At 58.8% G+C, this 55,770-nt stretch carries 55 protein-coding genes and 1 pseudogene (1 of these 56 cut by a window edge); 26 read left to right on the top strand and 30 right to left on the bottom strand.

Annotation, left to right across the window (positions count from 1 at the left end; translation table 11 throughout):
• Positions 1–1,300: pseudogene (locus LEPTO7104_RS34610) on the top strand (IS1634 family transposase); the annotation flags it as partial.
• Between the two features lie 262 nt (positions 1,301–1,562).
• A complete protein-coding gene (locus LEPTO7104_RS0119455) occupies positions 1,563–1,904 on the top strand; it encodes a hypothetical protein (RefSeq protein WP_225887016.1) in 342 nt (113 codons plus the stop codon).
• 87 nt (positions 1,905–1,991) lie between these two features.
• On the opposite strand, the gene LEPTO7104_RS0119460 is transcribed toward LEPTO7104_RS0119455, so the two are convergent.
• From LEPTO7104_RS0119460 to ebsA, 11 genes are all read right to left on the bottom strand, one after another.
• Entirely contained in the window at positions 1,992–2,399 is a 408-nt protein-coding gene (locus LEPTO7104_RS0119460) for a DUF4346 domain-containing protein (protein ID WP_017300257.1), read from the bottom strand.
• 88 nt (positions 2,400–2,487) lie between these two features.
• Positions 2,488–4,029, bottom strand: a complete 1,542-nt coding sequence (locus LEPTO7104_RS0119465; RefSeq protein WP_017300258.1) for an adenylate/guanylate cyclase domain-containing protein — start codon at positions 4,027–4,029, stop codon at positions 2,488–2,490.
• Positions 4,030–4,187: 158 nt separating this feature from the next.
• A complete protein-coding gene (locus LEPTO7104_RS0119470; RefSeq protein ID WP_017300259.1) occupies positions 4,188–5,360 on the bottom strand; it encodes a GNAT family N-acetyltransferase in 1,173 nt (390 codons plus the stop codon).
• A 6-nt stretch (positions 5,361–5,366) separates the two neighbouring features.
• Positions 5,367–6,125 (bottom strand): RibD family protein, encoded by a 759-nt coding sequence (locus tag LEPTO7104_RS34615; protein ID WP_017300260.1) that lies wholly within the window; start codon positions 6,123–6,125, stop codon positions 5,367–5,369.
• A gap of 67 nt (positions 6,126–6,192) precedes the next feature.
• Positions 6,193–6,750, bottom strand: coding sequence for a hypothetical protein (locus tag LEPTO7104_RS0119480; protein ID WP_017300261.1), 558 nt, complete (start codon positions 6,748–6,750; stop codon positions 6,193–6,195).
• Positions 6,751–6,945: 195 nt separating this feature from the next.
• Positions 6,946–7,404, bottom strand: coding sequence for a YraN family protein (locus tag LEPTO7104_RS0119485; protein WP_017300262.1), 459 nt, complete (start codon positions 7,402–7,404; stop codon positions 6,946–6,948).
• 75 nt (positions 7,405–7,479) lie between these two features.
• Positions 7,480–7,971: a YajQ family cyclic di-GMP-binding protein gene (locus LEPTO7104_RS0119490; protein ID WP_017300263.1), complete on the bottom strand. Its 492-nt coding sequence runs from the start codon at positions 7,969–7,971 to the stop codon at positions 7,480–7,482.
• 32 nt (positions 7,972–8,003) lie between these two features.
• The gene (locus tag LEPTO7104_RS0119495) at positions 8,004–8,420 is read right to left on the bottom strand and encodes an MAPEG family protein (RefSeq protein WP_155523708.1); all 417 of its coding nucleotides are present in this window, start codon (positions 8,418–8,420) and stop codon (positions 8,004–8,006) included.
• Between the two features lie 99 nt (positions 8,421–8,519).
• A complete protein-coding gene (locus LEPTO7104_RS0119500; RefSeq protein WP_026072865.1) occupies positions 8,520–9,035 on the bottom strand; it encodes a DNA-processing protein DprA in 516 nt (171 codons plus the stop codon).
• A gap of 85 nt (positions 9,036–9,120) precedes the next feature.
• Entirely contained in the window at positions 9,121–10,218 is a 1,098-nt protein-coding gene (locus LEPTO7104_RS0119505; protein ID WP_040695549.1) for a phosphotransacetylase family protein, read from the bottom strand.
• Between the two features lie 173 nt (positions 10,219–10,391).
• Positions 10,392–10,766: a type IV pilus biogenesis protein EbsA gene (gene ebsA, locus LEPTO7104_RS0119510; protein ID WP_017300267.1), complete on the bottom strand. Its 375-nt coding sequence runs from the start codon at positions 10,764–10,766 to the stop codon at positions 10,392–10,394.
• Positions 10,767–11,044: 278 nt separating this feature from the next.
• Here ebsA and LEPTO7104_RS0119515 point away from each other — a divergent pair, with 278 nt between their 5' ends.
• Genes LEPTO7104_RS0119515 through smpB form a run of 3 tightly spaced genes read left to right on the top strand, consistent with a single transcriptional unit; the run spans position 11,045 to position 13,228 of the window.
• Positions 11,045–12,442, top strand: a complete 1,398-nt coding sequence (locus LEPTO7104_RS0119515; RefSeq protein ID WP_017300268.1) for a glycosyltransferase family 2 protein — start codon at positions 11,045–11,047, stop codon at positions 12,440–12,442.
• Positions 12,443–12,479: 37 nt separating this feature from the next.
• Positions 12,480–12,746, top strand: a complete 267-nt coding sequence (locus tag LEPTO7104_RS0119520) for a YciI family protein (RefSeq protein WP_017300269.1) — start codon at positions 12,480–12,482, stop codon at positions 12,744–12,746.
• Between the two features lie 11 nt (positions 12,747–12,757).
• On the top strand, positions 12,758–13,228 hold the full coding sequence (gene smpB, locus LEPTO7104_RS0119525; protein ID WP_017300270.1) for an SsrA-binding protein SmpB: 471 nt from the start codon (positions 12,758–12,760) through the stop codon (positions 13,226–13,228).
• Here smpB and LEPTO7104_RS0119530 read toward each other — a convergent pair whose 3' ends face one another.
• A complete protein-coding gene (locus LEPTO7104_RS0119530) occupies positions 13,229–14,917 on the bottom strand; it encodes an ATP-binding protein (RefSeq protein ID WP_017300271.1) in 1,689 nt (562 codons plus the stop codon). It abuts the gene before it with no gap.
• Positions 14,918–15,354: 437 nt separating this feature from the next.
• Between LEPTO7104_RS0119530 and LEPTO7104_RS37185 the strand changes: the two genes are divergently transcribed.
• Complete coding sequence (locus LEPTO7104_RS37185) at positions 15,355–16,710, top strand: sensor histidine kinase (protein ID WP_083887097.1); 1,356 nt, start codon at positions 15,355–15,357, stop codon at positions 16,708–16,710.
• 90 nt (positions 16,711–16,800) lie between these two features.
• Complete coding sequence (locus LEPTO7104_RS0119540) at positions 16,801–17,388, top strand: SRPBCC family protein (RefSeq protein ID WP_026072866.1); 588 nt, start codon at positions 16,801–16,803, stop codon at positions 17,386–17,388.
• Between the two features lie 22 nt (positions 17,389–17,410).
• On the opposite strand, the gene LEPTO7104_RS0119545 is transcribed toward LEPTO7104_RS0119540, so the two are convergent.
• Positions 17,411–18,334: a LysR family transcriptional regulator gene (locus LEPTO7104_RS0119545; RefSeq protein WP_017300274.1), complete on the bottom strand. Its 924-nt coding sequence runs from the start codon at positions 18,332–18,334 to the stop codon at positions 17,411–17,413.
• Between the two features lie 81 nt (positions 18,335–18,415).
• Between LEPTO7104_RS0119545 and LEPTO7104_RS0119550 the strand changes: the two genes are divergently transcribed.
• Entirely contained in the window at positions 18,416–19,129 is a 714-nt protein-coding gene (locus LEPTO7104_RS0119550) for a type 1 glutamine amidotransferase domain-containing protein (RefSeq protein ID WP_017300275.1), read from the top strand.
• A 2-nt stretch (positions 19,130–19,131) separates the two neighbouring features.
• Complete coding sequence (locus tag LEPTO7104_RS0119555) at positions 19,132–19,767, top strand: NADPH-dependent F420 reductase (RefSeq protein ID WP_017300276.1); 636 nt, start codon at positions 19,132–19,134, stop codon at positions 19,765–19,767.
• A 362-nt stretch (positions 19,768–20,129) separates the two neighbouring features.
• On the opposite strand, the gene LEPTO7104_RS0119560 is transcribed toward LEPTO7104_RS0119555, so the two are convergent.
• From LEPTO7104_RS0119560 to LEPTO7104_RS0119570, 3 genes are all read right to left on the bottom strand, one after another.
• Positions 20,130–20,792, bottom strand: coding sequence for a class I SAM-dependent methyltransferase (locus tag LEPTO7104_RS0119560; protein ID WP_026072867.1), 663 nt, complete (start codon positions 20,790–20,792; stop codon positions 20,130–20,132).
• 249 nt (positions 20,793–21,041) lie between these two features.
• Complete coding sequence (locus tag LEPTO7104_RS0119565; RefSeq protein WP_017300278.1) at positions 21,042–23,567, bottom strand: HD family phosphohydrolase; 2,526 nt, start codon at positions 23,565–23,567, stop codon at positions 21,042–21,044.
• A 189-nt stretch (positions 23,568–23,756) separates the two neighbouring features.
• A complete protein-coding gene (locus tag LEPTO7104_RS0119570) occupies positions 23,757–24,557 on the bottom strand; it encodes a hypothetical protein (RefSeq protein ID WP_155523709.1) in 801 nt (266 codons plus the stop codon).
• Positions 24,558–24,698: 141 nt separating this feature from the next.
• On the opposite strand from LEPTO7104_RS0119570, the gene LEPTO7104_RS34630 reads away from it, so the two are divergent.
• Positions 24,699–25,424, top strand: coding sequence for a peptidoglycan-binding domain-containing protein (locus tag LEPTO7104_RS34630; RefSeq protein WP_083887098.1), 726 nt, complete (start codon positions 24,699–24,701; stop codon positions 25,422–25,424).
• A gap of 108 nt (positions 25,425–25,532) precedes the next feature.
• Here LEPTO7104_RS34630 and LEPTO7104_RS43270 read toward each other — a convergent pair whose 3' ends face one another.
• Together LEPTO7104_RS43270 and hisF are read right to left on the bottom strand one after the other, a co-directional pair.
• On the bottom strand, positions 25,533–25,832 hold the full coding sequence (locus LEPTO7104_RS43270) for a hypothetical protein (protein ID WP_017300282.1): 300 nt from the start codon (positions 25,830–25,832) through the stop codon (positions 25,533–25,535).
• Between the two features lie 161 nt (positions 25,833–25,993).
• A complete protein-coding gene (hisF, locus tag LEPTO7104_RS0119585; protein ID WP_017300283.1) occupies positions 25,994–26,764 on the bottom strand; it encodes an imidazole glycerol phosphate synthase subunit HisF in 771 nt (256 codons plus the stop codon).
• 225 nt (positions 26,765–26,989) lie between these two features.
• Between hisF and petP the strand changes: the two genes are divergently transcribed.
• The 7 genes from petP to LEPTO7104_RS40280 all read left to right on the top strand — a co-directional run bounded on the left by petP (position 26,990) and on the right by LEPTO7104_RS40280 (position 34,392).
• Complete coding sequence (petP, locus tag LEPTO7104_RS0119590) at positions 26,990–27,190, top strand: cytochrome b6f subunit PetP (RefSeq protein ID WP_026072868.1); 201 nt, start codon at positions 26,990–26,992, stop codon at positions 27,188–27,190.
• A gap of 394 nt (positions 27,191–27,584) precedes the next feature.
• Positions 27,585–28,685 carry a Get3/ArsA fold putative tail anchor-mediating ATPase NosAFP gene (locus LEPTO7104_RS0119595; protein WP_017300285.1) on the top strand — a complete coding sequence of 367 codons (1,101 nt, stop codon included), beginning with the start codon at positions 27,585–27,587 and terminating at the stop codon, positions 28,683–28,685.
• 179 nt (positions 28,686–28,864) lie between these two features.
• Positions 28,865–29,914, top strand: a complete 1,050-nt coding sequence (gene chlG, locus LEPTO7104_RS0119605) for a chlorophyll synthase ChlG (RefSeq protein ID WP_017300287.1) — start codon at positions 28,865–28,867, stop codon at positions 29,912–29,914.
• Positions 29,915–30,000: 86 nt separating this feature from the next.
• The gene (locus LEPTO7104_RS34635) at positions 30,001–32,442 is read left to right on the top strand and encodes a transglycosylase domain-containing protein (RefSeq protein ID WP_083887189.1); all 2,442 of its coding nucleotides are present in this window, start codon (positions 30,001–30,003) and stop codon (positions 32,440–32,442) included.
• Between the two features lie 134 nt (positions 32,443–32,576).
• Positions 32,577–32,771 (top strand): photosystem II assembly protein Psb35, encoded by a 195-nt coding sequence (gene psb35 / locus LEPTO7104_RS0119615; RefSeq protein ID WP_017300289.1) that lies wholly within the window; start codon positions 32,577–32,579, stop codon positions 32,769–32,771.
• A 419-nt stretch (positions 32,772–33,190) separates the two neighbouring features.
• Positions 33,191–33,358, top strand: a complete 168-nt coding sequence (locus LEPTO7104_RS41755; RefSeq protein ID WP_225887017.1) for a hypothetical protein — start codon at positions 33,191–33,193, stop codon at positions 33,356–33,358.
• An 863-nt stretch (positions 33,359–34,221) separates the two neighbouring features.
• Positions 34,222–34,392, top strand: coding sequence for a chlorophyll a/b-binding protein (locus tag LEPTO7104_RS40280; protein ID WP_017300292.1), 171 nt, complete (start codon positions 34,222–34,224; stop codon positions 34,390–34,392).
• A 375-nt stretch (positions 34,393–34,767) separates the two neighbouring features.
• Here the strand turns inward: LEPTO7104_RS40280 and LEPTO7104_RS0119635 are convergent, their stop codons facing one another.
• From LEPTO7104_RS0119635 to LEPTO7104_RS0119645, 3 genes are all read right to left on the bottom strand, one after another.
• Entirely contained in the window at positions 34,768–35,682 is a 915-nt protein-coding gene (locus LEPTO7104_RS0119635) for a hypothetical protein (RefSeq protein WP_017300293.1), read from the bottom strand.
• Positions 35,683–36,088: 406 nt separating this feature from the next.
• On the bottom strand, positions 36,089–36,730 hold the full coding sequence (locus LEPTO7104_RS0119640; RefSeq protein WP_017300294.1) for a hypothetical protein: 642 nt from the start codon (positions 36,728–36,730) through the stop codon (positions 36,089–36,091).
• Positions 36,731–36,847: 117 nt separating this feature from the next.
• Entirely contained in the window at positions 36,848–37,162 is a 315-nt protein-coding gene (locus LEPTO7104_RS0119645) for a YkvA family protein (protein WP_017300295.1), read from the bottom strand.
• Positions 37,163–37,350: 188 nt separating this feature from the next.
• Here LEPTO7104_RS0119645 and upp point away from each other — a divergent pair, with 188 nt between their 5' ends.
• From upp to lysS, 4 genes are all read left to right on the top strand, one after another.
• Complete coding sequence (upp, locus tag LEPTO7104_RS0119650) at positions 37,351–38,004, top strand: uracil phosphoribosyltransferase (protein ID WP_017300296.1); 654 nt, start codon at positions 37,351–37,353, stop codon at positions 38,002–38,004.
• A gap of 153 nt (positions 38,005–38,157) precedes the next feature.
• A complete protein-coding gene (locus LEPTO7104_RS0119655; protein WP_017300297.1) occupies positions 38,158–38,484 on the top strand; it encodes a ssl2009 family thylakoid membrane protein in 327 nt (108 codons plus the stop codon).
• 109 nt (positions 38,485–38,593) lie between these two features.
• Entirely contained in the window at positions 38,594–38,878 is a 285-nt protein-coding gene (locus LEPTO7104_RS0119660; protein WP_017300298.1) for a YggT family protein, read from the top strand.
• A 197-nt stretch (positions 38,879–39,075) separates the two neighbouring features.
• Positions 39,076–40,617, top strand: coding sequence for a lysine--tRNA ligase (lysS, locus tag LEPTO7104_RS0119665; RefSeq protein ID WP_017300299.1), 1,542 nt, complete (start codon positions 39,076–39,078; stop codon positions 40,615–40,617).
• Between the two features lie 434 nt (positions 40,618–41,051).
• On the opposite strand, the gene LEPTO7104_RS0119670 is transcribed toward lysS, so the two are convergent.
• Positions 41,052–41,714, bottom strand: a complete 663-nt coding sequence (locus tag LEPTO7104_RS0119670) for a helix-turn-helix domain-containing protein (RefSeq protein WP_017300300.1) — start codon at positions 41,712–41,714, stop codon at positions 41,052–41,054.
• A 26-nt stretch (positions 41,715–41,740) separates the two neighbouring features.
• Positions 41,741–43,255 carry a hypothetical protein gene (locus tag LEPTO7104_RS0119675; protein ID WP_017300301.1) on the bottom strand — a complete coding sequence of 505 codons (1,515 nt, stop codon included), beginning with the start codon at positions 43,253–43,255 and terminating at the stop codon, positions 41,741–41,743.
• 184 nt (positions 43,256–43,439) lie between these two features.
• Between LEPTO7104_RS0119675 and LEPTO7104_RS0119685 the strand changes: the two genes are divergently transcribed.
• Positions 43,440–43,757, top strand: a complete 318-nt coding sequence (locus LEPTO7104_RS0119685) for an NfeD family protein (protein WP_017300303.1) — start codon at positions 43,440–43,442, stop codon at positions 43,755–43,757.
• 191 nt (positions 43,758–43,948) lie between these two features.
• Positions 43,949–44,149: a DUF4278 domain-containing protein gene (locus tag LEPTO7104_RS0119690; RefSeq protein WP_017300304.1), complete on the top strand. Its 201-nt coding sequence runs from the start codon at positions 43,949–43,951 to the stop codon at positions 44,147–44,149.
• Between the two features lie 84 nt (positions 44,150–44,233).
• On the opposite strand, the gene LEPTO7104_RS0119695 is transcribed toward LEPTO7104_RS0119690, so the two are convergent.
• Positions 44,234–44,755, bottom strand: a complete 522-nt coding sequence (locus tag LEPTO7104_RS0119695) for a phycobiliprotein lyase (protein ID WP_017300305.1) — start codon at positions 44,753–44,755, stop codon at positions 44,234–44,236.
• 310 nt (positions 44,756–45,065) lie between these two features.
• Here LEPTO7104_RS0119695 and hemE point away from each other — a divergent pair, with 310 nt between their 5' ends.
• Both hemE and LEPTO7104_RS0119705 read left to right on the top strand, forming a co-directional pair.
• Entirely contained in the window at positions 45,066–46,127 is a 1,062-nt protein-coding gene (hemE, locus tag LEPTO7104_RS0119700) for a uroporphyrinogen decarboxylase (RefSeq protein ID WP_017300306.1), read from the top strand.
• A gap of 45 nt (positions 46,128–46,172) precedes the next feature.
• Positions 46,173–46,955 (top strand): PD-(D/E)XK nuclease family protein, encoded by a 783-nt coding sequence (locus LEPTO7104_RS0119705; RefSeq protein WP_017300307.1) that lies wholly within the window; start codon positions 46,173–46,175, stop codon positions 46,953–46,955.
• A gap of 10 nt (positions 46,956–46,965) precedes the next feature.
• On the opposite strand, the gene LEPTO7104_RS0119710 is transcribed toward LEPTO7104_RS0119705, so the two are convergent.
• The 6 genes from LEPTO7104_RS0119710 to LEPTO7104_RS0119735 form a co-directional block, all read right to left on the bottom strand.
• A complete protein-coding gene (locus tag LEPTO7104_RS0119710) occupies positions 46,966–47,745 on the bottom strand; it encodes an amino acid ABC transporter ATP-binding protein (RefSeq protein WP_017300308.1) in 780 nt (259 codons plus the stop codon).
• Between the two features lie 149 nt (positions 47,746–47,894).
• The gene (locus LEPTO7104_RS0119715) at positions 47,895–49,133 is read right to left on the bottom strand and encodes an amino acid ABC transporter permease (protein ID WP_017300309.1); all 1,239 of its coding nucleotides are present in this window, start codon (positions 49,131–49,133) and stop codon (positions 47,895–47,897) included.
• A gap of 2 nt (positions 49,134–49,135) precedes the next feature.
• Positions 49,136–50,308: an amino acid ABC transporter permease gene (locus tag LEPTO7104_RS0119720; RefSeq protein WP_017300310.1), complete on the bottom strand. Its 1,173-nt coding sequence runs from the start codon at positions 50,306–50,308 to the stop codon at positions 49,136–49,138.
• A gap of 118 nt (positions 50,309–50,426) precedes the next feature.
• Entirely contained in the window at positions 50,427–51,512 is a 1,086-nt protein-coding gene (locus LEPTO7104_RS0119725) for an amino acid ABC transporter substrate-binding protein (RefSeq protein ID WP_026072870.1), read from the bottom strand.
• 615 nt (positions 51,513–52,127) lie between these two features.
• The gene (locus tag LEPTO7104_RS0119730) at positions 52,128–52,337 is read right to left on the bottom strand and encodes a hypothetical protein (RefSeq protein WP_017300312.1); all 210 of its coding nucleotides are present in this window, start codon (positions 52,335–52,337) and stop codon (positions 52,128–52,130) included.
• Between the two features lie 154 nt (positions 52,338–52,491).
• Positions 52,492–53,205, bottom strand: a complete 714-nt coding sequence (locus LEPTO7104_RS0119735; protein ID WP_017300313.1) for a ComF family protein — start codon at positions 53,203–53,205, stop codon at positions 52,492–52,494.
• A 378-nt stretch (positions 53,206–53,583) separates the two neighbouring features.
• Here LEPTO7104_RS0119735 and LEPTO7104_RS0119740 point away from each other — a divergent pair, with 378 nt between their 5' ends.
• Positions 53,584–55,770, top strand: the 5' portion of a protein-coding gene (locus LEPTO7104_RS0119740; protein WP_017300314.1) for a putative PEP-binding protein. The gene runs 183 nt beyond the window's last position; 2,187 of the gene's 2,370 nt are visible here — the first part of the coding sequence; its start codon is at positions 53,584–53,586; its stop codon lies off the right edge, out of view.

Raw genomic sequence — 55,770 nt, forward strand, 5'->3', positions numbered from 1 at the left:
GATTGGACGGTCAATGAGTCAGGGCTGTTCCAATATGGCCATAGCAAAGACCATCCGCCCCGACCTGCCCCAACTGAAGCTGATGCTGGCGACGCTAGATCCGCTGGGGCTACCGATAGCGACCGAGATTGTCTCCGGGCAGCGCGCCGACGACCCGCTCTACATTCCGGCCATTGGGCAGGTGCGTCAGACCCTCAGCCAGTCTGGGTTGCTCTACGTGGGTGACAGCAAGATGGCCAGTCTAGCGACCCGTTGCTTTCTCCAGGCTACAGGCGATTACTATCTCTGTCCGCTCGGTGGGACTCAACTCAAGGCGGAGGCGATGCAGGCCTACCTAGACCCAGTGGAGCAAGGGGCCGTTGAGTTGCAGGAGATTCACTACGACTATGCCGACGGTCACACCGCGCTGATTGCCCGAGGCTATGAGCAGACCCAGACCCGCACAGGAGAATGGGACGGACACACCTGGACGTGGTCAGAGCGGCAATTGGTCGTGTACTCCTTGGCTTATGCTCAATCCGCCCAGCAGGCCTTCCAAGCTCGACTTGAGCACGCCCAGACGGCCCTAGCGGCGCTCAATCAATCGGGGCGCGGCCAGAAAGCCTTTCCTGATGAGGTCGCCTTAGCGCAAGCCGCTGAGACGATTCTCACCCGCTACCGGGTCAAGGCCTACGTTCAACTCACCTACTCACAACAGGTGGAGCAACACGCTGTGCGTCGCTACCGGGACCGCCCGGCTCGGATGGTGGAGCACCGTCGATTCCAGGTGAATGGCACCCTAGAAACTGAGGCCATCAACCAGCAGATGCAAACCTTGGGCTGGCGGGTCTATGTCACCAATCATCCCGCAGCGGCATTATCGCTGCCTCAAGCCGTGACGGTCTACCGCCAAGAATATCTGGTGGAGCACAGCTTTAGCCGACTCAAAGGGCATCCCCTCTCCCTCTCCCCGATGTACTTACAGCGTGAAGACCATATCAAGGGATTAATTCGCTTACTCTCGATGGGGTTGCGGCTGTTAACGCTGGTGGAGTTTCAGATGCGTCAAGCCTTAGCTGGTCACCAAGAAACCCTCTCAGGGCTATATATCGGTAATCCCAAGCGGGCGACGGCACGTCCGACAGCCGAATTACTGTTGGCCAGTTTTCGCGACATTACTCTAGTCATGGTGAATGCACGAGGGCAGACCTATGCCCATCTGACGGAGCTGACGCCTTTACAGCAGCAGATCTTAAAGGCTCTCAACTTCCCGGTAAGTATTTACACCCTGCTGGGGCCCGTATCTGACGAACCACCTTAGAAATGAGCGAACCGGGAGCTTCTGTATTTGATCATACTGGACTGCAAATTTATCCAGGCTGGATCTTCTCCACTGTCTTTCAAGGGGATGACTGGGTCCCCCAAGGGTCTAATACCCGATGGGAACCCTCGCCAATAACCCTCGCCAATAAAGGTTAAATGATTCAGGAAACCCGCAGTGATTGATAGGCTGGAGTCTAGGATGATGGGGAAATTTAAATATCAGGCGTCACATGGACTCTATCCAGACTCAAGTCATTCTTTTGACAAATAAAATTGACGCCCTGCATCAGATGATTGATCAGGTTAACGATCAGGTTTCTGCGCTAATTGCGACCCAGGCCTGTGCTATTACACCCAACGATGCTGGGTCCGGTCGCCTTGCCTACGGCAGGGCTGCTCGACAAAATCCTGGCCTGCTTGACAGCGTTTGCGAACACAAAGATGTTCTGCTGGACAGCAGCTATTTAGATCTAGATCGTCAAAATACTGAGACCACCTTTTCCCAAGACGTGCAGATCCAGCGACTGACGGCCCAGCTAACGGCGGCTTACAATCGCATCGCAGCGCTAGAAGAGCAGCTGCTAGCCTCTCGAGTTCACTAGGTGCCGGAGAAGCGTAGCTCAGGGCTGATAGAGCGCAGGACTATAGGCTGTTGTTGGCCTGAGCAGCGTTGGTTGAGGCCGCCTCCGTTAATCTTGTACGTAGGGTTCGCCTGCGGTTAAGGCTGCTTCCGCTCGACTAAACTCGCGCCCTAGGTAGGCGGCGTGGTCGAGGAAGGTAATTGGACAAGGATTGGCCGGATCTTCAAAAATAGCGATGCAGAGTTCCTTAGCGGTGCGCCCGCTGTAGATACGGGTGGGTGTGCGCTCTATGGTCCCGCGCACGGGCAGGGGCTTGCCGGTAACGGGATCGCAGGCGAGGCCTTTATCGTTGATGATGTTGGCAAAATGTTTGGCGCAAATTAGCCCCTGAGCTACATCCAAATAGATGAGAAAGTAGCCACCGGGGTCTAGCTCGATGTAGCGCTTCGAGAGTTGGTCATCAAGGGACTGGCGCTGGGCCTTATCAATGGGCTGGGTGCTGGAGGAAAGGGTCATCGCAGGTCGCGGCCTGTACTGGATCAAGCTTCTCTATGGTAGCGCGCTGGGCGATCGCCTCCACTTCTGGCCAAGGCCAAGCCTGTCCCTACCGGAGGTTCTCCAAACTGTAGATCGGCTGAAGGACGGCTTTGCCCTTCAGCGCCAGTCGGCCCAAAAATCCGCAGTCATAGTCGGCGGACAGGGCCTCGTAGGTGGCGGCATCCAGCAGAATTTGGTTTTGGGCCGCACGGCTCATCAGCCGCGCGGCGGTATTGACCGTGTCGCCCAGCACGTTAAACTCTCGTCGTCCGCGAGGTTCACCAATTTCGGCGGCAAACACCTGGCCGTAGGTCAGCCCCATGCGGCAGGTAACCGGTAGGGGCTGGCCCTGGCGAAAAGGGGGCCTCAGCTTAGCCACTAAGTCGCGAATGGTTAGCAGGGTTGCGGCTGCCTGCCGAGGCGCATCGATCTCAGGGCTGAGAACACCAAAATGAATCAATATTTCTGAGCCGACGGAGTGGTAGGTCACCTTTTGCAAAATGCCGCGCCGCCGCTCCACGGCACCGTTGATCAGGGCAAAGGCGTGGGAAAAGCAGCTGACAATGCCGTCGGTGTCCTCGGGATAATCGGCGTCCGCAGCCTCCGGGAGGCCAATTAAGTTGATAAAGGCTACCGCTGCCGTCGGAAATGCGGGGGGAATACGGCGATCGGCGGCTGTATTGACCAGCAGCTGCAGCACCGGACGCGGCAGGTAGCTGGCCAGCGGTTCAAGGGTTTGCAGGCTGGCCTCAATTTCTCGAATCAGGCCCGGCACACTGCGGTCAAATAGCACTGTACTAGCGGGGCGGCGGCGGTTCAGGGTGAGATCGTATTCGCCCAGCGCTTGGGGGCTCAGGTCGTCAACCACCAGGCCGCCCGCCGCGTTGGGCTCTAGGCGCAAAGATGATGGCGCCATCTGCAAGCACCCGGCCTTGCTCAGGCACACCCGACCCATCGCGCCAGCTCCTTCGGTTTGCTTGGCGGTCAGCACCGTTTGGCCCAGCAGCACGTGGGCGCGGCGCATGGGAGTACCAATGTCAGCGCTCACAAACGGCCCTGAGTGAATGCCCAGCCGCATTTGCAGCGATAGCGGCCCTTGGGAGGTCTCCAGGTTGGCAAAGTTGGCCATGGCCCGCTGCATGCGTAGCCCCGCATAGATAGCCTGAACCATTTCTCCGTTGTCGCCCTCAGACTGGTAGGCCTCATGGCAAAACTGCACCAGCATCGCGTCGCCCGTAAACTCCAGCAGGTTGCCACCAGCCTTGCTCACCAGGTCTACCATCTGAGCAAAGTAGTCGTTGATGATGGTGAGCAGGGTTTCGGCACCGGCTCGCCCCGCCGCTGCGTTGGCCGCAAAAAGCGGCGTGAACCCGGCTAGATCGGTAAACAGCAGGCTGCCCCGGTGCCAGCGATGGCGCACTTCAGGGCCAGTGGGGGGATGCTGAACCACATCTCGCGGCACGTAGTCAGTCAGCACATGCTGTAGGGTGCGGAGATGGTCAAATACCTTGCCTAGGGTTTTGGCGGAGGGGTCAACCCATAGGGCAGCGTATAGATCTGCCGGGGCCAGATCCCGCAGGCTGCGCTCAATGCTCTCCAGTTCTGCCACTGTCCCTATCCATAATTTGGCCGTAGTGTTGCTCTAGGGTTCCCACCGGAGGGGCGATCGCCATGGCGAGGGCAAAATAGCTGGGGGCTGTCATCAATTAGTTGCCGATGGTCCAAGAATCATAGGATTTTAGCGAGCATTGATATTGATGACGCGACCTAGGGCTGCTTCAGCGGCAGTTCGGCATTGATAGCGTCTATTTCCTGCTGCTCTAGCTCGTTGACTTCGGTGATATAGCGGGTCAGCAGGGTGCTGAGGCGGGGATTGTAAAACCGATGCAGACTGTAGTTACCCAGAGCCGGAAAGCCTCGCCGTTTTTTGTGGCGGCCCCCGGCCCCAGGGTCAAAGAGAGTGATGCCGTTGGCGATTGCCCACTCAATCGGCGCGTAGTAGCAGGCGTTAAAGTGCAGATTGTTAAAATCCACGGTAGATCCCCAGTAGCGACCGTAGAGGCGATCGCCCTTGGTCAGGCAAAACGACATGCCGACGGGATCGGTGTCATCGTCGCCATAGGCGGCAAACAATACCATCCGATGTCGGTAGTCGTGGTGCAGCAGCTGAAAGAACTGACGACTCAAGTACTTACTGCCCCACCAGCCAAACTTGTCGCAGGTGTCGGCGTAGAAGTCGTACATCTGCGTGCACAGGGTCTTGTCGATGGCATCCCCGGGGATTGCCTCTAGGCGCAGGCCCGCCGTCGCCATCGACTTGCGCTCCCGTTTGATGTTGCGGCGCTGGTTGGCATTAAACACACTGAGATAGTCGTCAAAGTCGCTAAAGCCTTGGTTCTGCCACACATAGCTGTGGTGTAGCCACGCTGAGAACCCCAGCTGAGTCATGGTTGCTCGCCACTGGGGGTCAACGTAGAGAAAATGACAGCCCGAGATGGTGTTGCGATCGCAAAAGTCATCGATTACCCCCACCATGGCCTGGGTCACGGCTGCCTCGTCGGCATCGGGGGCGATCAAAAATCGATAGCCCTCGGCTGGGGTAAACGGCGACATGCCCAGCAGCTTGGGATAGTAGTCCACTCCCAGGCGCTCCGCCAGATCGGCCCACTGGTGATCGAACACAAATTCGCCCCGGCTGTGCCCCTTCAGGTACATAGGGGCAGCGCCCACCAATGTCCCTCCCTGCCACAGGGCAAGGTGGCAGGGCAGCCAGCCCGCACTGGCCCCCACGCTGAGCGATCGCTCCATATTGTGCAGCCAGCTCCACTCTAAAAAAGGCGTGGCCAGCGGTTGGGCTAGCTCGTCCCACACCGCTTCGGGCACCTCTTCAATCGAACGTAGCCAGGTGGCAGTCAGCGACGGCACAGTGGGGTAGCCCATGGGTGGTTAACCGGTAGGGGACGGTTGGTTATTCTCCAGGGTAAAGGAATTTGCCGTCGGGTGCAGGGGCAGCACTCGGTAATGCAAAAACACCTCATCTCCCACCGTCCGGTTCGACAGCAGCCTCAGCTGGGGGGCAAACTGGGCTAAAAACCCGGCGCCTTCCACTGGGGTGGGGGCCGTCGCGCCCCCCAAAACCAGCGGGCACACTGTGATAAAAATTTCGTGAACGCAGCCGCAGCGGAGCAGTTCCGCTGACAGCCTCCCGCCGCCGAGCAGAGCCAGTTTAGCCACACCAGCCTGCCTAAACTGGGCTAAAATCCAGGGCCAGTCCCAGGGCTGAGTCTGGGCTTCAGGGATTGGCCAAATATGCTGAAATAGATCGGCGCCCCACCCAGCTGCCCCCGCTGCCGTCGTGACCAGCCCCCGGCGCACTGGCTGCCGAAAGAACCGCATCTTGGGGTTTAAATTTCCTGAGGGTGACCAGACAACATGAACTGGCTGGTCAGGCTGCCCTCGCCCTTGGCGCTGGGCGATTAGGTCAGCACTGCGCAGGCTGAGGGTGGTGCCGTAAGCCCGCAGAGTTCCTCCGCCAAACAGTACCCCATCCGCTGCCGCTACCAGGGTCTCTAGGTGGGCCAGATCAGCTGGGGATGAAAACCGGGCTGCCCCCCGCTGAACGTCGGCAATTTTGCCGTCTAGGCTCATGGCCAGCACCAGCGTGGTGTGGGGAATAGCGGGGTCAGACTGAGGAGCGATCGCCAAGGCTACGGGCTATTTAGAACCTTTTTAGTAGACTGAGGGCTGAGGGTATCGAGGGTATCCCAGGGGCCTAGCTCGCCGAGGGCTGTCCACCGCCCAAATCCCAGCTGCGGTGGCAGATCCAGTCCTGGTTGGGCGATCGCTGGTAAAACCGCATTTCCCACTGAGTCGGGGTTTGGCAGTCAATGGCGGCTTCGGCCTGGGCCACAACGGCATCTATTTGCTTTTGGTCAACGCCGCAGGCCAGGGGCATACCCAACTCATCCTGAATGCGGAGGGGCATTTTGCGGGTTGGTGACTTAACGGTACAGGCAAAATTTACCATCACCTGCTTTAGCCAGGGTGCCGTAATCGCCATGCCGCAGCCGTCGGGTTTTGCCACCAGGCCATCCATGGTGACCACCGGAGAAGGGCGCGACTTGAGTCCCCGGTTAAAGGCGCGATCGAGGCTCTGCGTATAGACCGGAGCCGCACTGCCCTGTTCTTCAAAGCCCTCAACAAGAGTAAATCCGGGCACAGAACCTCTGCCTCCCTTTGCCCCTAGAGCCTCACCACCCTGGGCCAGAAACTGCTTGATCTGCTCGGCCAGAGTTCCGGTCGGGCAGACAAAAATAGCAAACTTAGTCATGGTATTCCCAGAGAAACAACGGACTGGGAAGTACGGTATTGAGCCTGCTCTAGCTCACAAAAAAGATGCAGACGCTAGGGATAGAGGCAGGACAACGACTATACCTCTACATAGCAGCTTAGGCCATGAATGCTCGGATGCTCGGATTAGAGCGCTATTCTTAAGAATTGTTCCAGCTCAGCGGCCTGATGGTTCCTAACGACTGGGGCCATCAAAGGCATTGTCAATGTAGTCTTGCAGTACCAGGTAGCGGCGATCGTCTATGGGCAGCTGGCGGGCTGGGTCAGGGACATCAGCGGAACGCCCCCGATGCCGACAGGCCACTAGCGCCACGTCAAAGCGGCAGGTGGCCTCCGCCCACTGGGGATGCTTTAGCAAATAGAGCTGGGCGGCCTTCCCGAGTTTGGACTGCTTGCTGCGGGTAATGGCCATAAGGCCGTAGGCGTCCCAGTTGCCCTGGCTGCGCGTTTTGACTTCCACAAAAGCCAGCTGGCCGCTGCCGTTGGCGGGGCCATGGGCCATCACTAAGTCGAGTTCTCCCCAGCGGCAGTGCCACTGGCGATCGCACTGCCGCCAGCCCTGGGCTTGCAGCCAGTTGGCCACCAGGGTTTCCCCGAGGTTGCCCAGTTCAGTTTTGCTGAGTTCGGCAGGCATTGACGACTCCAGACTATCGCTGTCCCCTCAGGATGCCCAAGATCTGGCGATCGCGCTTGCCCCGGCGCACCGGGCCTATCGATAGTTGGTGAACTGCACAGCCACCGGCCATTCTTCCTGCTTCACCAGCTGCATAGCCTGCTGGAGATCATCCTTAGACTTACCCGTCACCCGCACCGCGTCACCCTGAATGGCGGCGGTCACCTTTTTAAGGTTGTCGCGAATGAGCTTGGTAATCTGCTTACCCATATCCTGCTCAATGCCCTTTTTAAGCGTTACCGTCTGACGAACGCGAGTGCCGCTGGCGGCTTCCACATCGCCGTACTCAAAAATCTTCAGAGAAAGATTGCGCTTGGCCGCCTTCTGATGCATCAGATCTTTGACCGCATCTAGGGTCATGTCGCTGGCGGTTTCAATGGTGATCGTGCTGTCCCCCAGGTCAATGGACGTTTTAGTGTCCTTGAGGTCGTAGCGGCTAGTCACGTCTCGCCGGGTTTGGTCGAGGGCGTTGACCAATTCCTGACGATCAAAATCGCTGACGATATCAAAGGAAAAGCTAGAAGCCATAGGGCAATGTTGGGTATCTGCGCACCAACAGACTACATCAATGCCGCCCGGCAGCTCAAGAAATAGAGAGCAAAGGTGCTGAGATTGGCGACGCCAAACATTAGCGATCGCCCGATCGGCACGTTCAAAATATAGGCCACCGGGTACAGAGTACGGGCGATCAGGTAGGCGATCGCCGCCCCCAGGGCCAGCGGCGACTGCTGCTGGGTCAGGTAGGCCATCAGCGCCGCCGGAGCATACAGAATCATCGATTCAAACGCATTCTCATGGGCCCAGGTGGCCCGCTGGGCGTAGGCAGGCAGCTTGTCCAGCATCGCCCGCGGGGCCGCCTGGTCGTAGCCCACCGCAAAGCGCCCGTAGCCCACCGCCAAAAAAGGCAGATACACCAGCAGCGCCGCCACCCCAATGCTAACCAGCAAAAAACCCGGCATAGACAATACAACTGCCATAGACCCTCGTCCTCAGTAACGTTATTTGCAGTGCTGAAACAGCTAAACGCCAACCTCCATTAACGGCACCCGCGCACAGGCCCAGTCTTTGAGGCCAAATTAGTCAAAGTAGAACAGGGTGACTATTTTGCGCTGATCCTCAGCGTCCTGGCAGGTTTTGAGCAGGGTATGGCTGTCGTGGAAGGCAAAGCAGACCAGCTGCTGGCAGCGAGAGATAATTTCCTGGTTGCACAGGGAGCTGGCATCGGCCAGGGACATCGCGTCGTTAGCTGGGTTTTCGACCAGGTGCATCACCTGCTCTAGCTGGTCCCGCGACTCACGGGGCTGGCGGGCCAGGCTCTGAGGCAAAATTACGGTCAGCAGGTTAGGGTCTGCCTGCATCGCGCCCTTAATGGCGGCAGAGTTAGTGCCAGTGGCCCCCGAGGTAATGATGCGATTGCCCCCCAGAGCCAAGGCGTAGGTCATCAGCTCAATTAGCTGCTGGTGGGTAATCGGCACGTGGCGCGACCCCAAAATGGCCACCCGCTTAGAACCCGACTGTTGAATGGCCGCGAGTTCCTGCAAAAACGTATCGACTTTAGCGGATTCGAGCGACGCTTCAATAGACTGACTCAAAGGCTGCACCGGATTCGAGAATAACGGGCTTAATTGTATCAGAAGGCGAGGGTAAGGCTACATGTCAACCCACTCACAACCTGTCTCAGCTGGCCGATACAGGCAGCTTTAGGTCAAGCAGTTGCAGCAGCCTTTCCATGTCGAAGTGGGTGGCAATCAGGTCTTGAATGCACCGCACCTTGATCGGTTCGTGCAGCCGTACCTGGCCAAACAGTTCGTCGATACGCTCTACGGTGGATAAGGTATCAGAGTCTACCGAGACAATGGGCACCTCTAGGTCTGAAGCCCGCTCTAAAATTTCGGGAGTCGGCGGAATTTGGCCCGTTAGCACCAGGCACTGGGTAGAGGTTTCCAGGGCGGCAAACTGAATGTCGGTGCGATCGCCCCCGGTCACCACCGCCATATTGGTTGCCTTGCGGAAGTACCGCAGCGCTGAGTTTACATTCATAGCCCCAATCGTCAGCGTTTCCACCATCAGGTCCAGCCGGTTGGGGCAGCACAGCACCTCCGCATCCAGCCGGGCCACAATTTCACGCACGGTAATGCTGCGCATGATCGGCGATCGCGGCAGCAGCGCCAGCACAGGAATTCCCTGGCTTTCCAAAAAAGGACGGGCGAGTTCAGCACAGGCCGCTGCCGCATCCGTGGGCACATCGTTGATAATCACTCCCACCAGGCGATCGCCCAGCAGAGCCTTGGCGGCCAGCAGGCGATCGACCAGCAGCAAAGAGTCGTAGCGAGTGACCAGCAGCACCGAGGCATCAACACCTGCCGCAATGTGGGCCACAGAAAGGCTTAGCAATGTTCCCTCGGTTAGGTTGCCCGGCCCTTCCAGCAACAGCAGATCTTCACCTCGGTGCTCAGTGTAGCCCTGGAGACTGTAGCGGGCCGGAGCCTGGCCATCCAGCGCCAGACGAGCAGCCACCGTAGCCTCAGTCAGCGAAATAGAGGGCGGATAAAACCGAGCCGTAGACAACCCCAGGGTGGCCACAATAAAGTCCAGGTCCGGATCTGCCTCATCACCGCCAATGGAGCTGCCCATGGGCTTGCCAAACCCAATGTCCATACCCGCTGCCTGAAGCTGGAGCCCAACGCCCAGTAACACCGCCGATTTGCCGCTATAGGACTCGGTTGAACCAATCACTAAACGTTTCGCTGAATTGGGCTTTGCTGAACTGGGCACGCTGCAACTCCTCCATGGGGGCAATGCACTGCTCTCTGACTACCTGTCGCCGTTGCTAAGCAGCCGCCAAGTTAATCGTGTCAGTAGGCACAGTACCACACTCATTCTGCCACTTTAGCGGATGTCAGCGTCAGGCATCGGCTAAACCCTTTTTCAGCGGTGTGAAGGACAGCCTACTCATCTAAGCGCAGAAGTTTCCGGTAAAACCCCTGGGCAAAATCCGCCGGACGCTTTTGCCGGAGAGCAACAATTACGTCAAACAAAAAATCGACAAATTCAAAGGTCGCCATAGTGATTTCATAGCTGAGATCGCTATCGCCCTCAAACTGCATCCGACAGCGGGTCAAGTCGGCAGGCAGTACCGACACGTTCCAGGTGGCCACAAAAGCAATGCTGTCTCCCCCCTCAATCTGGCGCTCCCCTTCCAGATTGCCCTGCTTATAGAGAGAAATGGCGTAGGGCAGAGCATTGCGCTTGTTCCCCTGGTAGTAGGGCATATAAACGCTAATATCTTGCTTGCCTGCGGGCTGAATTGCCTCAAACGTCATACTCATGGGTCTGGCCTTAGGTCAAGTTGTAATGGACGATCATTCTGGCGGTCATCGGGTTTAGCTGCTCAGGATACTAGATACCCACCCTTCTGTATGGCCAATGATGCTCTATGTACAGCTAGCATTCCCCGCGACAAGGCTGAGGGCATCACCAAAATTTTCTTACAAAATCGAGGATGATAGACCTAGGCCGGGGGCACGCTTGGGGTAAAGTATTCTCTCCAGTGTTGGTGCCCTAGCCACTGTCGTCTTTGTTGTGCTCCCCACCTGAGTTCATGGTTGATATTCCTGAACGCTTTGCCGCCGGGCGCTTTTTTACCCCCCTGGATGAGCTAGAAATCGAAGATTTTCCTGGTTTTTCCGGCCGCCGCTCCAAGGCTGCCCTGACCCTGAGCGTGTTGTGGGGCGTCACCGTTGCGCTGCATTTAATTTCTTGGGGAAGTTGGCTAGTGCTGGGTCTTACGGCCATTCTGACGACCCATGCCATGCGCATCCTGCTGGCTCGGCCAGCTCTGTCACCGCCCCCTCTGCCTTCAACCTCCCGCCCCCAGGTAGAGGCTGAGACCTGGGAGAGCTGGCCCTACGTCTCCCTGCTAGTAGCAGCCAAAAATGAAGAAACCGTGATTGAGCCTCTCGTCGCAGCCCTCTGCCAGCTCGACTACCCGGCCTGCCGCTACGAAGTGTGGATTATTGACGACAACAGCACCGATGGCACAACCCGTCGGCTACAAAGCCTGGTCAATCGCTACCCTCAGCTGCGGATATTGCGGCGCAGTGCTGGGGCCAGCGGCGGCAAATCTGGGGCGCTCAACCAGGTTTGGCCCGATACCAAAGGTGACATCATCGGCGTGTTTGATGCCGATGCTCGGGTACCCAAGGAAATGCTGCGCCATATCGTGCCCATCTTTGACCGAGCGGAGGTAGGGGCGGTACAAATGCAAAAAGCCGTCGTCAACCGAGCCAAGAACCTTTGGACTCGGGGACAGCAGGCCGAAATGGCCCTTGACAGCTACTTTCAGCAGCAGCGCATTAGTCTCGGCGGCATCGGTGAATTGCGGGGCAATGGTCAATTTGTGCGGCGGGCAGCCCTGGCCCAGTGCGGTGGCTGGAATGAAGAAACCATTACCGATGACCTCGATTTGACCTTGCGCCTGCACTTTGGCGGCTGGTACATTCAGTTTTTGCTCAATCCCGCCGTGGGTGAAGAGGGGGTCGAGCAGCCCCTGGGCCTGTGGCACCAGCGCAACCGTTGGGCAGAAGGGGGGTACCAGCGCTACCTCGACTACTGGCGGCTGATTGCTCAAAATCGCTTAAAGCCAGCCAAAACCTTTGACATGGCAGCTTTTTGGGTGATTCAGTATGGCCTGCCTACGGTTGCATTACCGGACTTTGCAATGGCGATGCTGCGACATCGGCTACCGCTATTTTTGCCGATATCGAGTTTGGCTCTGACCCTGTCTATGGTCGGCATGTTTTGCGGGCTGAGGCGCACCCGACAGCAGGCGGTGTGGGTTAGCAGCCTGCAAACTCTCTGGGGCAACCTATACATGCTGCACTGGCTGCTGGTGATAGCGACTATGACAATGCGACTGGCGGTGCGGCCCAAGCGGCTGCGCTGGGTCAAAACGACTCACCTGGGCAGCGAGGACGACATTCAGGTTGATTTGCTCTAGGCTAAAGTTTCTTGGGAATATTCTGCGATCGCGTACTATGCCCTGGTTCGTTAAAATCGAGAAAGGCATCGTCAACAAAGCCATCTTCGACCAGTTTGTGCCGGCCCACGTGGCCTATGTCAAAGACCTGATTGCCCGGGGTCACGCTGCGAGAAGCGGCTACTGGGCCGAATTTGGGGGTGGTATGCTGTTGTTTCGGGCCAGTTCAATCGAAGAAGCCCGAGCCATTGTGGCTGCTGACCCGCTGATTCAAAATCATTGCGTTGAGTATGAGCTGCATGAGTGGCGGGTGGTCGTGGAGTAGGAGGAAAAGCTGTGGCTGATTCTAGCGATGGATACAAAATAGTCAGCGACAACCGCCAGGCCCGCCACGAGTATGAAGTTTTGGAGACCTACGAAGCGGGCCTGGAGCTAATGGGTTCGGAGGTAAAATCGATTCGCCAGGGCAAGGTCAACCTGCGCGACGGCTACGCCTCGATTAGAGACGGGGAGCTATGGCTGCACAACGTGCACATTTCGCCCCATACCATGACCAACAAAGCCTACAACCACGAGGCCAAGCGTGCTCGCAAACTGCTGCTGCACCGCGACGAAATTCGCAAGCTAATCGGCAAAATCGAGCAGAAGGGCCTGACTTTGGTGCCCCTCAAGCTCTATCTCCAGCGAGGCTGGGTAAAAGCCACTATTGCCCTAGCTCGGGGTAAAAAGCTCCACGACAAGCGCGAAAGCCTCAAGCGCAAGCAGGAAGGTCGCGAGACCGCACGGGCGCTCAGCGGTCGAGATTAGTTACTCGATGCTTACCCCACCGAAGGTTTCGGCCCTTTTGCCGGAGCTGGCAGGAGCGGCTTTTTCGAGCTGACGAGCCTGCTGGCGGTGGTGTTGAAAGTGACCCATCCAGGCTTCAGGAGCGTTCATCGTTTCGCCGCCGTGCTTAGTCAGTCGCTTGCGCACCTGGCACAGCACCGGAGTGTTGACGCAGGCCCCCGATACAATCACCTGGCCCTTAGTCAGAGAGGGTAATTCTTGCAGCAGGTCGCGTCCGGCGGCCTCGACCCCGTACTTGAGGCTGTCCTGGTCGACGGGGTTGACAATACGCATAAGAAACTGACTCATACACTGGCTCAGCACATCGGAGTCGAGCTTGCCAGGGCGCTGAGTAATCAGCCCTACCCCCATGCCAAACTTTCGGCCCTCGCTGAGAATGGTGCGCAAGATCTGCTTGCAGCGGGCAGGTTCGTGGGCGGGGGCAAAGCGGTGGGCTTCTTCGATCAGAATAAACACTGGGTAGGGCAGATAATTTTCGTCCTCGGCGGTGATTTTGTCTTTGGCCGTGTTCATGCGGGCCTGGTAGCTCTGCCGCAGCACCGCCGCACAGATCACCTGCTGCTCTTCCTGGCTAATTTCGTTCATTTGCAGCACGGTAACCTGGCCTGGGGCAAAGAGATCCTTCGGCGCCAGGTGCTGAACCCGGTGGAAGTATTCGGATCGCTCCAATTTTCCCAGCTTCCACTCCAGAGCTGGAGCAGAGGAGCCGGTTTTTTCGTTACCCTCGTCGTCGGTGGTGCGGTCTGACTCGTAGCAGGCAGAGATCAAATCCTGCACATCCCAACGGTGCTCGCCAAACTTGTGCTTGCCCAACAGGCTAAAGGCTTTGTTGAGGATGGCCTGCTGGCGATCGCTCATATCCGGTAGCAGAGTCAGAATGTCGTAGTAATCGAGCGACGACATTCGAATCCGGATGTCGTCTGGGGTGAGAATTTTAACCTCGGGGCTGTAGCCATCCTCTGAGGTAAAGCTGGGATGTCCCCGCATGTCGGTCAGGGTGCCATACTCGCCGTGGGGGTCAAAGATCAGCACGGCGGCCCGGTTGTAGGGGCTGAGCAGTTCTTCAATCAGAACTCCAGCCGTATAGGATTTACCAGAGCCAGTTCCCGCCAGAATGGCCATGTGGGTGCTGACCAGCTCTTTCACATCTAGCGCCACCGGCACCCGCCCACCAGGGCGCAGCAGGAGCGAACCAATGTGGGCCGAGCCTACATCCCTAGGCTGCTTTTTGTTGATGATCTGGCGCAGGCTGTCGTCATCAGCCAGGCATACCTTAGCGCCAGGGTCGGGAGAAATGCGCGGGTTCATGAACCCCAGCGCCGGGTGGAAATGCCCCACCACATCGACAGTGACTTCGTAGATTTCGGGGTTGGGGTGGGCGAAGCCGACCAGGGCCGCGATCGCTTCAGGGTTGATATCTGGGTCGGCAAAGATGCGATCGGGCAGGTGGTCGATCAGGCGGCGATCAGAGATTTTACCTAAAATTTGGGCGTTAGGGATGTCAGCCAGATCGACGGTGTAATACACAAATTCGCCAATTTTGACCTGGCGGTTGTTGGCGGTAATGAACACGTACTGATTGCCGTTTTCGCCAGGCCCTTTGACGGTGCCAATGACTGCGGAAGCGGTAGGTTGTGCTGACCGTGCCATAGAAAACTGCCCCGCTAGAGAAACCCGTTGTCGCTAGTTTAGCCAGAGATCTATCCCCGGCACTGACTTCATTAATACTAATGTCCTGCCGTTCATTAGGGTAGGGCAAGATATACCCCTGGAAAGTCGCTTTGCCACGAATTAGCTCAAAACATTGGTCTGCAACATCCCCAATGAACCATCTCATCTCTCTGGCTCAGCCCTGCTGAGGAAGCCCTTGTGGTGGCGCAGCCCCTCTGCAAGACAGGTTACACCAACGCCCATGGCACCGGATGCTGCGGATCTTACGGAGTAAGCCCAGGGGGAATATTGGCGAATTCACGGATACTGCTTTGCGGGTGAGTAGATAGGCTAAGGACAGCCGGGGGCGAGGTCAGGCTAGCCCAGGACCATCCCCCGGCTCAGGGAGTCAGGAACACTTCGCTAAATGGTTGCCCATGGCATCTGAAACTTCGCCGCTATTGTTCCAGGCCCGCCCCCGCGAGGGTGCAGTACCCCCCACCGCCTCCAGCATTGGCGACGGTCGAGAAACATGGCCCTTAGTCCATGCCCTGGCGGCCACCTTAAACAATCCCAACCCTCTGCCGGCTCTAGCTGAGCTGCTGGGGACCCATCTAGGCTTCGGGGCCTGTCTCCTGCTCTGCCACTACCCCGGCACTGACGATTTAATGTATACCTGCTGGCATCGGGGTACGGTTCCCACTAGCCAATCGCTCAGTGCCGCCGAGTCGGGATCTTCGCTAGATTGGCCGCATCGGGTATCCCTAGAGCTCATCCAGCAGACTATTGAGCAGTCATCTGGGGGGGGTCGACTGCGCTGGCAGAAGGGTTTGGCCGCTCTGCTGGGGGAGCACGATAGCCCACCCCCCTGGCTGAGGACCATGGCGGCCTGCACTGCGATCGCCATTGATGGAGCAGGGCTGCAAGGGGCCATGCTGCTGCTGGGTCCAAGCGGGTCGACAATCGACCCAACCGCGCAGGCTAACCTGGCTAGCCTGGGGGCGATCGCCTTCCACCAGCACTATCTCCAGGGCCAGGCGGTACGCCATACCGAGCAGCTACGCTACCTCAACTACCTGAAAGAAGACTTTCTCAGCACCCTCAACCACGAGCTGCGCACCCCCCTGACCAGTATGATGTTGGCCATTCGCATGCTGCGCCGCCCCGACCTCACCCCCGAGCGAGCCGCTATGTATCTGGATATTCTGGAGCAGCAGTGCAGCCGCGAGATCAACCTGGTGAATGACCTGCTGATGCTGCAAACCCTGGAGTCTAAGGCGGCGGCCCCAGTGTGCCAGTCGGTTGACCTCGGGCAACTGCTCAGCGATTTAGCAGCGCAATCGACAGAAACATTTCAGCAGGCTCAGCTCACGCTGGATTTGCAGCTACCGTTTACCCCCGTCATGCTGTGCACAGATCCGGAACGGTTGACTAAGGTGCTGCGAGAGCTAGTCAGCAATGCCTGCAAATACTCAGCCCATCAAACCACGGTCACTCTCGCCCTGGCAGACAATCAGGCCCAGAACGGCCTGGTGACTCTGCAAATAAGCAACCTGGGGGCAGCGATCGAGGCAGACGACTTGCCCCATATTTTTGACAAGTTTCGGCGGGGGCACAGCGCTACCAAAGACGGCATTGCTGGCACCGGCACGGGGCTGGCGCTAGTGCGTGGTTTAGTCGAGCGGCTGGGGGGAACTATTAGAGTGTCAAGCCAGCCCAGCCAGGCCCAGCTCTGGCAGACATGCTTTACCCTTGAGTTCGCACATCAGACTAAACCCATCCACAATTCATAGGCTCAATACGCTTCCAGCAAATTTTGCTGGTATTCTGGGCACAGGCGTGGTTGCCTGGCCAAACTACACTGTTACCGGCTGGTTTAACCCATGACTGCAAACATCTCTGATATGACAAGCTTTGAGGCGGCCCGCTTGGACGCTGATGCTGCTGTGGGCATAGACGATGGGGCTGGACATGAGACCGGAGTTACCATCCAAACTGAAAAGCTGGAGGGCCAGCAGCGCCGCATTTTGGCGTTGACCGATATTCCCTTCACGGCCGAACAGGTTTGGCAGATCCTGACTGACTACGACAACCTCTCAAGCTTTATTCCTAACCTGTCCTGTAGCCAGCGGCTCAGCCATCCTGAAGGAGGCATTCGGCTGGAGCAAATTGGATCCCAATGTTTTCTCAACATTAAGTTTTGCGCCCGCGTCGTGCTCGATATGGTGGAAGCATTTCCCAGGGAGTTGAGCTTTTCTATGGTGGAGGGCGACTTCCGTCAGTTTGAGGGGCGCTGGACTCTGGAGTCGGTGGCGGAGGCCAAAGATAGCATGACCCGGCTGGGCTATGAACTGGTGATTCGGCCGCCCCGAGCAATGCCGGTGGCGCTGATTGAACGGCACATTCGCCACGATCTGAGCCGAAACCTGAAGGCGATTAGCGATCGCACCGCTGTGGTATTTGGCGCCTAGTTTCTCTGCGTCTGAACTGGAATTATAACGTCTGGGCAACCTCCCCAATGAGCGATCGCAGCCACTGGGCAGGAGGCGAACTCTGGCTGCTGCGGTGCCAGCGCATCGCGATGGAAAATCCTTCTAGTTCAAAGGGTAGGGGCAGCAGCTTGAGGGGCTGGGTTTGGGCAAAACCCAGGGCGACCCGTCGAGCTAGGGTGGCGATTAGATCAGTCTGGGCTAGCACAAACGGAGCCGCTAAGAAATGGGGTACTGAGAGGGCAACCTGCCGTTTGAGCCCCTGTTTTGCCAGCAGATTGTCTACTCGTCCCACCCGGTCCTCTTTGACTGAAACCAGCAGGTGGGGCAGGGCCAGGTAATTATCGAGGGACAGGGCATCCCCCAGGCTGGGATGCCCTGGGCGGGCTGCGCAGAGGTAGGTCTCTTGAAATAAGGGCTGTTCCTGATGCCAGGGTACGGCTTCGGGAAACAGGCCGCAGGCTATGTCAATGGCACCTTCGTCGAGCAGGGCGAAGAGGGCCTGCCTATCCCCTGAGCGAATTTGCAGGCTGACGCCTGGGGCTACGGACTGAAGCCGCTGCATCAGCCTGGGCAACAGGGTGAATTCGACGTAGTCGGACATACCAATGGCGAAGACGCGATCGCTGGTGGCCGGGTCAAAGGTGACATCTTCCAGCAGCGCCCCCTGGATTTGCCGCAGGACGGGGCTGAGCTGCTGGGCCAGGGCCAGGGCTCGCGGCGTAGGACGCAGCCCGGCGGCGGTGCGGACAAATAGATCATCTCCGGTGAGCCGACGCAGGCGGGCCAGGGCATTGCTGGTGGCGGGCTGGCTGAGGCCGAGGCGCTCTCCGGCTCGGGTCACGCTGCCTGCGGCGATCAGAGCGTCGAACACCACCAGCAAATTTAAGTCTAAACCAGCAAGATTGATATGGTGAATATTAGTCATACTAATTATCCATTGGACAAATCTATAGTGGAGGGCTGAGGATGGAAACGCAACGATTTTCTAGCGCAAGGACAGCGTTTCATGGCTCAGCATATTTTGATGGTGGTGGCCAATCCAGCGGTGTCAACCACGGTGGGCGGGCCAGTGGGGTTTTGGGCTGCGGAACTAATTCACCCCTACGCAGTATTTACCGAAGCGGGCTACGCCGTTACGATTGCCAGCCCCAGGGGTGGCCCCGTTGAGTTTGATCGCCTCAGCGACCCAAGGGATGAATCGGGCTATTCTAAGGACGACACCCTATCCCTGAAATACATCAACCAGCCCGATTTTATGGCGCTGCTGGAGAATACTCCGGCGATCGCCAGCCTTGATCCCGGCGAGTTTGACGCCATTGTCGTCTGCGGTGGCCAGTCGCCCATGTTCACCTTTCGCTCCGACCCGGTCCTGCGGGATCTGTTCATGACCTTTTACAATGCCGAAAAGGTCAGCGCTGCCCTTTGCCACGGCACCTGTCTGCTGCTCGAAACCCGCCTGGCCGACGGCACCCCGCTGATTCAAAACAAAGTGATGACCGGCTTTGCCAATAGCGAAGAAGACTTTGCCGATCAGGTGGTAGGGCAAACGGTGATGCCGTTTCGCATTGAAGATGAGGCCACCAAGCTGGGAGCGCGGTTTGTCACCCAGCCCGCCTTTACACCCCACGCCGTCCGCGACGGCCACCTGGTCACCGGGCAGCAGCAGAATTCGGGCGCTGAAACGGCCCGCCTGGTGCTAAGCGTCCTACAGGGGAGTTAGCCATGAAACTTGCATTTATTGGCATTGGCCAAGTGGGGGCGGCCCTGGCGGGTAACTTAGCAGCCCTAGGTCACAGCGTCACTATCGCCGCTCGCGACCCCAGTTCCAAGACGGTGACCGAGGCACTGGCTAAGTATCCCGCTTTAGCGGTTGCGGCAACCGAGGATGCGATCGCCGCCGCCGAGGTTATTTTCTTGGCTACCCCCTTTGCCGCTGTGTCAGCCGCTCTGGCTAACGGTGATGCCTTTGCGGGTAAAGTGCTGGTCGATTGCACCAACCCTGTGGGACCAGGTCTGACCCACGGATTGGACAGCAAGCGATCGGGCAGCGAAGCGGTGCAAAGCTTAGTCCCCCAAGCCAGGGTAGTCAAAGCGTTCACTATCTACGGCTTTGAGAACTTTGAGGACAGCGCCTATCCGGGTTATGGGGATCTCAAACCGGCCATGCTAATTGCCGGAGACGATGCCGAGGCTAAGCAGGTTGTTGCCACCCTTTGCCAGGATCTGGGCTGGGAGCCAGTGGATACGGGTCCCCTGTCCATGAGTCTGCATCTAGAGCACATGACCCTGCTGTGGATCAAAATGGCTAGGGTGCAGGGAGGAGGAGCAGGGTTTGTCTGGGCCAGATTGCAGCGATAGGAGAGCGAGCAAGCCAGTACCAATCGCGATGAAAAGGCTTTTACCCCCAACGGTGAAAGTGAGAATGGCTATATGTGCAGGGCAAATTCAAATAGGTATCCCTAGGGACAAACGACCGTTTGCCTCTAGGTCATCTCATCAATGCTCGCTATGATCCTTATCCCATAGGCGTCGCCACGCCCGACCCCCAAAAAACAGGCCAGGGGCTGTAATCGCCGATTCTTAAGCCATTGGCGATTAATTGATGACAGCCCCTAGCAATTGGGGTTAGACGACCAGAATGGCGCCTAGGACGGGAGCCGATCCTTCCAGGCGTGCCATTCAGCCGGTTGGGGTCCTGTCCGACCTCGGCATAGAAGACTTCATAGCTTGGCCAGCGGCTCCATGCGCTCGGCAATCACGGCATAAAATGGGTCGCCACCGGGCATGCCCAGCATTTGCAGAATGGGGGGAACGCCGGGCGTGTGGGTTACGACCTCTGGGTGGCTAAAGCCTGGCACCGCCATGAAATAGCCTTTGACTAAATTGACCCGGCGGGTTTCGCTGCCGTCGCGCCAGGCTGCGATCGCCTTCTGGTAAAACATGCGATTGGAAAAGCTGACAATGGCGAGGCCACCGGGTTTGAGAATGCGGTAGATCTCGCCAAACACAGCTTCAGGCCGCTGAAGATACTGCACCGATACAGTATTCAGTACGGCATCGAAGGATTGATCGGCCAGCGGCAGCGTGGGGTTTTCGTTGAAGTTTTGCACAAAGTAGTGGTTAAGGCGAGGATTTCTGGCCAGTTCTTCACTGTTCATGCCGTGGCCCTCGACCCACTCAAAGGGAACATCTTCAGGCAGGTGCGAGACCCAGCTGCTCATCATGTCGAAAATACGGCTGTTTGGGGCCAACCGCTCGCGGTACAGCTCCGTGAGCTGCCGAATAAAGCGATCGTCTACGTGGGTGACAAAGCGCGGCGTATCGTAGAAAAAAGTGTCGCTCGACTCGTCTAGCTTGGTGCGCTGGTCAGGCTGAAGCAGCATGGGAAAAACGCTGAGGGAATTGCCTTTAGTGTAAACAAATATTAAGGTCAAGGCCAGACGATCGCCCGCTGAAGACATGCCTGGATTGACCCTAAATTGAGTCGACGCAGTATGCGCTCTTGTCACTAGCCTACTGGCTAGGGGGTTGCGATTGGCTTGCGGTCCAGCAGCATCTAGATTTTTAGGCTGAGGTCTTAGCTGCTAAAACTTTCGCTGGGGAAGGAAAAGCTTCGGCCCTGAAGATCTGCCCTAGCCAACTTTAGGAGCTAGCGCTGCTTTTGGGTACGCGATGCGCTTGTGATTGTACTGTTGCCACACCTGCACAAAGATTTCAGCAATCAGGGCCATGTGGTCGCGGGTCAGCCCCGATTCTGAGAGCTGATTATCCTTCCAGCGGGCGCGCAAGATGCGATTGACCATAGCGAGGGCTTCATCGGGGGTGGCATCGGTCAGCGATCGCAGCGCGGCTTCGCAGGAGTCAGCCAGCATGACAATACCGGTCTCGGGCGACTGGGGAATGGGGCCGTCGTAGCGAAAGTTAGCTTCCTTCACCGCCAGGGCTGGTTCGTCCTTAGCCATCTCCTCGGCCTGGTGATAGAAGTAGCTGATCAGCATGGTGCCCTGGTGCTCTGGGATGAAAGCCTGCACAGCCTTTGGGAGTCGGCACTTGCGGGCCATCACAATGCCCTCGGTGACGTGTTTCTTGATGATTTCGGCGCTCAGCCAGGGATCGTTGAGTTCGTCGTGCTTATTTGGCCCACCCATCTGGTTTTCGATGAAGCCCTGGGGATCGTGCATTTTGCCAATGTCGTGGTACAGGGTGCCCGCCCTTACCAGTTCAACATTGCAGCCCAGGGCTCGGGCAGCGGCCTCCGCCAGGCTCGCTACAAATACGGTGTGTTGAAAGGTGCCCGGTGCCTCTGAGGCCAGCCGCTTGAGCATAGGTCGATTGGGGTTTGACAACTCGGCTAGGCGAATGGGAGTAACTAAGTCAAACAGATGCTCTAGGTAGGGGCTGAGGCCGAGGGCGGCAATGCTGGAGATCACCCCGTAAATGCCCTGAAGGGCAGCTCCGGTGAGCATGCCTGACCAGGCGGAAATGAGCGATACCGGGCTGACTACCAGCGTCAGCAGCAGGTAGGCCACACCCTGGGTAAGACCGACGCTGCCGCCCAGCAGGGCCAGTTCTTCACGCGATCGCATGCGGCCCGCCAGCAGGCTGCACACAAACGCCCCAGCGGCCCCGGCCATAAACGAAATACCGCCCACCGTCGCCCCCACCGGCAGCAGGACGGCCACAAGCACCACCAGGGTGCCCCCCAGGACAGGCCCGTAGAAGCTGCCCGCCAGTAGGCCAATAGCGGGCAGGCCGTAGGCAGCCACCCCAAACATTTTCATCACCCCAGTGCTGACCACCATGGCTGTTAGCAGCAAATAGTCTTGCTGGCGCAGGCGCTGGGGCACCCAGCACTCGATCAGTAGAAATATGCCCACCCCGCCGGCTACCAGCCCTCCAAACATGGCCAGCCCCCAGTAGTTAAAGCGACGCTGGCTGAGGTTAAAATTATCGAGCAGAACAAACCGACTCTGGGTGATGGTGTCCCCAGCGGCAACGATCAGCTCACCCCGCTGCACTTCGACAAAGACGGGCTTAACGGCCTCTGCGGCCATGTCGGCCTGGAGGCGGGTGCGATCGCTGTCTTCGACCAGGTTGGGTTCCAGGGTAGAGAGCAGCAGCTGGCGAGAAAAGGGTTCAATTGGATTGGGCAGCGCGTCTTTGAGCTGAAGATAGACGGCCCGATCTAGCACCTCCGGGGGCAAGCCAGAGGCGATGCCCTGGGCCAGCATCCGCTCAGCAGCTTGGCGAATTTCGACCTGGGCATCGACCCATACCTGGGTAGGCAGATCGAGCACCTGGGATGACTCTGAAATACCTTCCGCCTGCGAGGCGAGCAGCGTAAAATTGGCCATGGCCTGCTGGTAGGCCTGGCGCGCCTTTTCTATTGAGTCTAAAAGCTGGCTCAGCTCCTTACTGTTGGACCGCTGGCTGTAAGCCCAGAGTTCGCCCAGGGCCGCCTGCTGATCGGGGGTAATGGTTTGGTTGCGCAGCAGGGTGTCCAGCGATACCCGCGCACCTCGAATGCTATCGCCGGTCAAAGGGTCGATTAGGCTGCGCAGTTTTAGCCAGGTAGCATCGTCGGAACGACGCAGGTAAACCTGCACCTGGGTGGACAAAACACTGGTGGAGACAAAGGGCACGCTTCCCGCCTGACGGCGAATATCGCCAACCTGGGCCATCAGGTTATTGAGCGATCGCAGCACGGCATCGTCTGTAGAAGACTCGATGCGCAACACCCTCAGGGCGCCGTTGCGGGCGTCGCGACGGCGTTCTTCAGTGGTTTCTTTATCTTCGACTCGGGCGTTGTCGGGGGCAAAAATGGTGTTGGGAGCAACGCTGCCCACCTGCAAGCCCGGCTGATTGTAGAAGCGCTGCCCCAGGACCGCAGTCAGGCTCAGTGTGGTCAGCACAAAGGCCAGGCGGGGGTGGCGAATGTTCTTGCGCCGTCTGAGGGGTCGACAGGGCTGAAGATGTTTCCTGAGCCGCCGCTGGGGCTGGGCCGACTGGGCGGCGATCGTGCCCCCACCCGCCTGCTCTGGCTCCAGAGACGACGACCGGGGCACCAGCGCAGGCGGAGGAATAATCGGCCTTGCGGCCCGCTGCCCTACAGCCCACCAGCGCTCAACCGCAGCCACAAATTCCTGAATTGCCTTCATAGATTAAGACAGCTAGAGGGGTGGGCAGAGGCCGGGGAACCCCAGAATGTATGGCAGCCAGCGAGTAACAGCCAGATTGAACGATTCGAGATTCTCCTTCCCCGCAACGCGCTAGGGCTGCCAGCCCAATCGGAGTCTCTCAAACGCTATTATAGGCGGCGGTCTCGGTCAACGCCTGTACCCTTTGCCCTAAACCCTTATCCCCCAAGGAAATGGCGACGACCCCAGGGCAATGCCAGTCTCCCCTCCCGCCCAGCGGCAGTGCAGACCCGCCGCGATCGCCGCCAAATCATCCGATTTCAGGCCCTGCCAACCATCGGGATACCGGCCCTGCTCGCCGTCAGCACCCCAGCGCAGCCAGCGCTGGCGCAGCCCCGCGCCCACGCCGGAACGCCCTTCGGTCAACCCCACTAGCAGCCCTGCCAGGGCCACCTCCGTCGGCGTCCAGCCCCGCCCATAGGCCACATCTAGGACCACCGCCAACTGCCCCTGACTCTGGACCATCAGCCGGAGGGCTGGCTCCAGGGGAGGCTCGTTTCCAGCCTTTAGTGCCGCCCTGGCCAGGCTGGCCCCAGCGCCAGATCCAGCTACCTTCATCTCCTGGCATACCAGACTGAACAGTGCTTCACAGGCCTCTGCCGTTGCCACAGATCGCCCCAGCGCTGAGACCCAGCGGCCTACCGCCGCCCGGTGATGGCCCTGGGCATCGGCTTGCAGCCACAGGTAGGGGAAAACGTTGATCAACACCGCTGCTCGATCGGGTAAGGCCTGAAAGTGGGTCTGCCAGCGCTGGGGCAAAAGCGAGTCTCCCTGGGTGCAGGCGTGGGCAACCCGCAGCAGCCCTTCCTGCCAGCTTGGCGCTGGGCCAATCGTCTTACTTCGGCCATGGGCCACCCAGCGATCGCTAATCACAATCGCCTCCAGCGCTGCTCCCAAACGATCTGGCAGAGATCCGGGCGCTACCTGTAGATAATTCGCAACATGCACCATGGTTCAATGGGTCGTTCTGCCTGCACCAGCCTGCTCTGTTGAATTTTAATCGGGGCGGTAGCCCATTTCGCGACAGCAATCCTATAATGCTTGCTGTCAAGCGCCTGCCGCTTGCTGTTATCCCTGCCTGGAGCCACCTCTATGTTCAGCGCCGTCCCCTTCACAAAACAGACTGCCCGAGGCTGGGCTAGTCTCAGCGCTTGGGGAGTGGTCCTGGCGATCGCCTTGGCTAGTGGCTCAGCGATTCCTTTGGCCCGAGCCCAAACTGCCCCAGAAACCGACCAACCCAGCCAGCCAGCCGTTCCAACCGTGAGCGGCGAGCGCATCGTGCGGCCTACCCTACAGCTGGGCAGCCAGGGGGAATCGGTGCGCGAACTCCAATCGATGCTGATCCTTTTGGGCTACTACCCTGGCCAGGTAACCGGGATATATCAAGAAGACACCGCCGCCGCCGCTCGCCGCTTTCAAACGGCAGCGGGCATTACCGCCGACGGCATTGTTGGCCCTGCCACCTGGAGCCGCCTATTCCCCACGCCGCCTGGAGAGGCAAACCCGCCAACGGCCACTCCCCCCAGCACCACAACCCCTGCGGCTAGCACACCGCCAGCTAGCACCCCCAGCCCAAGCACTCCACCAGCGACCAGCGGCAGCAGCTCCACCCCTGCACTTCCCGTACTGCGGCCCGGCATGGAAGGCGATGCCGTGCGACAGCTCCAGCAGCGCCTGCGCACCAAAGGGTTCTACAACGGAGCAATCGATGGGATCTTCGGCAGTCAAACCGAGACCGCCGTTCGTGCCGCCCAGGCCGCAAACGATCTAACTGTAGACGGCATCGTTGGCCCGGCCACCTGGCAGGCGCTGAACTAGCGGGTTGGCCCTGAAAAACACGAGACCGCCGGGAGTAGATCTACCCCAGCGGTCCCATTTTTTGTGGCTTTGGCCATTACAGCCCTGAAATTGTAGCTCTGCCAGGCTTCACTCAGCCTGGGTCAGCCAGTCGGCCATCAGACTGGAGGAGTCGGGAACTGTAGCGCTGGCGTAGATGGAGTAGGGAACATCCAGTGCCTCCATATCAGACAGCTGCTGGGCAGCACTGTTCATATAGAGCACATAGTTGCCCATCAAAAAGTAAACTCCCATCAGGGCGGCAGCCGAAGATGCCACCAGAAAACCGGCCAGCATCAGAGAGAACTCCTGACCCTTGACGGCCTGCTCCATCAGCCGGAGTGCCCAGGCTACCAGGGCAATAACAATAATCAGGATGAGCAGCAGCATGAACGAGGTTAACGGTAAAGAATTTGACAGACAGAATTCAAAGCTCTGATCTTAAAGCTGTTGATCTATATGTTACACATCGTAACAGGCATTCATAAAACCAGCATGCTTCCACAGAATGTTTTCGCTTTTGCCGTGCTCAGGCCTCAACCGAGGCGCAACTAGGCCAACCGTACTGGTATCTGGCGATCGCGCAAATGCTCCTTGATCTGCTGTACCGTAAGCTGCCCATAGTGCAGTAGCGAGGCCAAGAGTGCGGCCTCAGCCCGCCCCTCCGTCAGCGCCTCGTGAATGTGGTCACAGGTGCCTGCCCCGCCAGAGGCAATTACGGGCACCGGCACGCGATCGGCAATGGCGCGGGTGAGCGTCAGGTCGTAGCCCGCCTGGGTGCCGTCCGCATCCATACTGGTGACGAGCAGTTCGCCAGCACCGTGGTTGACAACGGTTTCGGCCCAGTGGAGGGCGTCTAGCCCGGTATTTTCGCGGCCGCCCCGCACGTAGACATCCCAGCCGGGGTTGGTGGGGTCTTCGCGGCGGCGAGCATCGATGGCCACCACAATACACTGGGCCCCAAAGCGATCGCTGGCCTCCCGAATTAGCTCCGGTCGCTTGACCGCCGCCGAGTTGATGCTGACTTTGTCTGCTCCAGCTCGTAACAGTTTCTTAATGGTCTCTAAGGATTGTACGCCGCCACCCACCGTCAGCGGGATAAACACCTGCTCCGCCGTGCGGTACACCACGTCGTAAATAATGTCGCGGTCTTCGTGGGTGGCCGTGATATCGAGAAATACCAGCTCATCGGCCCCCGCCCGGTTATAGGCCTGGGCCAGTTCGACCGGATCGCCCGCATCGCGGAGATCGACAAAATTGACCCCTTTTACTACCCGCCCCGCTTTGACATCCAAACAAGGCACAATCCGTTTCGCCAGCATGAGCGTTCTCCCTATTGACCTTGGGTTCGGGCAGGCCTGCCCGTCGTCCCCGAACGGGCTAGCCCGTCCAGACACCCTATTTCCTGCGGCAGCAGATTAACCCTTTTCAAGTTTCACACATAGAGGATTTTGAGGATCAGATTTTGACGATCACCAGGGGCCAAGACGCTGATACACTGTGTTTTGGTTTTATTGTTGGATATGCAGTTGGAGCCCTCAGTAAACATGGGTTTAGAGATTGGCCAGAAGGTGAAAGTATCCCGTCTTCGCGATCGGGTTTCGAAGGATGTGGCGGCTTACCTCGGCAAGCGCGGCGTTGTGAGTCAGTTCAAGATGGTAGATGGCAGCGGCGTGGGCGTAGTGGTGGAGTTTGAAGATCGCTACACCACCTGGTTTTTTGAAGATGAGCTGTCGGTGGTTCAATAGTCAGGCGGCAAGCGGCATTCAACGAACTGTAGCGGGCGGCATCACCAGGCCGAGGTTTAGGGCTGCTAGAATCCCGGCAGGATTTTTGCTGACTCCGGGCAGCCATGCCTCTCTTCGGGGGGATGGGTGAATGCGTTGGGCCAATTACGATCTTGAGCCAGGCGCCTGAGCGAGAAATCCCAGCGCGGAAGCCGAGACAAAATCCCTTACTAAACCGTTCGGGGACTAGTCGTTGGATACGGGCGTCTTCGGGCTGAGCTTCGGCAGCGTCCCCAATTTCGCCTCTGGGCTTATCCTTAAACCCCGTTGAGGCAGAGCGGTCTTCTGCGGCGATCGCCCGCAGTCCGATCATCTCTGTAGTCATGACCTAACGAAACGTGCAGGCCGATTTTTTATGGCACTAATTCTCACCTATTTGGGTAAGGGCGGCTGCGGCACCACCACCGTCGCGATCGCGGCGGCCAAGCAGCGGGCGCGGGCGGGGCAGCGGGTGCTGCTGGTGGTGCAGGATGTGACCCCGGCCCCGGCCCTGCTGCTGGGGCATCCCCTCAAAGCCGAGCCCGCCGAGGTAGAGGCGAACCTGTGGGCCGTGCAGTTTCAGGCGGCAACCCTGCTGGAGCAGAGCTGGGATGAGGTAAAGGCGCTGGAGGCCCAGTACCTGCGCACGCCCTTCCTTAAGGCGGTCTACGGCCAGGAGCTGGGGGTGCTGCCGGGTATGGACAGCGCCCTGGCGCTAAATGCTCTGCGCCAGCTCGACGCCAGCGATCGCTACGATGTGATTGTCTACGACGGCAGCGATGCCCTAGCCACCCTGCGCATGCTGGGTATGCCTGAAATTTTGGACTGGTATCTGCGGCGGTTTCGCGGCGTGTTTCAGCAGTCGGATGTGGGGCGAGTGCTGTCGCCGTTTTTGCAGCCCATGGCCTCGGCGGTGCTGGCGGTGGACTGGTCAGGGGATGTGCTGGATCAACCGACCGGGCAGGTGCGATCGCAGCTAGAAGACGGCAGACAGGCCGTCACAGACCCCAGCCGAGTCGCCGCCTTTTTGGTCACCACTCCGGCCCCTGGCGCGGTAGCCACCGCCCGCTACCTGTGGGGCAGCGCCCAGCAGATCGGCCTTACCGTGGGCGGTGTAGTAGTCAACGGCGGCGGTCTCGAGCGCGATCAGACCACAGCCTTCGCGCCCCTGCCCCAGGTGGCCCTGCCCCAGGTTCTGGAGCAGGGCTGGGAGGAGGCGATCGCGGCCCTGCCTGACCCGGTTAAGTGGGCCGCCGCCGCCCCCCGCCCGGTCAGCGTGGATGTGGCGGCCAAAACCGTGCGCTTGTTCCTGCCCAGTTTTGACAAAACTCAGGTCAAGCTCACCCAGTACGGCCCCGAGGTTACCATCGAAGCGGGCGATCAGCGGCGCAACCTGCTGCTGCCAGCGGCGCTCCAGGGCAAGGCCGTGGCTGGGGCCAAGTTTCAAGACCAGCACCTGGTGATTTCCTTTAGCTAGGAAACGGGCTCCATACCGCTGCCGTGCTCCGGCGAGCGCGGCAGCGGTATGTCATCGGTTCCCAGGAAAACCATGCCGACCTCAGCCATGGTTTGATCCTGACCTCAGAAATGTGGCACCGTGGGTAGAGATCGCGATCGCCCAAGCTTTTATCGACCCGTAGCAGTTATCTCCCCACCATGGCTGAACCATCGTCTTCCATCCCGGTTAACGACGCTCCAGACGAGGCGGTGGCTGGCACCGCTGAAGCTGAGGCAGCAGCGACACCAGCAGCGGCCGCTCAGGGCGACGCCACCCGCCAGCTCTTGGGCATGAAGGGCGCCAAGACTGGCGAAACCTCCGTCTGGAAGATTCGCCTCCAGCTGATGAAACCGATCACCTGGATCCCGCTCATCTGGGGTGTAGTGTGTGGGGCAGCCTCCTCCGGCAACTACCGCTGGACCCTAGAATACGTGCTGATTGCCGCCGCCTGCATGCTGCTCTCGGGGCCTCTGCTAACCGGCTACACCCAAACCCTCAACGACTTCTACGATCGCGACATCGACGCCATCAACGAGCCCTACCGGCCCATCCCCTCCGGAGCCATCTCAATTCCCCAGGTGGTGACCCAAATTTTGCTGCTGCTGGTGGGGGGCATTGCCGTTGCCTACGGCCTCGATCGCTGGGCAGGCCACGACTTTCCCACCATTACAGCTCTGGCCCTTGGCGGGTCGCTGGTGTCGTACATCTACTCAGCTCCGCCGCTCAAGCTGAAGCAGAACGGCTGGCTGGGCAACTACGCCCTCGGGGCCAGCTACATCGCGCTGCCTTGGTGGGCGGGCCACGCCCTGTTTGGCGAGCTGACCTGGCAGATCGTGGTGCTGACTCTGTTTTACAGCCTGGCGGGCCTGGGCATTGCTGTGGTCAACGATTTTAAGAGCGTGGAGGGCGATCGCCAGATGGGCCTCAAGTCGCTGCCGGTGATGTTCGGCGTCACCACCGCCGCCTGGATCTGCGTCCTGGCGATCGACATTTTTCAGGGGGGCGTAGCGGCTTATCTGATGGCCATTCATCAAAACCTCTACGCGGTGCTGCTGGTGCTGCTGATCATTCCCCAGATCACCTTTCAAGACATGTACTTCCTCCGGGATCCCTTGGGCAACGATGTTAAGTACCAGGCCAGCGCCCAGCCTTTTTTGGTGCTGGGTATGCTGGTCACGGGGCTAGCGCTGGGGCACAGGGTACTTTAAGGGGATCCGCTCAATCGTGGCTGTACCCTTGAAGAAATGACCGAAACCCCATACAGTTCACAGAGGATATGAAGGGCAACGGTGCTATGGCTCGATCTTGGTTAACCTGGCTGTCGTCTCCTGCAAGGAAGCCGTCGTCTTCGGCAGGGCGCAGGGCCTCTGGGCGCAACGCCTCTGAGCGCAAAGCCTCTGAGGTGAGTTCAACCAATTTTTCTGGCACAACCTCCTCGCGGCAATCGATCGAACCGTCCAACCCGTCGCGGGAGAGGCCAACGCCGCCGCGCCGCTACCGGCCCTTGTTTTTGCGGCCCCTGTTTTGGGTTGTGCTGCTGACCGGAGCGGGCATCGCTGGCGGCGGTACTCGCGCTTACCGAATATTGCAGGCGACAAACGCTGCCCTACCCGACTCCAGTGCCGCCCTCACCTACCAGCGCGATGGCACCGTGACCATGGTTTCGGCCGATGGTGTCATTCTGCAAAAGATTGGCCCCGCCAGCCGCGAAACCATCACCTACGACGACATTCCAAAGTATCTGGTAGACGCGTTCATTGCTTCCGAAGACCAGCGTTTTTACGAGCACAACGGCGTTGACTATCGCGGCATTGCCCGGGCTGTTGTCGCCAATGTGCAAAGCCGCGAGACAGTCGAAGGGGCGAGCACCATTACCCAGCAGCTAGCCCGTATTGTCTTCCTTGACCAGGAGCGCAGCTATCAGCGCAAGCTGAAAGAAGCCCTGATGGCGATCAAGCTTGAAAAAAGCTTGACCAAAGAGCAGATCATTGAGCGCTACCTCAACCTGGTGTACCTGGGTTCGGGGGCCTATGGCGTTGCCGATGCCGCCTGGATTTACTTCGGCAAAACCATTGACCAACTCACCGTAGCCGAGTCGGCCATGATTGCTGGAATGGCCCCGGCGCCCAGCCTCTATTCCCCGGTGGTCGATGCAGAGTCGGCTCGCAACCAGCGCGATCGGGTAATTCGCCGCATGCTGGAGACCAATACGATTACTGAGGCACAGGCCAACGAGGCCCTTAACGCCGATGTGGATGTCTCCCCCAAACAGCCCAAATTTCTCTACAGTGAGTTTCCCTACTTCACTATTTACGTTCAAAAGCAGCTCGAATCTGTGCTTTCCCCCGACCAGCTAGAGGCTGGGGGGCTGACCGTAGAAACGACGCTCAATGTGGTCTGGCAGCGTCGCGCCGAAGAAACGATTGAAAACGCCGTGGTTCGCTACGGCAGTTGGCAGGGGGTAGGCCAGGCGGCCCTGGTAGCTGTCGATCCCCGCAACGGCGAAATCAAAGCCATGGTGGGCGGCACCAACTTTAACAGCAACAACCAGTTTAACCGGGTAACCCAGGCCCAGCGGCAGCCAGGGTCAACCTTTAAGACCTTTGTTTACTCGGCGGCGATCGCAGGGGGCATGTCGCCCTACAAAAACTATATGGACGCTCGCTACGTAGTAGACGGCTACGAACCCAAGAATTACAGCAAAAGATACAGCGGCAGCATGGATTTGCGCCAGGCCCTGCGCAACTCGGTCAACATCATCGCTGTAAAGCTACTGGTGGATGTGGGCTTCGACCCAGTGATCGAGCTGGCGAAGCGCATGGGCATTGAGTCGCCGCTGCTGCCAGCCTACTCGCTGGCCCTGGGCACGTCCGAAGTCAATCTGCTAGAGCTAACCAGCGCCTACGGCACCCTCGACAATAAGGGAGTGCACCGTCCCGCCCACGGCATTCGGCGGGTGCTCGACAGCAATGGAGAGGTCATTTACGAAAACCCTAACGAGTCGGTGCAGGCGATTGACGCTGACTCGGCAGCCATTATGACCTGGATGCTGCGCGGAGTAGTGGAAGGAGGAACCGGCGGCAACGCCTATTTGGGTCGCCCAGTGGCGGGCAAAACTGGTACCTCCGAGGAGTATCGCGATCTCTGGTTTGTGGGCTACATCCCACAACTGGTGGCCGGGGTGTGGATGGGCAACGACGACAACACGCCTACCCATGGAGCTAGCAGCACAGCCGCCGCGATCTGGCACGACTTTATGGCCAAACTCACCGACGATATTCCGGTAGAGCAATTCCCAAGCCTGCCCCGCCTGGGAGGGCGCGAACCGACCATTACCCTCAGCCCCCTTAAGCCAGGTCGAGTTGTTGCCGATTCTGGGCCGTCTCAACCATCGGAATCTGCCTCTAGGTCTAGCGGTGAGAGTCGTCAGGTGGCCAGGCAGTCAGAAAGCGAGAGTCGCCGCAGTGAAGAGAGTTCCACTTCCAGTGGCGACAGCAACAGCCAGGGCACTGGCGACAGTACCGAAACCTCTGATTCAGCGGAAGCAGCTACTCCGGCCATTACCAATGAACCGCCAGCCGTAGCGCCGGTTAGCCCAGCGCCTCGCCCCGTCAATACGGCCCCGGTAGCGCCTGCCCCTGCGCCTATACCAGCCGCCCCGGCCCCTGCGCCACCGCCAATTGTGGCACCCCCACCCCCCCTTGAGGCACCCCCACCCACCAGCAGCGGGGAATAGACCCTAGGGCATAGATAGCTGGTCGATGGCGGGCGTCGGGGGCACCAGGCTCAGACCAGGGGATGATCCCCCAATTGGTCTATCGTCGTAGGATGGTAGATAGCTAATTACTGATTTTGGAGTCTGATATAGCTATGACACTCTTTTTTGCGATCGCAAGTGAAAGCCTTTCCTCCCCGTTTGTGCTGGTTTACGTAGTAGGGTTTGTGGCTGCGGTGACCATCGGCTCAATTGCCTGGTACAACTCGAAGCGGCCTGCCGGTTGGGAAAATAAAGAAAAGCCTGACTTTGTTCCCACCGTGAAACCTGAAGAGGGAAAAGAGGGTTAAGCCTAGTAGACTGCGGCACAAGTGTGGCGACTATTGCCAATCGCGAGGGAGCATGGGAGCTAGGGAGCCAGGTGCTGGAATAGTCGGCATATTTCAGCCTTCGAGTACTAGTTTCCCCCAAATTTGTGTCGAGTAAAATAAAGGGAGAGCGCTCAGGGGGCCAACAGGATGGCCAAGCAGCGACAGAAGCGTGGAACCGCAGGCGATAAAACGATTTGTCTCCCCCTTGCAGACGACCTCGACTACGCCACTTTGGTGGAAGATCGTGAAGCCTCTCGCCAGTGTCTCGATGAGCAGATTGCGGCTCACCCTGAACTGTTTCCCGAAGGCATTGAGGTCGGTTATCGCTTTCAGACTGGGTCGAGTCCTCCCGCCAGCAGATTCAGACCCGCTAGATTTTGCTCCCGAGGATGAAGGAGATGTATCAACTGCGTCCGGATTTTGTGATGCCGTACATGGGTGAATTGGCAGAAATGGCGAATAGAGAACTCTATCTGCGGAAGCATGGTCTGGCGTTTGGGGGCATTGCCCATGTGCTGGGTTGCTCCGAGATGCACTGGTATCGGCTCTACCAGTCGTTGGGGTGAGCCTCTATTGTCGGGGCTACCCTGAAAACGGAAACGGCGCTTCTCCAATCTAGTTGCGGACGAAAAGCACTGTGATTGGCAAGGGAACCGTGCAAATCTGGCCGTCACCGCCGCCCAAGGGTGCATTTTGGGGCCGGTCTGAGGACCAGTGCGGGGCAGCACTGACTCACTGAAGCCCATGGCGTATTCCAGCAGGAAGCGGCCCATTATGCCCCTGACTATACTCCCGAAACGGCAACCACCAATGGGTGGGACGCCACCCGAGCCGCCTGGGAAACATTATTTCCTGGCGTCGTCTGGATTCTGTGCTTTCTCCATGAAGTGATTAAGATTCGGGATTGGTGCCGATCGAAACCCGCGCTCCGGCAACAACTCCTCGACCAACTCTGACCTGTCTATCAGGCTACCAGCAAGCGACGCTTTGCCCAACGACTGTGACGGTTGCTGGAGTGGGTGAATACGCGCACCTTGCCAAGGCCATTGACGGGCGCTTGCGACGGTTGAAAGGCAAGTCTCAATTTTTTCAACGGGCCTTTGACTTCCCTGACGCTTATCGCACCAGTAATCAAGTGGACCGGCCAATGAACTATCTCGACCGCACCTTGTATGCTATGCAAGATTTCCACGGGAAATGGGGCTCCGCCGAGCAATCCAGTCGGGCCATGGCGTTACTCTTGATTGCTTCGTCGTTGAATGACAGAAGGCGGTTGCCCAGGGGAACTGACGGACCTAGGCCTGAACTTGTCAAGCAGCACAGGGCAGCGATCGCCCCCGCCGTCCAGTCGCTAGCCATGGCACACCCCTTACCACAACGGGCAACCCATGGGGTAGGCTAAGAAAGCAATCGACACACCCCCAAACCTATGGCTAACCTCGACCCCACTGTGACCCCCACTATCGAGCGCCCCAAATCGGGCTTTAACGACTATGCCGAACGGCTAAATGGGCGGGCCGCCATGCTGGGGTTTGTGGCGCTGGTGCTGTTTGAGGCCGTAACCGGGCAGGCGATTGTAACTTGGCTGGGGCTGCGCTAGGTAGACAATATCCCTCCGTTTGGGAAACCTATTGCGTGAGCAGGATTAGTTCCCCTACGACGTTGCAGTCATGTCTTACGCTGCACCTCTGCCTGTTAAGGCAAACCTGGGGATTCTCTAAAGCCTGGCCGCCATCAACTTTGCTGCACTTGGGAGACTGACCATTAAAGCGCTGTTTAGAAAACAACCGTGGCTGGCCACGGCGCTCACCGTTGGCGCTGTCGATGGCCTAATGGGGTCAGTGGAGGAAAAGGTCTCCCTGGCCCTGTTTGGGCTACTTTTGGCGGGCGGGGCGGTAACCCTGAGCTGGGGCCAAATTCAGCGCCACGCCACAGCTAGCAAAATGCCGGTCGTGCTGCACCCGCCGGGGCAGATCTATATGCCCCCATCCACGGGCCTAAACGATCTACAGGCCAGTACGGGTGACGAGTCTACTCCCTGAAGCGGACATTTGGCCTGGGCACAGGAGCGGCAGCTGGCGCTGATGACGAACTCTACACTGCGCTGCCGATACAGGCTGACGTTCTGGCGAATGTAGCCCTCAATTTCCAGCTCCGAGAGGTCGTCAGCAATCAATATTGCCTGGGGGCTACTGAGGGTTTGGCGGCTGAGGTTGATGTGGGCCAGGTTGTCGCAAAAGCTGACCTGGGGTGAATGTACGACTACCGGCAGCTTCTGGGACTGGCTGCGAAAAGCTTCCGGGCGCTGCTGGGCGTAGTGGTCTTTGAATTGCAGGGTGACGGTGCCGTCGGTGTAGCAGCGGCTGCGAATGTGGCGCTGAAAGGGCACGGTGAGAAAGCCTTCGGGGGTGAGGCTGTACCACCACGACTTGTGCCAGCCCTGGTTGGGCAGATTGAGAATGTGCTGAATATCGTCAGGCTCAAAGCCCGATCGCGCTAGCAGGGCCTCGGCCTCGGCCAGGGGCACATTGTGGGCCAGGGTGGCCAGGTCGGAGTGGCAGGGGGTAATCGCCTGGTACTCTCGATGGTTGCTGACATCGGGCAGCGGCGCCTCGGGGTAGGACCCGGCCAGCACGCAGTTGATGTGCTCGAAGGTGAGCACCGCATCTATGCGGCCCTGGCCCTGGGAGCTATGGCAAGGGAGTGGTACGCCCACTTCGACGGTGACCGTGCCTATTTCGTGGGGATGGGCGATCGCGGGCAGGCTTTCGCTCAGCAGCGATCGCAGAAAGACATCATCGGCCACGGCCAGGGCCAGCTGCGGGTCAACCGCCACCGGCAGGGCGGTCTGCTGACGCTGGGAAGACGGGGCGAGAGGAGAGCTAACCATCGGTAAACACTCGCCAGAAGGGATGCTGCGATGGCCCGTGGGCCAGGGTTAACTGTCGCGATCGGACACGCATTCGAAGGCGCGGTTGAGCGCGATGGAGTCAGGCTAGATCTAGCCCTTTAACCCTCAAGTTTTCACTGTTCTATCAATCAGATGGGTCAGCGTGTGCCCCTAGGCCAGGAAACGTTGCACAGGTTCGCACAGCGCAACGTAAGCGCTGCACTTTGTTACTGTTTTTAGCGATCTCAGGGTCAGAACCTCACCGCAGGCCACAAAAAAGCGCCGCAACCGCAGCGCTTTGGGGGTTATACCAAGTCCAGACGTGGGGTTCTCCCCCAGGCAAAGCTTCGTCTCTAGACTTGAGTGAGGATTGTCTAGGGGTTAAACACACACAACCAACCAAAACCTAAACCTGAGCTGAGTCATCACCATGGGCTGATTCACTGCCGTCCAGCACTTCAATGTGGACGGGGGTAGGGGCAGCAGTCTCCTCGGACCGGCCAATTTTGCCGTAAACCATGGCCACGAGGGAGCGAATGCCGCGCACCAGAGGCCGGACAAAACCGTAGCGATCGCCAAACTCGCTGGCCATCTCAGTGTCGAAGCGATCGATCTGAGTTTGCAGATTGGAAAGCAACTGCTGGGCCCAGTCCACCTTGCGATCGTTGGCCAGGTAGCGCAGGTCGGCAAAGATTTGCGCCCAGGTCGGAGCAGTTGCCTCGGTTTCGGTAGCGGCCTCGGCGTGAATACCTTCGGCGTGAATACCTTCGGCGTGAATGCCTTCGGCTTGGACGGCCTCAGCTACAGCGTCGGCGACGGCTTCAGCAGCGGCAGCATCGGCGGCTTCGTTGGCCCTGAGTTGCTCAATCATTTCGGACAGGGTTTTACGGCCCTGGGTTTCGATTTCGCTAGAGCCCTCTCTTAGCTCAGCCAAGGCTTCGATCGCGGCCGTTTTAACGATGTCGCGAATGCGTTCTACGCGCTGTCCACCCTCTTTTTGGGCTTTTTCCCACTCGGTCTTAACGCGGTCTTGTACAGGATGAGCCATGGATTTTCTCCTAATAAAAAATGAGTTGAAAGCTGGGTAAGCTAAGTCCAAATCGGCCTCTGGCTTTTTAAGCGGCAGAACCCCGTCTATGGACCGCGATTGGCGCTAAAGCTAGGTCTAGAGGACAGCGACAGAATCTACGTCAATCACTGTTTCGTGGATATCGGTTGCTTCTGCCCTGGTGATAGACTCATCCACCTGGCGCAGGCTGCGCTTGCGATCGAGCAGAATTTGGGTAATTTCGGTAATGGCGATCGTGGCGACTAGGCCATCGTCAATCCAGCCCAAAACCGGAAATACGTCAGGGGAAATATCAATGGGGCTGACCAGATAAACCAGAGTGCCAAATAACACAACCCAACGATACTTAGAGTTGCGCAGCAGCTTGCGATACCAGTTCATAAAAGGCTTGCCGAAAAATTGTTTTGCCATTGCTATCTCCTTTCGCCAACACCATCATCTTGCCAGAGCGAAAGGGTTAATACAGGTGTGGCTTACCCATGGAAAAGCGTGGTTTTTACACCGAATCGACCGTACAGCAAAAGCCGTAGGGACGCGATTAATCGCGTCCCTACGGCTCTCCGGGGTATGATGTGGCAAATTTTGCTGGCAATTGGGCTATGTCTTCTTTCCAACTGCGTATTTATGTTCCACCCCATCCGCTGGTGAAGCACTGGCTGGGGGTCGCCCGCGATGCCGAGACGCCGGGGCCGCTGTTTCGTTCGGCGATGGAAGAACTGGGCCGCTGGCTCACCTACGAAGCCATTCGCGAGTGGCTACCGACGATGGATACGACGGTCGATACGCCCCTCGGCCCGGCTGCGGCTACTTTTATTAACCCCGATGTGCCGACGATGATTGTGCCGATTTTGCGGGCGGGACTGGCGCTGATGCCGGGGATTCAGGCGCTGGTGCCCCTGGCCTCGGTGTACCACGTGGGCTTTGTGCGCAATGAAGAAACCCTGGAGGCGAGCTGCTACCTCAACAAACTGCCCGACCGGCTTGACCCCCAAACTAAGGTTTTGATCAGCGAACCGATGCTGGCCACTGGCGGCACTATCATGGCGATGATGGACCTGCTCACCCAGCGGGGCATTGACCCGGCGGCGGTGCGAATTATTTCTATCGTGGCGGCCCCCCCGGCGCTGCAAAAGCTGGCGGCGGCCTACCCCACGGTGACTATCTACACCGCCATGATCGATGAGACAGTGAACGAACACGGATTTATTGTGCCGGGGCTGGGGGATGCGGGCGATCGCACCTTTGGCACCTAGCTCTCGCCCATGGATCTACGCCCCCGCCGCCGGAGAGAAGGGCTCAATTTCTCGGGGCGGCCTGTCATTAGGCCTGGCAGTTTGGCACAATTAGGATATTGTGGGCATTGGTTTTGCCAGATAAACGTTTTTGGGTGAGATAAATAACGACCTATGAGTCAGCAGGACAACTTCGTCGGCGGATTTTTGCTCGGTACCCTCGTAGGCGGTGCCCTGGGCGGCGTTGTAGGCGCTTTGGCGGCCTCACGCATTCAGTCGGGGGGCAGCAAGCCCAAGCCCTCCCTCCCCAAAACAGACGGCAATCTGGCCTTTGGCGAGTTTGCCGACAGCGATGAGGACAGCATTGAGGCCGCCCGCCTGGGCCTAGAGGCCAAAATTGCCCAGCTCAACGACGCCATTGATGACGTGCGCCAGCAGCTTGGCGGCATTAACGGCCACTCCGAGCACCCCTGGGAAAACCCGTCCCGCATTGACTCTTAAGCAAATCTCCCGAGTTTGCTCCCGTTCAGGGCGAAGCAAACCGTTACACTAACTGACAGAGAAAGACGTTCCGTGTATTGTTGGTAACGACTACTGCCGAGGTTCTCAAATGGACATATTGGTACAAACCCTCACAACTTTTCTTTCGATTTATACGATCCTGCTGATCGTGCGCATTCTGCTGAGCTGGTTTCCCAATGTGGATTGGTTTAGCCCCCCTTTCTCGGTGCTCAGCCAGCTGACCGACCCTTACCTCAATCTGTTTCGGTCGATCATTCCTCCTCTGGGTGGTATTGACCTGTCCCCGATTTTGGCGTTTTTGCTGCTGTCCTTTGTGCGGCAGGGGTTGGTTGCGATCGCGGCGGCAACCGTATCCACCTACGCCTACTTCTAGACCCCTATCTCTAGATCTGCTTTGGGCCTGGCTGGCTGAATCCTTTTGTTCCAAAGAGGTTTGGCCGCTGGGCTTACTGCGTTTTATGCAGGCGATACGAAGCGCTGCTTTAGCAGGCCGGGTTTCTTGACTAAGGGAGGGCCAGGGGTCCCTATAATGGGGGTTTGTGACGTTCTGCCATTCATCTGCCCCTAGCTATGTCGTCTGACTCCAATCGCCCTGGCCAAAGCGCTTCCAGCCTCGAAGAAATTCGCGCGGCGCGGCTGCAAAAAGTTGAAGATCTCAAGCAGCTGGGCCTCAATCCCTTCGCCTATCGGTGGACCGTAACCGCTCAAACGGCAGACCTTCAGGCCAAATATGCCGATCTGGAAGCCGGGGCAGAAGTCGAGGTCGAGGTTTCCCTGGCCGGGAGAATCTTGGCGCGGCGGGTGTTCGGCAAGCTGGCCTTCTTCACCCTGCAAGATGAAAGCGGCCTGATTCAGCTTTACCTCGACAAAACCACCATCCAAGCCGCCATGGGCGCTGCGGATGAGAAAGCCTTTGAACACCTCAAGCAGCTCACCGATGTGGGCGATATTCTCGGCGTGCGCGGCACCCTCAAGCGCACCGAGAAGGGCGAACTCTCGGTCAAAGTGCAGGAGTACGCTGTGCTGACCAAGTCGCTGCTGCCCCTGCCCGACAAGTGGCACGGCCTCACCGATGTGGCCAAGCGCTACCGCCAGCGCTACGTCGATCTCATCGTCAACCCCGCCGTGCGCGACACCTTTCGCAAGCGGGCGCTGATTACCACGGGCATTCGCCGCTACCTGGAAGATCGCGGCTTTTTGGAAATTGAGACCCCGGTGCTGCAGAGCGAGGCTGGGGGGGCCGAGGCGCGCCCCTTCGTCACCTACCACAACACCCTGGAGATGGATCTCTATCTGCGCATCGCCACCGAACTGCACCTGAAGCGGCTGGTGGTGGGCGGCTTTGAGAAGGTGTTTGAAATTGGCCGCATTTTTCGCAATGAGGGGGTTTCAACTCGCCACAACCCCGAGTTTACCAGCGTGGAGTTTTACCAGGCCTACGCCGACTACCACGACTTTATGGATCTCACCGAAGACTTGGTGGCGACCCTGGCCAAGGATGTTCTCGGCACCCTCAAGATTACCTATCAGGGTATCGATATCGACCTCACCCCGCCCTGGAAGCGCATTTCCATGCATGACCTGGTGAAAGAGCGCACCGGGATTGATTTCCACCAGTTGGCTACCCTGGAGGAGGCCAAGGCTGCCGTCCAAGACCTGAACCTGCCCGGAATCGACAGCTGCGACTCGGTGGGCAAGCTGCTAAACGAGGTCTTTGAAGAAAAAATCGAGTCAACGCTAATTCAGCCGACGTTTTTGATTGACCATCCGGTGGAGATTTCGCCGCTCTCTAAGCCCCACCGCAGCAAGCCGGGGGTCGTCGAGCGCTTTGAGCTGTTTGTGGTCGGGCGCGAAACCGCCAACGGCTTCTCGGAGCTGACCGACCCGATCGACCAGCGGCAGCGGTTTGACTTGCAGGCAGCTCGCAAAGCCGCCGGGGATCTTGAGGCGACCGGCGTGGACGAAGATTTTCTCACCGCCCTGGAGTACGGCATGCCCCCCACCTGCGGCGAGGGCATCGGTATCGATCGCCTGGTCATGCTGCTCACCGACAGCCCCAGCATTCGCGACGTCATTGCCTTTCCGCTGCTGAAGCCGGAGCGGGAGGAGTAGGGATGGGGGCGTAGAGGCGTAGGGGCGTTGTGCAGAGGTATAGCAGCCCACGGGTAGGTTAAGGACATTTCTCAGAGCCAGCGTTCAAACGTTTGAACGTTCTCAATGTCCCTCAGCGTCCTAACTTCAGCGTCCTAACTAACGTGATGAAGGCTATACATTCAAAATCTAGACATTCCGCCGCAGCGAAAAGCCCCCAATCCTAGGACCGGGGGCTTTTCACATATAAGTAGTTCGGCTAGAAAGTGGGTTTCTGTATAGGAAGGTGCGGCCTGGGCTTGCCCGGTTAGTGACTCACCCACGCATAAGATTCCCACGGGAAGGCCCAAATTCCGAATGAAATCGAAAAAAAATCTGGAACTTCACCGAAGGTTTATAGAAGAGCGGAAAACTCTTCTCAGTAGGCACTTTTAGCTGGCCAGCAACGTCCTGGCTTAGATCGCGCTGACCTTAGCGCGATACAGCAGGCGATCGCCCTGCCGGTAGCCCACATGGCTCACCCGCACCCGCTGCCCCGACGACAGCATGCCCGCCTTGGGCTGGTGAATCTTTGGGTCGAAGGATACCTCAACTCCTACCGCTTCGATGGGGGTGATGCCCCAGTGCTGCACCAACGCTTCCACGGGCCGCACCAGGGGAATGAGCTTTTGGGCGGGCAGATCGGGCTTTTGCTGGGCCGCATGGACGGCGGTGGGCCACTGCACGAGCCAGGGCTCTAGCTGGGCGATCGCCGCCTGCTGCACCTGCTGGCGTACCGCTTCGGCCTGGGTGGCAAGCTGGGTTTGGAGGCGATCGCACTCCTGCCGCAGGGCCTTGATTTGATCGGTGGTATCGGCCCCAGCGCGATCGCCAGGGGATGCTGCAAGTCCGCTAAACATCTCGACCAGGGCGTCTAGGGGTACGTTCAGCGTCTGGCTGAGGCGTTGCAGCGCGACCACCCGCAGCCGCCCGATCTGCCCTTGCCGCAGGCCGTCAATGGCCGATCGGGGCACGCCGCTGCGCTGGCTGAGCGATCGGTAGCTGGCTATGCCCGCCTGGGCCATCAGCGATCGCAGTGTTGGGCTGTAGTCAACCGGCTCCGTCCCGAGATTCGCCATACCCTGTGCCACCGGACGCTGCTCCCCTAAAACTTCAAGTCTAGATTCTCTGGGGATTGCTGTTGCAGGTCGCGGAGATTGCTGCTGGGAGTTGAGTTTTGGTGGCGCAGGCTCTCGCCCAGGGGGTCGCGGCGCGGGGCTGGCGTCGCCGATTGGGCTGAAGAGCCAGAGCCGCTGCCGCTGGGAGTCCCCTCGCCCTGGTTAGGGCCGCCCCCCTGGTTAATAATGACGGGCTGGTTCGGCCGGGGGTTGAAGGTTTCAAAGGTGACCGCCCGCACTATCGGCGGGTTTTGACCATCGGTTACCCGCAGGGTTACGGTGGTGGTGCCCGAGGGGGGCAACGGCATGGACAGTGCGCCCTGAAGCCCTACGGTGCCGGGGGAAGGCAGCAGCTCGACCTTGGCCGTAGAGCCGCCCTCGACCCGCCACGCCACCTGAAAACCAGGGATGGACTGCCCTGGTTCCACAGGCACCAGGTACTTGGGCTGCGCGTCGCGGCCATTGATGGTAAACGAGGCAATGCGCACCGGGCGGGGCTCAATGTTGACGACCTCGCTCTGTTTGGCCGGCGGCAGCTCCCGATCCCCCAGGTTGATGGGCACCGGAGTTAGCTCAAACTGGTACTGGCCCACGTCGGTCATGCCGCTGGGCACGCCCTGACAAATCAGGCGGTCTTGAATTTGGCAAAAGGGCTGGAGTTCTTCGGGCAGGGCCACCTGGGATGGACTGCCGGGTTTCCCAGGTTTACGCAGGCTGAAGCGGCGGCCTCCCAGGGTAGCGCCATCGGGTCGCTTGACCACAAGCAGGAGGTCTTGCAGACTTTCTGGATTGGCGACAATCCAGCTGACGCGAATGCCCGCCTCGGTGACCGGAGGAGCCGTAGCAGGGCCGCTTGCCGCGACCTGGGTGCCTGCCTCCGAGTAGATCACCTGGTCGGGAGCCAGTTCGACGACTTTGGGCTGGGGCAGGTCGGCTACGGTAACCAGGCTGCTCTCGGCCTTTACGGGCGGCAGGTTGAGGGCCAGGTTGGGCAGCAGGGTGAGCTCAAATCGATACTGCCCCGGCTGGCGCAGGTCAAGGGGTATCTCTTTACAGGTCAGGAGCTGCCGAGTCTGGTCGCAGTAGGGCAGCAGGTTGACGGGCACCCCCTGGGTCAGGTCGTAGGTCTCGGGGCCATACACCAGGGTGCCGTCGGGGGCATACCCCCGCAAAAGTATCGTTTTGACCTGGCGGGGGTGGCTCACCTGCCAGCTCAGGTGGGGAGACTCGGCCTGGGCAGTGGCATACTCGCTCTGGGAGGGCGAAATATCGAGCACGTAGGGAGGGGCAGGGGTACGCCCAAAAAACCACCACAGCAAGCCGCCCAGACCGCCCAGAGCACCTACCCCGGCTGCGATCGCCAGCCGCCGCTGCCAGCGGGGGCGCGGCAGCGGCGGCGGTGGTGGGGCCAGGGTGATGGCCGTCGCCGTGGCGGCATCCTCTACCGACGGGTCGACCTGGATTTCTGGCTCCTGCCACTGTTCAATCTGAGACCCTGCCATACTTAATCACTACCCTCACGTTCCACGGTGGTGCCACAGCCGCTGCAATTGGTTCATCATAAATGGTGATGATTGCTGGTGGCATTTTACTGCTCGACCAGCAAAAGGTGGGGAAACCTCAGGGCACAGCCGCAGATTATCCCCGATTTCTCGCCCATAGCCTTTACATTTAGGTGCGATCGCCATGACAAATTACTCCCCATCCCAGACCGATCCCGATGACTTTCCCCTGGAGCCTGGCCTGGTGGATCAGGTGCACTGGATCAACGAAGAAAGTGAAGCGCCAACCTTCCCGGAGGGAGCCTGGTCCGAGCGGACTGCGGAGGTGGCTGACGTGCTTCGCCCCGGCTACCGCTATCAGGTTAAGTATGAGGCCACCTACTGGACCGCCGTTCCGGTCGAAGAAGGGACTACCTATAACCTGGGCGATCGCGTTGCCGTGCTGGGCCGCCGAGGCAACGAGCTCATGATCAGCGCCCTGCCCCAGCCCTCCGAGTCGTGATTCACATCGCACTCCAATCACCCTTCGGAGCGAGGAGGATCGCTGTCTGGGCTAGCCTGGGTCACCGCGATCGGGCTGACGCACCCCGCTGCCCCGACCGATGTCACCCCCTCTATCAGGCGATCGGGCGACGATAGACCTGCCAGCCAACCCGGCTGTCACCGTCCCCCAAAGCTCCCGAGGAAACCCCCATGGACCTGACGTATCGCGGCATTGGCTACAGCACCGCCGCCCCCAGCTTTGAGGCTACGGCAATGACAGAAATGACGGAGAAAGGCACCTTTCGCGGGACGCGGTTTGCCTGGAAACAGTATTACTCTGCCGCACCTGTAGCCGCCAATTGCCAGGTGCCCCTGCGGACTGAGCGCACCGCCTCATGGCCACTGTTTTGAGCGCGACCGGGCCACCGCCTTCAACACCAGCAACAGGCATCCCTCGGCTACGGCTGGGGGATTTTTTTTAGGCGATCGCAGCATTCAGCTGGGGGGACTGACTAAGCCCATCCGAATTTCAGAGCAAAATGAGGCGATTTGAACGGTATTCCCGCTTTTGAGCACGCTGGTGCGCATGCGCAGGTTGGGGTTGACAAACCACAGCCGTTCTTCCACCTGTCCTGCCTCGGTGGGAGTGACAATGGTAAGGATCTCATTCTCTAGCCGGTAGTTGCCCTGGAGTGCCGGGGAGGACGACGCGGCCTGCACCAGCACCCCAGTTTCTGCCTCGGTGGGCGGAAAGATTACCATCAGGGCTGTGCTCTGGATTTTCTGGGTTTGCCCATCGATCTGGCTATCTTGGTGAATGCGCAGGCCGCAGGCAATTTGGCTGGGGTCGTGGCCGAGGGGGGCGCAGGCCTGGGCCAGATCGCCATCGGTGGCGGGCAAAAATTCAATTAGCAGATTAGACTTCCCCGCTTGGGAACTCTGTCCAGCCAGATCGTGGGTGGTGCGCTGAGAAAACCACTTGCCGGCCAGGGTTTCAAAAAAGTTCACAATGTCCATGGGAATAATCTGCGTTTGGCCAAATCGTCACAGTCTTTAATTCTACGGTGAAGCGCCACTTTTCTGGCCTGAGGATTGGCGAGAAAGAAACTCAACCCCCGAGCCGTCAAGGCCTTGGGGCGATCGCTCTCGGCCCTGGAGCCTGTCTTTGAAAATGTATACAAATGTTGCGACGCAAAAAGTGCTGAACCCCTTTTCCCGTAAGAATTAGAGAGCATCACAGAGTGATAAGCTAACGGTTACGCTTAAATTTGTTTTTGTCACGTTAGTTCTTGTAAAACGCTGTTCTTGTAAATTGGTGACGCCTTCCATGACCGCAGTGAACCAGGTACCTTTGTTGCTCCGCGCCGCCCGCCACGAAGCGCTAGAGCGTCCTCCGGTGTGGATGATGCGCCAGGCCGGGCGCTACATGAAGGTGTACCGAGACCTGCGCGACAAGTACCCGTCCTTTCGCGATCGCTCCGAAAACGCCGACCTGGCCATTGAAATTTCGCTCCAGCCCTGGCGCGCCTTTCGCCCCGACGGGGTGATCATGTTCTCCGACATTCTGACGCCGCTGCCGGGCATGGGCATTCCCTTCGACATCGTTGAGAGTCAGGGGCCAATCATCGACCCGCCCATTCGCACCCAGGCCCAGGTCGATGCGGTGCACGACCTCGACCCCGAGACGGCGCTGCCTTACATTCGCACCATTCTGCAAACCCTGCGCCAGGAGGTCGGCAACGATGCTGCCGTGCTGGGCTTTGTCGGCTCGCCCTGGACCCTGGCCGCCTACGCCGTAGAGGGCAAGACCTCGAAGAGCTACACCAACATCAAGGGTATGGCCTTTAGCCAGCCCGCCATGCTGCACACCCTGCTAGGCAAGCTGGCCGACAACATCGCCACCTACGTGCGCTACCAGATCGACTGCGGCGCTCAGGTGGTGCAGCTGTTCGACTCCTGGGCCGGGCAGCTCAGCCCCATGGACTACCGCACCTTTGCCCTGCCCTACCAGCAGCGGGTGGTGCAGCAGGTGAAGCAGACCCACCCAGACACACCGCTGATTCTCTACATCAGCGGCAGCGCCGGCATCTTTGACATGATGGGTGAGTCGGGGGTCGACATCGTCAGCGTTGACTGGACGGTGGACATGGCCGATGCTCGTCGTCGCCTTGGACCCAGTATTGGTGTGCAGGGCAATATTGACCCGGCGCTGCTGTTTGGTTCGCAGTCGCTAATTCGCGATCGCATCCTCGATACGATCAAAAAAGCGGGCAATCGCGGCCACATCCTCAACCTGGGGCACGGCATTCTGCCCGGCACCCCCGAGGAAAACGCCGCCTACTTCTTTGAAACCGCAAAAAACATCGACAAGCTGCTGGCCACTGTGTAATCTCCTGGCACGCTGTAGGGGTGCCCCTACAGCGGACCCTCGCCCATGCTCACCCTTACCCAAGGCCACCTGCGGCAGCTAGAAATTTGCCCCCGCCGCTACCAGTACAGCTACCTAGAGCACGTCCCGGTTCCCACCGATCCGGCGATGCTAGAGCGGCAGTGGTGGGGGACACAGTTTCACCTGGTCATGCAGCAGCGCGAGCTGGGGCTGCCGATTGACGATTTTTTAAGGGAAGATGCGGCCCTGGATGCAGCGGTGAATGGGCTATTGGCCGCTGCCCCAGAGCTGTTTGTCCCCCAGCCCGACGTCTTTCGCCAAAGCGAGCACCGCCGCACCCTGGCCTTTAATGGCTATATTCTCACCGCCATTTACGATCTGCTGGTGCTAGGGCCAGCCTGCGGCCAAATTATCGACTGGAAGACCTACCAGCGGCCGCCCGAGCAGGCGCAGCTGGCCCAGGAGTGGCAGACGCGGCTTTACCTCTATCTCCTGGTCGAAACCAGCCACCTAAGGCCTGAGCAGGTCTCGATGACCTACTGGTTTGTGGCTCCGCCCCAGGCCGAAGCGAATGCTGAACCGCCCAGCCGTATTACCCTTACCTACAGCGACGATCAGCACCGCCGTACCGGAGCCGATTTGCAGCGGCTGACCGATCACCTGACGACCCTGCTGGCTCCCGCAGAGGATTTGCCCAAGATTGATGCGGCCCTGGGCTACTGCGCCCAGTGCCCCTTTGCGGTGCGCTGCCAGCGATGGTCCGAGCGCTTTGGGGCTGCCTACGCCACTCTGCCCGCGATCGCCGACATTGCCGAAGTCCCCCTCTGAGCACCCAGAGCTATAGAATTTGGGAGAGAAACTTTTGGGTGCGGTCTTCGCGGGGGTTGCTGAAAAACTCCTGGGGGGTGTTTTCTTCGACCAGGTAGCCGCTGTCCATGAGCACTACGCGATCGGCCACCTCGCGGGCAAAGCCGACCTCGTGGGTGACGCAAACCATGGTCATGCCCGAGTCCGCCAGCGATCGCATCACGTCGAGCACCTCCCGCACCATTTCGGGGTCTAGGGCGGAGGTGGGTTCGTCAAACAGCATCACCTTGGGCTGCATGGCCAGGGAGCGGGCGATCGCCACCCGCTGCTGCTGCCCGCCTGAGAGCTGCCCTGGAAACTTGTGGGCCTGCTCTAAAATGCCTACCCGCTCCAGCAGCTGCATTGCCACCTCCTGGGCCTTGGCCTTGGGCCAGCGCCGCACCCAAATGGGCGAAAGCGTAATATTTTGCAGTACCGTCAGGTGAGGAAAGAGATTGAACTGCTGAAACACCATGCCGACTTCGCGGCGAATGGATTCAATGTTCTTCAGGTCGTGGGACAGCTTCATCCCATCGACCAGAATGCTGCCTTTTTGATAGCTTTCCAGAGCGTTAAAGGTGCGAATAAACGTGGACTTTCCGGAACCCGAAGGCCCCATTACCACGACCACTTCGCCCTTGCTTACGGTCAGACTCACCCCTTTCAAAACGTGGAAGCCGTTGTCGTACCACTTCTCCACATTTTCGGCGATAATCATGGGCTGGTTGTCAGCGGTATTATCTCCAATGGTTTCCGTTTGAAACTGAGTCATGTTGTTTGTTATTCCAGTAGTTTCAATGGTCCTACGGGGCTAGCCTTAACCCTTTGCAGCTGGCCAACCAGCGAATGAATTAGGCATATATTCAACGTATTTTAGTGGGTCAGTACCCCCTTGCGTCGGTGAGATTTGTTACATCTTGCTTAGTGCGAGGTCTTAAGCTGTTTTTCCAGTCGTCGGCTGCCCTGAGACATGGCGTAGCACAGGCCCCAGTAGAGTAATCCGATAAACAAATAGACCTCGGCATAGCGGCCAATGAACTGCGGATTAGCCAGAATAGAGCGGCTGATTCCCAGCAGGTCAAACAGCCCCACAATGGACACCAGAGTCGTGTCTTGAAGCAGGCTGATAAATAGACCCACAATGGCTGGAATCGATATTTTCAGAGCCTGAGGAAGGACGATCAGCACCATAGACAGGGGTGTATTTAGCCCCAGGGAACTGGCGGCCTCGTACTGGCCCTTTGGAATGGCTTGCAGCCCGCCCCGCACCGTCTCAGCCAGGTAGGCGGCGGTAAATAACGTCAGGCCCAGGGTGGCTCGCAGGACCAGGTCGAGGCGAATGTTCTGCGGCAAAAACAGGGGAATCATAATCAGGCCGATAAATAAAATAGCGATCAGCGGCACCCCCCGCACCACCTCGATATAGATAGTCGACAGCCAGCGAATCACCGGCAGAGAGCTCTGGCGACCCAGCGCCAGAAGCACCCCAAACGGAAATGACAGCACAATGCTGACTAAGGACATAAATGCTGTTAGCAGCAGCCCTCCCCAGGCCGTGGTAGACACTACCGGCAGGCCCAGCCCACCCGCCATCAGCCAGAGCCCCACAAAAAAGGACAGGCCCCAAGCCAGGGAGAGCCAGTTCCCCAGCCCCGATTTCCGCTGTCCCAGCCACCGCCCCACCCAGGCCGCCGCCAGCACCAGGGCCACCAAACCCAAAAGCTTAAGCCGCACGAGCAGTGGGGCTCCCCCCTCAACGCTCGGCAGGGGCATGAGCACAATGACCAGTGCCGCAAGGCCGACGCCAATCAGCACCGAGCGACTGAACAGCCGGGTCGCCATCTGGGCTAAAACTCCCCAGGTCAACCCTGCCAGCAGGGCTATCAGGGTCAGCAGCAGCCACATCCGCCAGTACTGGTTAGCCGGAAATCGGCCCACAAAAAACAGCGGCAGGTTGGTCGGAATCACGCTCCACTTGGCGGTACTAAAGGCCCAGCGCAGGAATCCAATCACCGTATTGATCAGAACAAAACCTACCAAAATGGTTAGCAGGCTGTTGAACCAGTCGCTAAAAAGGTTTTTCTTGGCCCAGTCCAGCGGCGTTAGATTTACAGCCGACGGACGCTGGGAAACGGGAGACGGCGGATGGGTGGCACTCATGGCTAACGTTCCTGAATCTTAACGGCGCGGTTGAACTGATTCATAACCAGCGAAATAATTAAATTGACGGCCAGGTAAGTGACTGTCCATAGAAGCACTACCTCAACGGCTCGCCCGGTTTGGTTTTGAGTAGTTTGCCCAGTCGCAAAAATATCTGGATAGCCGATCGCCAGGGCCAAACTGGAATTTTTGGCGAGGTTCATGTACTGGCTGCTGAGGGAGGGAATCATCACCCTAAGGGCCTGGGGAAAAACGACCAGCCGCATAGCCAGACCGCTCTTAAGCCCCAGCGAACGAGCCGCTTCCCACTGGCCCCGAGATACCGACTGAATGCCGGCCCGCACGATTTCGGCAATAAAGGCCCCGGTGTAAAACGTCAGCCCCCCCAGCATGGCGGCGTACTCAATGGAGATCCGCAAGCCTCCTACAACATCGTTGCCGTTGGCCAGTTTCGGAAAACTCCAGCCCAGGCCAAAACAAAAAATTAATAGCGCGATCGCCCCGGTGGCCAACAGCGCCAGCAATTGAGGCCGACCGGAAACTCCCGCCTCTTCCATCACCCGCACGCGCCAGCGCCAGATAAAGTAGGCGGCTATGGCCAGCAGAACCAGAGCTGCGGTCGCAATCCAGGCCCCAGGCGTATTGGCAGGCCAGGGAATCATCAGCCCTTTTTTGCTGACAAAAGCCAGGCCCAGCAGGCGAGTTACCTCTGCCCCCTGGGAAAGCCCAAACAGGATGACGAAGTACCAGACAAAAAGCTGTAGGAGCAGGGGTGTATTGCGAACAATCTCAACATAGAGCAGGTTAATTTTGTGGACTAACCAGTTATCGGAAAAACTAGCTATGCCCGCAACCACTCCGACGGCCGTGGCCGTTAAGAAGCCCACCACAATGAGCCGCAGGGTATTCACGAACCCAACCACTAAAGCCCAGCCGTAGGTGTCGTTAGTTTGGTAGGGCAGAATACTCTCCCCAATATTGAATCCGGCCTGGTTTTTAAGGAAGCCAAAATTGAACTGCCTGCCCAACTGCTGGAGATTTCGGTTCATATTCCCCAGCAAAATTGAGATTGTGACCAGCACCACAACCAGCACCACAACCTGAAAGGCCAGACGGATAAAGCGATCGTCTCGCCAGATAGGAACTTTCTCATCTGAGGAGCGAAGGGATGTCATAAAAGGCCTCATCAAAGGAAGGTGCTCTTTTGCCGTAGCGTCTGGCCCCTAGGACCAGGCGCTACGGCTAGTCAGTCCAGACAGTAGAAAGGTCCGCTATCCGATCCACAGCCATTCCTTAGCGGAACGGCGGCGAGTAAATTAACCCGCCTTCGGTCCAGAGATTGTTCAGACCCCGATCGAGTTTGAGCGGTGAGTCTGCCCCCACATTGCGCTCAAAGATTTCGCCGTAGTTGCCAGTGGTCTTAATCACAGCCACCATAAAGTCGTTGGGTAGACCGAGCTGCTGCCCCAACTCTCCCTGAGCACCCAAAAAGCCCTGGATGTCGGGGTTGTCGCTACTCGTCATCTGGTCAACATTGGCCTGGGTAATGCCAAACTCTTCAGCCTGCATCAGGCCAAAGGTCACCCATTTGACGACATCAAACCAGGCGGAATCGTTGTTGATGGTGACCGGACCCAGGGGTTCTTTAGAAAGTACATCGGGGAGCAGGATATTGTCGTCCGGGTTGGGCAGGCCGGTGCGCTTGGCCGCCAGCTGAGAGCGATCGGAGGTAAACCCCTCACAACGACCCTCGGTGTAGGCTGCCGACGCCGCATTGGAATCCTGAAATTTAACTTCGTTGACGGTAATGCCGGCTTCTTTAGCGCGGCTGGCCAGGTTGAGTTCGGTGGTGGTGCCGGTCTCAACACAGACAGACTTGCCGTCTAGCCCATCAAAATTGGTAATTCCGCTCGCCTTGGTCACCATCACCCCCTGACCGTCGTAGAAGGTGGTAGGGGCGAACTCCAGACCGTTACCGCCAGCGGCGTCCCGACTTAGGGTCCAGGTTGTGTTTCGGGCCAGCATATCCACTTCCCCGTTTTGCAAAGCGGGGAAACGCGCTGTGGAGTCAAGGTTACGATATTCGATCTTGCTGTCGATATCGTCGGAGGCACCGAATAGAGCTGCTGCCACGGCCCGGCAGGTATCTACATCTAGACCGGAGTATTTGCCGCTTTGATCGACAAAGCTAAATCCAGGAATGGTACCTTCCACGCCGCAGATCAGCTTGCCCCGAGATTTGATTGTGTCGAGACGGCTGGCCACACTGGTAGTAGCGGTTCCATTATCACCGCTCGAGCCTGTTGTCGTGGTTGTGGAACCACCACAGGCTGTGACCGTCAAGCTTAGAGCAGCGGCCAACAAAATCCACTTGCGCATATCTACCTCACTCACAACTCACATCAATAAAATCGCAAAAAACCGCAAAACTTAGTTAACCAAGCGAGGATGTCAAATCTGCTTAACATTCCAGCGGTTTAAGCTTTCATTTTGCACTGACAATAATATACCGGGCTGGCTTCTCCGGACGCTTTATCCCGGCTCATTGCAAAGAACCGTAGAACTTAGCTCAAACAGTCAGAGACATTGAGCTTGCTTAACATTCCACTGGTTTGGGTTTTAATTTTGCATCACAGATAACACTATGCTGCTCTGAGTTCCCTAAGTTTTGGGGGAAATGATTTTTTGGCTGCATCACCGATTTGCGCAAGCGGTGAGCCAGGCGGGCAAGCTTTTGGCTCACGCTAGGGGACAGTTAGGCCCCCGAGGCTTGTGTCTGGGCACTGGCTTAGGTGGCTGTTACGTATGCGTAGTTGGCCTTGAGGTTAGCAGGCCGTGTGTTGTGCTGCATCAGGCTCAATCTAGCTGGCGCGTTGCGGCTGTTCTTTGCGTGGAGGGCAGGGAAGGTCGCGCTAGTGGCAATACACGCTTATGACGACTTGATTAAAAAATAATTATCGGCCAGTGCGGCCAAGTGGTAGCTATAGATGCGATCTAGCGTCCCTGAGCCAGATCGCGGATGAGGGGAATTTTGGCGCGAATGTAGCAGTAGAGCTGATCGGTTTCGGTCTGGTTGATCGGCTGTTGCCCGATAAACTGGTCTAACAACCAGCACACCAGGCTGTTGTCATCTAGGGCTAGAAGATGACTGCTCTGTGAACGGTCTACCAAAGACCACAGGTGGCGCAGGATCTGGGGGTTCATAGCAGTTGTTAATAATTTCTTTAGATTTATAGTAGTGCATCTGCCTCCGCATACGAGTGAGGCTGTGAATTATTAACATCGCCTATTTTTTGGGGTTGCCAATCTATCTCGGGAGAGAGATGTGATCGGGCGGGGCGGTGGGGCGGTGGCTGTTTTAGGAATCTGCGTTCCAGGCGATCGCGCGCGCCACGGCGCAGATGCCCCCTACGGTAACGCCGCTCTGTCGGAGGGTTTGGGCTGCGGCCTGGGCCGTAGCCCCCGTAGTGAAAATGTCGTCGAGTAGCCACACCGTTGCTTTGCGCAGCGTGCGGACTTGGGCTGGATTGACGGCAAAGGCCTGGGCCAGGTTGCGCTGGCGGGCTGAGCGCCCCAGGCTGTGCTGCGCCTGGGTGGCCTGCGATCGCACCAGCCCCTGACTGCACAGGGGCAGCCGGGTCTGTCGGCAAAACCACTGGGCCAACAGATCGGCCTGGTTAAAGCCCCGCTGCTGGAGTTTGCTGGCATGCAGCGGGATGGGCACGATCGCCACTGGGCTGGCCGCTGGATCGCGCCTGGGGGCATGTCGGTGCCAGGTTTGCCCCAGTTCGATGCCCAAAAACTGAGCCAGGTCGGTGTGGCCGCTGTACTTGAGGCTGCCAATGGCCTGGCGCAGGCTGCCTTCGTAGCAGCCCCAGGTGATCACCGCCAGGTCGGTCCCGGGGTCGTAGGGGGTGGAGGTTTGGCACTGGCGCAGCCGACGGCAGCAGCTGGGGCAGAGGACTGCTGAAGCCGATCGCTGGCACAGCGGGCAGGGGCTGGACAAAACCAGGCTGAGCAGCTGGCGTTTGCCCTGGACTAGCCAGGTCTGAACCGATGAGGGCATGGGCATGGGGATGGTTCCCTACGAAGGAAAGGCAGGACTTTGCGGCAGCGCTGCTGGGTCTATTGTTGTGGAGACCAGCGGCCGTGACGAGGGTGAAACTAATGAATCTGGCGGCTGTTTGGCCAACTCTAAGTCGCTGGGCAGGCGGCCAAGGCGGTAGCCATCACGTAGAATCAGTACATATAAGATATTGACTTCAAAAAGCTGCGCTTGGGGCGGGTTGCTCCTCAGCAATTGCCCCTTGGCTTAAAGGTTCCAGCGTTTGGGCAGACCCGGCGCCCTGGGCCATGGCTAAGCATTGATTAAAAACCGAATACAAACCCTAATACGTTGGCCATCTCCCCCCCGCTGGTTTTCAGTGAGGGCTAGCCTTTTACTTTTGGTATGACCTGGCTTCGACAACTGGATGACCTAGACGTAGCCGATCTGAAAGCCGTTGGTCATAAAGCCTATTACCTGGGCCTGCTGAAGCAACGGGGGCTGCCTGTTGCCCAGGGATACGTGCTGACGGCAGCGCCCTGGCACTACAGCCTGGAGCAGATGGCCTGGTCAGATGGGGCAGGCGATCGCCTGGCACCAGTCTGCCAGAGCGGCTTTCAGACGCTGCAGCAGTATAGTCAGCGGTGGCAGGGGGCGATGCGAGCCATTCCGGCGATCGCCGCTGCCGATTGGCCGGCTTCCCCTCCGCCCGGCGACGTTGTCCCCGCCGCCTGGATGCTGCGCGCTTCGCTGTGGGTAGATGGATCGGGCGGAGAGGCGTTGACTGCTGCGGTGCCGGTGGGCAGTGGCCTGCTGCCGGCTCACATTGAGGCCGATTTTACCGCGCTGCCCCAGGTGCTGCCCCAGTTTTGGAGTCATGCCCTCACGGCCCGCTGTCTGTCGGTTTGGCAGCTCCACTGCCAGCGCCTGCGCGACCTCAGCTTCGCCACGCTGGTCATGCCCGTGTACCCGGCGCTAGCCTCAGGCACCTTGACCCTCGCCCAGGGGCAGATTGTGGTGACGGCGGTCGCGGGCCTGGGGCTGGCCCTCACCCAGGGAGAGGCCGTTCCGACCTACTGCCGCACCAGCCGCGGCAAGATAGCGGCGGCGACCTGGGAACCAGGGTTTCAGGAGCGTGTTTACCGGCTGATGCCAGCTTTGAAGTACCGCCCTCGGCCTGCGATTGTAGCCCAGCCCGTGCAGGTGGTAGAGCGCGATCGCCCCGAGCTTCTAGCCCCTCTCAATGCCAGTCAAATGACCCGTTTGGTGCACCTAGCAGACCTGGCCCAGGGGGCCATGGGCAGCAGCGGAGTGCGCCTGGAGTGGCTGCTCCACCCCAGCGCTAACCCCGATCAGCCCAACCTGGTCATCACCGAGGCGGCCCCCTGGGATGACCCCGCCGGGGTTAGACCGACGGCGCCTTCCCCGGCGGCCTCGCCCCGCTCCCAGCCGCCGCTGCTGCCTATGGCCAGCACGGTGGTGCGCGGTATTGGGGCGGCGGGTGGTCGTATCCAGGGGGTGGCGGTGGTCGCCCAGCACCCTCAGGATTTGCCTGAGGCCTTGCCGCCGGGATGCATCGTGGTGATGCCCGATCTCCAGCCCGATGCGTTTTTGCAGCTGCGAGCGGTGATGGGCATTATCACCGAGCGGGGTGGGGCGACCTGTCACGCGGCGATTTTGGCGCGGGAGGTGGGTATTCCAGCCGTGGTGGGGGCGCCTCAGGCCACCCAGCTGCTGGAAACCGGCATGGTGCTCTGGCTGGACGGCGATCGCGGCGTGGTCTACGGTCTCACCGATGGAGCCATAGACCACCAGCAGTTTGAAACGGCCCTGGCCCAGTTTCAAACCCCCACGGCCCGGGTTGCCGACCTGTCGAGTCAGCATCGGGCCCGCTACCAGCGCCTGCGCACCCAGGTCATGGTCAACCTGAGCCAGACCCAGCGACTGGCCACGCTGCCCCTCGACTATGCCGCTGGGGTTGGCCTGGTGCGATCGGAGTGGCTGCTGCTGGATGTCCTCGACGGACGGCACCCGTGGGACTGGGTCAACCGGGGCCAGGAAGCGGAGCTACAGCAGCGCCTGGTGCAGCAGCTAGAGCCAATTTTGCAGATTCTGGGGTCCAAGCCGCTGCGCTACCGCAGCCTCGATCTGCGATCGCACGAGTGGACGGCCCTGGAGGGCAGCCCACCGGTCGAGCCAAACCCAATGCTGGGCCTGAGGGGCACCCTCAGCTATGAAATCGACGATCGCCTGTTTCAGGTTGAGCTGGCGGCCCTGGCCACCCTACAGCGGGCGGGCTATACCAATTTGCAGCTCATTTTGCCCTTTGTGCGCACCGTAGAAGAGGCGATCGCCTGCCGCCAGCGCATCGATCGCGCTGGCCTGCTGGATACCGACGGCTTTGCCCTGTGGATTATGGCTGAGGTGCCGTCGGTGCTGTTTTTGCTGCCCGCCTACGCCCAGGCAGGGGTGCAGGGCATTGCCATTGGCTCCAACGATCTGACCCAGCTGCTGCTGGCCGTCGATCGCGATCAGCCCACCATCGCCTCTGCCTACGATGAGCGCCATCCGGTGGTGCGGCTGGCCATGGCT

It is taken from the genome of Nodosilinea nodulosa PCC 7104, assembly GCF_000309385.1.
Classification (GTDB): domain Bacteria; phylum Cyanobacteriota; class Cyanobacteriia; order Phormidesmidales; family Phormidesmidaceae; genus Nodosilinea; species Nodosilinea nodulosa.

Bases quoted from the DNA above. Each gene is read 5' to 3' on its own strand.
- LEPTO7104_RS0119460 (WP_017300257.1), bottom strand. From the start codon at position 2,399: ATGACCCTTTCCTCCAGCACCCAGCCCATTGATAAGGCCCAGCGCCAG.
- LEPTO7104_RS0119470 (WP_017300259.1), bottom strand. From the start codon at position 5,360: ATGGGCTACCCCACTGTGCCGTCGCTGACTGCCACCTGGCTACGTTCG.
- LEPTO7104_RS0119480 (WP_017300261.1), bottom strand. From the start codon at position 6,750: ATGACTAAGTTTGCTATTTTTGTCTGCCCGACCGGAACTCTGGCCGAG.
- LEPTO7104_RS0119485 (WP_017300262.1), bottom strand. From the start codon at position 7,404: ATGCCTGCCGAACTCAGCAAAACTGAACTGGGCAACCTCGGGGAAACC.
- LEPTO7104_RS0119490 (WP_017300263.1), bottom strand. From the start codon at position 7,971: ATGGCTTCTAGCTTTTCCTTTGATATCGTCAGCGATTTTGATCGTCAG.
- LEPTO7104_RS0119495 (WP_155523708.1), bottom strand. From the start codon at position 8,420: ATGGCAGTTGTATTGTCTATGCCGGGTTTTTTGCTGGTTAGCATTGGG.
- ebsA (WP_017300267.1), bottom strand. From the start codon at position 10,766: ATGACGTTTGAGGCAATTCAGCCCGCAGGCAAGCAAGATATTAGCGTT.
- LEPTO7104_RS0119515 (WP_017300268.1), top strand. From the start codon at position 11,045: ATGGTTGATATTCCTGAACGCTTTGCCGCCGGGCGCTTTTTTACCCCC.
- LEPTO7104_RS0119520 (WP_017300269.1), top strand. From the start codon at position 12,480: ATGCCCTGGTTCGTTAAAATCGAGAAAGGCATCGTCAACAAAGCCATC.
- LEPTO7104_RS0119530 (WP_017300271.1), bottom strand. From the start codon at position 14,917: ATGGCACGGTCAGCACAACCTACCGCTTCCGCAGTCATTGGCACCGTC.
- LEPTO7104_RS37185 (WP_083887097.1), top strand. From the start codon at position 15,355: ATGGCATCTGAAACTTCGCCGCTATTGTTCCAGGCCCGCCCCCGCGAG.
- LEPTO7104_RS0119540 (WP_026072866.1), top strand. From the start codon at position 16,801: ATGACTGCAAACATCTCTGATATGACAAGCTTTGAGGCGGCCCGCTTG.
- LEPTO7104_RS0119545 (WP_017300274.1), bottom strand. From the start codon at position 18,334: ATGACTAATATTCACCATATCAATCTTGCTGGTTTAGACTTAAATTTG.
- LEPTO7104_RS0119550 (WP_017300275.1), top strand. From the start codon at position 18,416: ATGGCTCAGCATATTTTGATGGTGGTGGCCAATCCAGCGGTGTCAACC.
- LEPTO7104_RS0119555 (WP_017300276.1), top strand. From the start codon at position 19,132: ATGAAACTTGCATTTATTGGCATTGGCCAAGTGGGGGCGGCCCTGGCG.
- LEPTO7104_RS0119560 (WP_026072867.1), bottom strand. From the start codon at position 20,792: ATGCTGCTTCAGCCTGACCAGCGCACCAAGCTAGACGAGTCGAGCGAC.
- LEPTO7104_RS0119565 (WP_017300278.1), bottom strand. From the start codon at position 23,567: ATGAAGGCAATTCAGGAATTTGTGGCTGCGGTTGAGCGCTGGTGGGCT.
- LEPTO7104_RS0119570 (WP_155523709.1), bottom strand. From the start codon at position 24,557: ATGGTGCATGTTGCGAATTATCTACAGGTAGCGCCCGGATCTCTGCCA.
- LEPTO7104_RS34630 (WP_083887098.1), top strand. From the start codon at position 24,699: ATGTTCAGCGCCGTCCCCTTCACAAAACAGACTGCCCGAGGCTGGGCT.
- LEPTO7104_RS43270 (WP_017300282.1), bottom strand. From the start codon at position 25,832: ATGCTGCTGCTCATCCTGATTATTGTTATTGCCCTGGTAGCCTGGGCA.
- hisF (WP_017300283.1), bottom strand. From the start codon at position 26,764: ATGCTGGCGAAACGGATTGTGCCTTGTTTGGATGTCAAAGCGGGGCGG.
- petP (WP_026072868.1), top strand. From the start codon at position 26,990: ATGGGTTTAGAGATTGGCCAGAAGGTGAAAGTATCCCGTCTTCGCGAT.
- LEPTO7104_RS0119595 (WP_017300285.1), top strand. From the start codon at position 27,585: ATGGCACTAATTCTCACCTATTTGGGTAAGGGCGGCTGCGGCACCACC.
- chlG (WP_017300287.1), top strand. From the start codon at position 28,865: ATGGCTGAACCATCGTCTTCCATCCCGGTTAACGACGCTCCAGACGAG.
- LEPTO7104_RS34635 (WP_083887189.1), top strand. From the start codon at position 30,001: ATGGCTCGATCTTGGTTAACCTGGCTGTCGTCTCCTGCAAGGAAGCCG.
- psb35 (WP_017300289.1), top strand. From the start codon at position 32,577: ATGACACTCTTTTTTGCGATCGCAAGTGAAAGCCTTTCCTCCCCGTTT.
- LEPTO7104_RS41755 (WP_225887017.1), top strand. From the start codon at position 33,191: ATGTATCAACTGCGTCCGGATTTTGTGATGCCGTACATGGGTGAATTG.
- LEPTO7104_RS40280 (WP_017300292.1), top strand. From the start codon at position 34,222: ATGGCTAACCTCGACCCCACTGTGACCCCCACTATCGAGCGCCCCAAA.
- LEPTO7104_RS0119635 (WP_017300293.1), bottom strand. From the start codon at position 35,682: ATGGTTAGCTCTCCTCTCGCCCCGTCTTCCCAGCGTCAGCAGACCGCC.
- LEPTO7104_RS0119640 (WP_017300294.1), bottom strand. From the start codon at position 36,730: ATGGCTCATCCTGTACAAGACCGCGTTAAGACCGAGTGGGAAAAAGCC.
- LEPTO7104_RS0119645 (WP_017300295.1), bottom strand. From the start codon at position 37,162: ATGGCAAAACAATTTTTCGGCAAGCCTTTTATGAACTGGTATCGCAAG.
- upp (WP_017300296.1), top strand. From the start codon at position 37,351: ATGTCTTCTTTCCAACTGCGTATTTATGTTCCACCCCATCCGCTGGTG.
- LEPTO7104_RS0119655 (WP_017300297.1), top strand. From the start codon at position 38,158: ATGAGTCAGCAGGACAACTTCGTCGGCGGATTTTTGCTCGGTACCCTC.
- LEPTO7104_RS0119660 (WP_017300298.1), top strand. From the start codon at position 38,594: ATGGACATATTGGTACAAACCCTCACAACTTTTCTTTCGATTTATACG.
- lysS (WP_017300299.1), top strand. From the start codon at position 39,076: ATGTCGTCTGACTCCAATCGCCCTGGCCAAAGCGCTTCCAGCCTCGAA.
- LEPTO7104_RS0119670 (WP_017300300.1), bottom strand. From the start codon at position 41,714: ATGGCGAATCTCGGGACGGAGCCGGTTGACTACAGCCCAACACTGCGA.
- LEPTO7104_RS0119675 (WP_017300301.1), bottom strand. From the start codon at position 43,255: ATGGCAGGGTCTCAGATTGAACAGTGGCAGGAGCCAGAAATCCAGGTC.
- LEPTO7104_RS0119685 (WP_017300303.1), top strand. From the start codon at position 43,440: ATGACAAATTACTCCCCATCCCAGACCGATCCCGATGACTTTCCCCTG.
- LEPTO7104_RS0119690 (WP_017300304.1), top strand. From the start codon at position 43,949: ATGGACCTGACGTATCGCGGCATTGGCTACAGCACCGCCGCCCCCAGC.
- LEPTO7104_RS0119695 (WP_017300305.1), bottom strand. From the start codon at position 44,755: ATGGACATTGTGAACTTTTTTGAAACCCTGGCCGGCAAGTGGTTTTCT.
- hemE (WP_017300306.1), top strand. From the start codon at position 45,066: ATGACCGCAGTGAACCAGGTACCTTTGTTGCTCCGCGCCGCCCGCCAC.
- LEPTO7104_RS0119705 (WP_017300307.1), top strand. From the start codon at position 46,173: ATGCTCACCCTTACCCAAGGCCACCTGCGGCAGCTAGAAATTTGCCCC.
- LEPTO7104_RS0119710 (WP_017300308.1), bottom strand. From the start codon at position 47,745: ATGACTCAGTTTCAAACGGAAACCATTGGAGATAATACCGCTGACAAC.
- LEPTO7104_RS0119715 (WP_017300309.1), bottom strand. From the start codon at position 49,133: ATGAGTGCCACCCATCCGCCGTCTCCCGTTTCCCAGCGTCCGTCGGCT.
- LEPTO7104_RS0119720 (WP_017300310.1), bottom strand. From the start codon at position 50,308: ATGACATCCCTTCGCTCCTCAGATGAGAAAGTTCCTATCTGGCGAGAC.
- LEPTO7104_RS0119725 (WP_026072870.1), bottom strand. From the start codon at position 51,512: ATGCGCAAGTGGATTTTGTTGGCCGCTGCTCTAAGCTTGACGGTCACA.
- LEPTO7104_RS0119730 (WP_017300312.1), bottom strand. From the start codon at position 52,337: ATGAACCCCCAGATCCTGCGCCACCTGTGGTCTTTGGTAGACCGTTCA.
- LEPTO7104_RS0119735 (WP_017300313.1), bottom strand. From the start codon at position 53,205: ATGCCCATGCCCTCATCGGTTCAGACCTGGCTAGTCCAGGGCAAACGC.